At 48.5% G+C, this 57,671-nt stretch carries 61 protein-coding genes and 1 tRNA gene (1 of these 62 running past the window's edge); 15 read left to right on the top strand and 47 right to left on the bottom strand.

Annotation, left to right across the window (positions count from 1 at the left end; all coding sequences use genetic code 11):
• The 6 genes from UF64_RS00375 to UF64_RS00350 form a co-directional block, all read right to left on the bottom strand.
• Positions 1–827 carry the 5' portion of a TRAP transporter large permease gene (locus tag UF64_RS00375; protein ID WP_082049372.1) on the bottom strand. The gene continues 454 nt to the left of window position 1, outside the view, so only the first 827 of its 1,281 coding nucleotides appear in the window; the start codon lies at positions 825–827; the stop codon falls past the left edge of the window.
• Complete coding sequence (locus tag UF64_RS00370; RefSeq protein ID WP_044826691.1) at positions 827–1,279, bottom strand: TRAP transporter small permease; 453 nt, start codon at positions 1,277–1,279, stop codon at positions 827–829. The genes UF64_RS00375 and UF64_RS00370 overlap by 1 nt, the downstream gene beginning before the upstream one ends.
• A gap of 87 nt (positions 1,280–1,366) precedes the next feature.
• Positions 1,367–2,359, bottom strand: coding sequence for a C4-dicarboxylate TRAP transporter substrate-binding protein (locus UF64_RS00365; RefSeq protein ID WP_044826638.1), 993 nt, complete (start codon positions 2,357–2,359; stop codon positions 1,367–1,369).
• Between the two features lie 318 nt (positions 2,360–2,677).
• Entirely contained in the window at positions 2,678–3,589 is a 912-nt protein-coding gene (locus tag UF64_RS00360) for an AraC family transcriptional regulator (RefSeq protein ID WP_052657389.1), read from the bottom strand.
• Positions 3,590–3,710: 121 nt separating this feature from the next.
• Positions 3,711–4,901 (bottom strand): NADH:flavin oxidoreductase/NADH oxidase family protein, encoded by a 1,191-nt coding sequence (locus UF64_RS00355; RefSeq protein ID WP_044826637.1) that lies wholly within the window; start codon positions 4,899–4,901, stop codon positions 3,711–3,713.
• A gap of 37 nt (positions 4,902–4,938) precedes the next feature.
• Positions 4,939–5,211, bottom strand: a complete 273-nt coding sequence (locus tag UF64_RS00350) for a hypothetical protein (RefSeq protein WP_044826636.1) — start codon at positions 5,209–5,211, stop codon at positions 4,939–4,941.
• A gap of 162 nt (positions 5,212–5,373) precedes the next feature.
• On the opposite strand from UF64_RS00350, the gene UF64_RS00345 reads away from it, so the two are divergent.
• The 6 genes from UF64_RS00345 (at position 5,374) to UF64_RS00320 (ending at position 11,782) form a co-directional block, all read left to right on the top strand.
• Complete coding sequence (locus UF64_RS00345) at positions 5,374–6,273, top strand: LysR substrate-binding domain-containing protein (RefSeq protein WP_044826689.1); 900 nt, start codon at positions 5,374–5,376, stop codon at positions 6,271–6,273.
• A 340-nt stretch (positions 6,274–6,613) separates the two neighbouring features.
• On the top strand, positions 6,614–7,810 hold the full coding sequence (locus tag UF64_RS00340) for an ABC transporter substrate-binding protein (RefSeq protein WP_044826635.1): 1,197 nt from the start codon (positions 6,614–6,616) through the stop codon (positions 7,808–7,810).
• 140 nt (positions 7,811–7,950) lie between these two features.
• Entirely contained in the window at positions 7,951–8,733 is a 783-nt protein-coding gene (locus tag UF64_RS00335) for an ABC transporter ATP-binding protein (protein ID WP_044826634.1), read from the top strand.
• Entirely contained in the window at positions 8,730–9,437 is a 708-nt protein-coding gene (locus UF64_RS00330) for an ABC transporter ATP-binding protein (RefSeq protein WP_044826633.1), read from the top strand. Before UF64_RS00335 ends, UF64_RS00330 begins: the two co-directional genes overlap by 4 nt.
• A gap of 12 nt (positions 9,438–9,449) precedes the next feature.
• Positions 9,450–10,460 carry a branched-chain amino acid ABC transporter permease gene (locus UF64_RS00325; protein WP_044826632.1) on the top strand — a complete coding sequence of 337 codons (1,011 nt, stop codon included), beginning with the start codon at positions 9,450–9,452 and terminating at the stop codon, positions 10,458–10,460.
• Complete coding sequence (locus UF64_RS00320; RefSeq protein WP_044826631.1) at positions 10,457–11,782, top strand: branched-chain amino acid ABC transporter permease; 1,326 nt, start codon at positions 10,457–10,459, stop codon at positions 11,780–11,782. The genes UF64_RS00325 and UF64_RS00320 overlap by 4 nt, the downstream gene beginning before the upstream one ends.
• A gap of 224 nt (positions 11,783–12,006) precedes the next feature.
• Here UF64_RS00320 and UF64_RS00315 read toward each other — a convergent pair whose 3' ends face one another.
• The 23 genes from UF64_RS00315 to UF64_RS00210 all read right to left on the bottom strand — a co-directional run bounded on the left by UF64_RS00315 (position 12,007) and on the right by UF64_RS00210 (position 36,215).
• Positions 12,007–12,966, bottom strand: a complete 960-nt coding sequence (locus tag UF64_RS00315) for a GDP-L-fucose synthase (protein WP_044826630.1) — start codon at positions 12,964–12,966, stop codon at positions 12,007–12,009.
• Between the two features lie 9 nt (positions 12,967–12,975).
• Positions 12,976–14,100, bottom strand: a complete 1,125-nt coding sequence (gmd, locus tag UF64_RS00310; RefSeq protein WP_304413226.1) for a GDP-mannose 4,6-dehydratase — start codon at positions 14,098–14,100, stop codon at positions 12,976–12,978.
• 115 nt (positions 14,101–14,215) lie between these two features.
• The gene (locus tag UF64_RS00305; protein WP_152630566.1) at positions 14,216–15,370 is read right to left on the bottom strand and encodes a hypothetical protein; all 1,155 of its coding nucleotides are present in this window, start codon (positions 15,368–15,370) and stop codon (positions 14,216–14,218) included.
• Entirely contained in the window at positions 15,357–16,151 is a 795-nt protein-coding gene (locus UF64_RS00300; RefSeq protein WP_052657388.1) for a glycosyltransferase family 2 protein, read from the bottom strand. Before UF64_RS00300 ends, UF64_RS00305 begins: the two co-directional genes overlap by 14 nt.
• 1 nt (position 16,152) lies before the next feature.
• Positions 16,153–17,112, bottom strand: coding sequence for a GDP-mannose 4,6-dehydratase (locus UF64_RS00295; RefSeq protein WP_044826627.1), 960 nt, complete (start codon positions 17,110–17,112; stop codon positions 16,153–16,155).
• A complete protein-coding gene (locus UF64_RS00290; protein ID WP_044826626.1) occupies positions 17,109–18,209 on the bottom strand; it encodes a glycosyltransferase family 1 protein in 1,101 nt (366 codons plus the stop codon). Before UF64_RS00290 ends, UF64_RS00295 begins: the two co-directional genes overlap by 4 nt.
• A complete protein-coding gene (locus UF64_RS00285) occupies positions 18,206–19,186 on the bottom strand; it encodes a hypothetical protein (protein WP_152630565.1) in 981 nt (326 codons plus the stop codon). The genes UF64_RS00290 and UF64_RS00285 overlap by 4 nt, the downstream gene beginning before the upstream one ends.
• The gene (locus UF64_RS00280) at positions 19,183–20,223 is read right to left on the bottom strand and encodes a polysaccharide pyruvyl transferase family protein (protein WP_044826625.1); all 1,041 of its coding nucleotides are present in this window, start codon (positions 20,221–20,223) and stop codon (positions 19,183–19,185) included. The genes UF64_RS00285 and UF64_RS00280 overlap by 4 nt, the downstream gene beginning before the upstream one ends.
• A 93-nt stretch (positions 20,224–20,316) precedes the next feature.
• Positions 20,317–21,378 carry an NAD(P)-dependent oxidoreductase gene (locus UF64_RS00275; protein WP_044826624.1) on the bottom strand — a complete coding sequence of 354 codons (1,062 nt, stop codon included), beginning with the start codon at positions 21,376–21,378 and terminating at the stop codon, positions 20,317–20,319.
• Entirely contained in the window at positions 21,378–22,520 is a 1,143-nt protein-coding gene (locus tag UF64_RS00270) for a DegT/DnrJ/EryC1/StrS aminotransferase family protein (protein WP_044826623.1), read from the bottom strand. Before UF64_RS00270 ends, UF64_RS00275 begins: the two co-directional genes overlap by 1 nt.
• 15 nt (positions 22,521–22,535) lie before the next feature.
• Positions 22,536–23,159 carry a DapH/DapD/GlmU-related protein gene (locus UF64_RS21115; protein ID WP_082049369.1) on the bottom strand — a complete coding sequence of 208 codons (624 nt, stop codon included), beginning with the start codon at positions 23,157–23,159 and terminating at the stop codon, positions 22,536–22,538.
• Entirely contained in the window at positions 23,143–23,505 is a 363-nt protein-coding gene (locus tag UF64_RS00265) for a hypothetical protein (protein WP_044826622.1), read from the bottom strand. Before UF64_RS00265 ends, UF64_RS21115 begins: the two co-directional genes overlap by 17 nt.
• Positions 23,495–24,658 (bottom strand): N-acetyl sugar amidotransferase, encoded by a 1,164-nt coding sequence (locus UF64_RS00260; RefSeq protein WP_082049365.1) that lies wholly within the window; start codon positions 24,656–24,658, stop codon positions 23,495–23,497. Before UF64_RS00260 ends, UF64_RS00265 begins: the two co-directional genes overlap by 11 nt.
• Entirely contained in the window at positions 24,624–26,447 is a 1,824-nt protein-coding gene (asnB, locus tag UF64_RS00255) for an asparagine synthase (glutamine-hydrolyzing) (protein ID WP_161794582.1), read from the bottom strand. The genes UF64_RS00260 and asnB overlap by 35 nt, the downstream gene beginning before the upstream one ends.
• Positions 26,448–26,460: 13 nt before the next feature.
• Positions 26,461–27,471, bottom strand: coding sequence for an N-acetylneuraminate synthase family protein (locus tag UF64_RS00250; protein ID WP_044826619.1), 1,011 nt, complete (start codon positions 27,469–27,471; stop codon positions 26,461–26,463).
• On the bottom strand, positions 27,468–28,109 hold the full coding sequence (locus UF64_RS00245; RefSeq protein ID WP_161794581.1) for an N-acetyltransferase: 642 nt from the start codon (positions 28,107–28,109) through the stop codon (positions 27,468–27,470). Before UF64_RS00245 ends, UF64_RS00250 begins: the two co-directional genes overlap by 4 nt.
• A 62-nt stretch (positions 28,110–28,171) precedes the next feature.
• A complete protein-coding gene (locus UF64_RS00240) occupies positions 28,172–29,158 on the bottom strand; it encodes a Gfo/Idh/MocA family protein (RefSeq protein WP_044826617.1) in 987 nt (328 codons plus the stop codon).
• Positions 29,151–29,837: a cytidylyltransferase domain-containing protein gene (locus UF64_RS00235; protein ID WP_161794580.1), complete on the bottom strand. Its 687-nt coding sequence runs from the start codon at positions 29,835–29,837 to the stop codon at positions 29,151–29,153. The genes UF64_RS00240 and UF64_RS00235 overlap by 8 nt, the downstream gene beginning before the upstream one ends.
• 159 nt (positions 29,838–29,996) lie before the next feature.
• A complete protein-coding gene (locus UF64_RS19550; protein WP_052657387.1) occupies positions 29,997–31,103 on the bottom strand; it encodes an FAD-binding protein in 1,107 nt (368 codons plus the stop codon).
• Complete coding sequence (locus tag UF64_RS00225) at positions 31,093–32,640, bottom strand: hypothetical protein (RefSeq protein WP_152630564.1); 1,548 nt, start codon at positions 32,638–32,640, stop codon at positions 31,093–31,095. Before UF64_RS00225 ends, UF64_RS19550 begins: the two co-directional genes overlap by 11 nt.
• Complete coding sequence (locus UF64_RS00220; RefSeq protein ID WP_044826614.1) at positions 32,606–34,372, bottom strand: ABC transporter ATP-binding protein; 1,767 nt, start codon at positions 34,370–34,372, stop codon at positions 32,606–32,608. The genes UF64_RS00225 and UF64_RS00220 overlap by 35 nt, the downstream gene beginning before the upstream one ends.
• A 222-nt stretch (positions 34,373–34,594) precedes the next feature.
• Positions 34,595–35,347, bottom strand: a complete 753-nt coding sequence (locus tag UF64_RS00215; protein ID WP_044826613.1) for a glycosyltransferase family 2 protein — start codon at positions 35,345–35,347, stop codon at positions 34,595–34,597.
• 487 nt (positions 35,348–35,834) lie between these two features.
• Entirely contained in the window at positions 35,835–36,215 is a 381-nt protein-coding gene (locus UF64_RS00210; protein ID WP_044826612.1) for a MarR family EPS-associated transcriptional regulator, read from the bottom strand.
• Positions 36,216–36,575: 360 nt separating this feature from the next.
• On the opposite strand from UF64_RS00210, the gene UF64_RS21125 reads away from it, so the two are divergent.
• The 5 genes from UF64_RS21125 to UF64_RS00190 all read left to right on the top strand — a co-directional run bounded on the left by UF64_RS21125 (position 36,576) and on the right by UF64_RS00190 (position 40,533).
• On the top strand, positions 36,576–37,073 hold the full coding sequence (locus tag UF64_RS21125) for a transcription termination/antitermination protein NusG (protein ID WP_044826611.1): 498 nt from the start codon (positions 36,576–36,578) through the stop codon (positions 37,071–37,073).
• 403 nt (positions 37,074–37,476) lie between these two features.
• Positions 37,477–38,385, top strand: coding sequence for a DMT family transporter (locus tag UF64_RS00200; RefSeq protein WP_044826685.1), 909 nt, complete (start codon positions 37,477–37,479; stop codon positions 38,383–38,385).
• A gap of 186 nt (positions 38,386–38,571) precedes the next feature.
• A complete protein-coding gene (locus UF64_RS00195; RefSeq protein ID WP_200892618.1) occupies positions 38,572–39,210 on the top strand; it encodes an SDR family NAD(P)-dependent oxidoreductase in 639 nt (212 codons plus the stop codon).
• A gap of 22 nt (positions 39,211–39,232) precedes the next feature.
• Positions 39,233–39,340: an SDR family oxidoreductase gene (locus tag UF64_RS20825; protein WP_235284910.1), complete on the top strand. Its 108-nt coding sequence runs from the start codon at positions 39,233–39,235 to the stop codon at positions 39,338–39,340.
• A gap of 143 nt (positions 39,341–39,483) precedes the next feature.
• The gene (locus tag UF64_RS00190; RefSeq protein ID WP_082049393.1) at positions 39,484–40,533 is read left to right on the top strand and encodes a DMT family transporter; all 1,050 of its coding nucleotides are present in this window, start codon (positions 39,484–39,486) and stop codon (positions 40,531–40,533) included.
• A 37-nt stretch (positions 40,534–40,570) separates the two neighbouring features.
• Here the strand turns inward: UF64_RS00190 and UF64_RS00185 are convergent, their stop codons facing one another.
• Complete coding sequence (locus UF64_RS00185) at positions 40,571–41,458, bottom strand: SDR family oxidoreductase (RefSeq protein WP_044826610.1); 888 nt, start codon at positions 41,456–41,458, stop codon at positions 40,571–40,573.
• Positions 41,459–41,599: 141 nt separating this feature from the next.
• Here UF64_RS00185 and UF64_RS00180 point away from each other — a divergent pair, with 141 nt between their 5' ends.
• The gene (locus tag UF64_RS00180) at positions 41,600–42,532 is read left to right on the top strand and encodes an AraC family transcriptional regulator (protein ID WP_044826609.1); all 933 of its coding nucleotides are present in this window, start codon (positions 41,600–41,602) and stop codon (positions 42,530–42,532) included.
• A gap of 1 nt (position 42,533) precedes the next feature.
• Here the strand turns inward: UF64_RS00180 and UF64_RS00175 are convergent, their stop codons facing one another.
• Together UF64_RS00175 and UF64_RS00170 are read right to left on the bottom strand one after the other, a co-directional pair.
• Complete coding sequence (locus UF64_RS00175; RefSeq protein ID WP_044826608.1) at positions 42,534–42,989, bottom strand: GNAT family N-acetyltransferase; 456 nt, start codon at positions 42,987–42,989, stop codon at positions 42,534–42,536.
• Entirely contained in the window at positions 42,989–44,299 is a 1,311-nt protein-coding gene (locus UF64_RS00170) for a diguanylate cyclase domain-containing protein (protein WP_152630563.1), read from the bottom strand. The genes UF64_RS00175 and UF64_RS00170 overlap by 1 nt, the downstream gene beginning before the upstream one ends.
• A gap of 179 nt (positions 44,300–44,478) precedes the next feature.
• On the opposite strand from UF64_RS00170, the gene UF64_RS19825 reads away from it, so the two are divergent.
• Together UF64_RS19825 and UF64_RS00165 are read left to right on the top strand one after the other, a co-directional pair.
• Positions 44,479–44,667: a type II toxin-antitoxin system HicA family toxin gene (locus UF64_RS19825; RefSeq protein ID WP_082049360.1), complete on the top strand. Its 189-nt coding sequence runs from the start codon at positions 44,479–44,481 to the stop codon at positions 44,665–44,667.
• A gap of 48 nt (positions 44,668–44,715) precedes the next feature.
• The gene (locus UF64_RS00165; RefSeq protein WP_044826607.1) at positions 44,716–45,084 is read left to right on the top strand and encodes a type II toxin-antitoxin system HicB family antitoxin; all 369 of its coding nucleotides are present in this window, start codon (positions 44,716–44,718) and stop codon (positions 45,082–45,084) included.
• A 217-nt stretch (positions 45,085–45,301) separates the two neighbouring features.
• Here the strand turns inward: UF64_RS00165 and UF64_RS00160 are convergent, their stop codons facing one another.
• The 15 genes from UF64_RS00160 to cysE form a co-directional block, all read right to left on the bottom strand.
• Positions 45,302–45,574, bottom strand: coding sequence for a hypothetical protein (locus UF64_RS00160; protein WP_052657386.1), 273 nt, complete (start codon positions 45,572–45,574; stop codon positions 45,302–45,304).
• A complete protein-coding gene (locus tag UF64_RS00155) occupies positions 45,555–45,773 on the bottom strand; it encodes a hypothetical protein (protein WP_044826606.1) in 219 nt (72 codons plus the stop codon). The genes UF64_RS00160 and UF64_RS00155 overlap by 20 nt, the downstream gene beginning before the upstream one ends.
• 448 nt (positions 45,774–46,221) lie before the next feature.
• Positions 46,222–46,298 (bottom strand) — tRNA-Met (locus tag UF64_RS00150).
• A 170-nt stretch (positions 46,299–46,468) separates the two neighbouring features.
• Positions 46,469–47,614, bottom strand: a complete 1,146-nt coding sequence (gene mnmA / locus UF64_RS00145) for a tRNA 2-thiouridine(34) synthase MnmA (protein WP_044826605.1) — start codon at positions 47,612–47,614, stop codon at positions 46,469–46,471.
• A 117-nt stretch (positions 47,615–47,731) separates the two neighbouring features.
• Positions 47,732–48,436, bottom strand: coding sequence for a thiaminase II (gene tenA / locus UF64_RS00140; RefSeq protein ID WP_044826604.1), 705 nt, complete (start codon positions 48,434–48,436; stop codon positions 47,732–47,734).
• 182 nt (positions 48,437–48,618) lie between these two features.
• Positions 48,619–48,816, bottom strand: a complete 198-nt coding sequence (iscX, locus tag UF64_RS00135) for a Fe-S cluster assembly protein IscX (RefSeq protein ID WP_044826680.1) — start codon at positions 48,814–48,816, stop codon at positions 48,619–48,621.
• Positions 48,817–48,872: 56 nt separating this feature from the next.
• Positions 48,873–49,208, bottom strand: coding sequence for a ferredoxin family 2Fe-2S iron-sulfur cluster binding protein (locus tag UF64_RS00130; RefSeq protein ID WP_044826603.1), 336 nt, complete (start codon positions 49,206–49,208; stop codon positions 48,873–48,875).
• Between the two features lie 153 nt (positions 49,209–49,361).
• Positions 49,362–51,260, bottom strand: a complete 1,899-nt coding sequence (hscA, locus tag UF64_RS00125) for a Fe-S protein assembly chaperone HscA (RefSeq protein WP_044826602.1) — start codon at positions 51,258–51,260, stop codon at positions 49,362–49,364.
• 25 nt (positions 51,261–51,285) lie between these two features.
• Positions 51,286–51,906 carry a Fe-S protein assembly co-chaperone HscB gene (gene hscB, locus UF64_RS00120; RefSeq protein ID WP_044826601.1) on the bottom strand — a complete coding sequence of 207 codons (621 nt, stop codon included), beginning with the start codon at positions 51,904–51,906 and terminating at the stop codon, positions 51,286–51,288.
• Between the two features lie 147 nt (positions 51,907–52,053).
• Entirely contained in the window at positions 52,054–52,395 is a 342-nt protein-coding gene (locus UF64_RS00115; protein ID WP_044826600.1) for an iron-sulfur cluster assembly accessory protein, read from the bottom strand.
• A gap of 44 nt (positions 52,396–52,439) precedes the next feature.
• Positions 52,440–52,844 (bottom strand): Fe-S cluster assembly scaffold IscU, encoded by a 405-nt coding sequence (iscU, locus tag UF64_RS00110; protein WP_044826599.1) that lies wholly within the window; start codon positions 52,842–52,844, stop codon positions 52,440–52,442.
• Between the two features lie 62 nt (positions 52,845–52,906).
• Entirely contained in the window at positions 52,907–54,130 is a 1,224-nt protein-coding gene (locus UF64_RS00105; RefSeq protein WP_044826598.1) for an IscS subfamily cysteine desulfurase, read from the bottom strand.
• Positions 54,131–54,157: 27 nt separating this feature from the next.
• A complete protein-coding gene (locus UF64_RS00100) occupies positions 54,158–55,285 on the bottom strand; it encodes a cysteine desulfurase family protein (RefSeq protein ID WP_044826597.1) in 1,128 nt (375 codons plus the stop codon).
• A gap of 49 nt (positions 55,286–55,334) precedes the next feature.
• On the bottom strand, positions 55,335–55,817 hold the full coding sequence (locus UF64_RS00095; protein ID WP_044826596.1) for an Rrf2 family transcriptional regulator: 483 nt from the start codon (positions 55,815–55,817) through the stop codon (positions 55,335–55,337).
• Positions 55,818–55,896: 79 nt separating this feature from the next.
• Entirely contained in the window at positions 55,897–56,616 is a 720-nt protein-coding gene (gene cysE / locus UF64_RS00090) for a serine O-acetyltransferase (RefSeq protein WP_044826595.1), read from the bottom strand.
• Positions 56,617–56,860: 244 nt separating this feature from the next.
• Between cysE and UF64_RS00085 the strand changes: the two genes are divergently transcribed.
• Positions 56,861–57,499, top strand: a complete 639-nt coding sequence (locus UF64_RS00085) for an alpha/beta hydrolase (protein WP_044826594.1) — start codon at positions 56,861–56,863, stop codon at positions 57,497–57,499.
• Positions 57,500–57,671 lie beyond the last annotated feature (172 nt).

The following is a 57,671-nucleotide window of genomic DNA, read 5'->3' as shown; positions in this document are numbered from 1 at the left end:
AGATCCGAGATCGAACCGAAAATGGCTTCTTTCAGCCGCGCAAAATCAAGCTCGCGATAGATAAACAAACCAACACCGAGCGCATAGAACACCAGAAACGCCCCGGCCTCGGTCGCGGTAAAGATGCCAAAGCGGAAGCCGACGATCAGAATGACCGGAAAGGCCAGCGCCCAGATGCTTTCAAAGAAACTCGCCGTCAGGTCCTTAGCCTTGGGCAGTTCCGGCAGATCTGGCGTATAGCCGTTTTTACGCGCGACAATCCATGACGTGATCATCAAAACAATGGTCAGGAAAATACCCGGCAGAACGCCCGCCAAAAACAGACGCCCGATCGACACTTCATTGACAAAGCCAAACAGGATCAGACCGATACTGGGCGGGATGGTTGCGGTAATCACCGACCCGAATGCCAGTACTGCTGCCGTATTGGCCTTGGAATAGCCCTTCTTGATCATGCTGGGACCAAGCAGGCGCGCCTCCATCGAGGCGTCAGCTACGGCCGATCCGGAAATACCGCCCATCATGAAGCTCAGCACGACGGAAACCTGTGCCAGCCCGCCGGCCATCCAGCCGGTCAGAAGGCTTGCGAATTTGACAAGGCGATGGGTAATGCCAGTCACATTCATCAGGTTACCGGCAAGAATAAAGAACGGCACCGCCAAAAGCGGGAAGCTTTGGGTGGCCGTGACCATTTTCTGGATCACAACCGTCGGCGGCATGGCACCGGTCATGACAAAGACCGGGATGGAGGCAAGCCCGAGCGCAAAAGCCACCGGCAAGCCACACACAAGAAATAGCGTAAAAAGCCCTGCAATCAGCAACAGCATCAGTTGACCTCCCTGTTGCGGATACGGCGGATCAGTTGGGAAACCATGGTGCGGATCATCAAAAGAATGCCGACCACCATGGAGGCATGGATATAGGACGCATTAATCTGTGCAGCCCCGACAAGACGCGGATGCATCAGGATCATGTTGGTCCAGGCGTAATTGAGCAGAAACACAAGGAAGCCGATAATCACCAGAATATTGATGATCTCGATCCAGGCGCAGACCTTGGCCGGGAAGATTTCACCCAAAATCTGAAGGCCGAAATGCCGGTCTTCCTGCATGGCAATGTCGGCTGCCAGCATGCACAGCCATGCAAAAATCAGCTGGGCCATTTCGACCGACCAGATAATCGGCGATCCCATGGCGCGCGCGACAGAGGCCACTGCGACAAGAATAACCACGCCGACAAGCAACATGCCCCCAAAGGCAAACTCAATCCGCTTGAGCATCAATTCAATTTCCGTTGTGAAGTTTGAAGTGCGTTGCCAGGCAATCCGGGCAACGCACATTCATAGGCAGGGAGACCTAGTTATGGCTTAGCGGCCAAGAACCTTGTTAACCACAGCAGCCTCGGCTTCGAGGTCAAGCATCTGATAAACCGGTGCAACCGCTTCCTTGAACGGTGCCAGATCAACTTCGCTGACGGTAACGCCGCTTGCCGCAACGTCTTCAAGCGCCTTTTCACCAAGCTCGATGGTCAGTTGCGATGCATAGCGACCATCTTCGACAGCCAGATCACGCACGATTTTCTGATTTTCCGGTGAAATCTCGTCCCATGCGTCGGCGCCAACCACAAGGGCGGTTACCAGCTGGATGTGGCCAGTTTTGGTGACATTCTTGATGACTTCATAAAGCTTGGCATTCCAGATCGCCGTCGGCTGTGCTTCGGCGGCATCGATCGTGCCAAGCTGAAGGGCGCTGTATACTTCGCCCCAGGCAATCGGGGTCGGCTCGGCACCCATGGCGCGGATGGTTTCAATCCAGACCGGAGCACCGATGGTGCGCATCCGAACGCCCGAAAGATCAGCCGGGCTCGAAACCGGCTTTTGCGTCAGGGCATGACGCGCGCCCTGATACCAGTTCGATGCAATCATCACGAGGCCGGATTTCTCGCGAAGCTCCTCACCCCAGGAAATATATTCGTCTGACAGGGCGAATTTATCGGCCTGCTCATAGGTATCAAACAGGAACGGTGCCGACATGATGGCAAGTGACGGCACAAAACTTGAAAGGCGGGCGACGTCGGTCACGGTGCCTACAGCCGCACCTGCGCGGGCCTGATCGATCATTTCGGTGGTATCGCCAAGCTGCGAGTTGTGGAACACCTCGATCACCACATCGCCATTGGTGGCCTTTTCCACATCCGCCTTGAACTTTTCAAGGCCCTGCCCCATCGGATCATTGGGTGCCAAAACGGTCCCGATCCGAAGTGTTGTTGCCGCTGTTGCCGGCATGGTTGCCGCCAGTGCCCCCGCCAGAACGGCGCATAGCCCGAACGTTTTCCCGAGTGATTTGATAGTGAGCTTCATTTGGATGTCCTCCCGATGGATTGGCTCTTGCCAAAATTGATATTTTAGTTTCTTTGAAATTCTAGATATCACCGATCAATCTTGTCAACGGATTTCTCACGCCTGTAAAATTTTTTATTATCAATAATTTAATCTGGATCTACTTGCTTGTGCGGCGCAACTTGTCATCAACCTGTACACGATTTCGACAGGGATGCTGTTCGCGAAACCTGTCACCAGAGGCACATCACGGCAGCCAAAAAGACAGGAGCACGGACATGCCAAAACTGTCCGATGACCACAAGGCAATCGGCAGCATGGTTTGAAATTCAGACAGGATTAGCTGGAAATATTGCGATACTTCGCAGGCGTCAGGCCGGTGAAGTGGCTGAACCGGGTTGTCAGGTGCGCCTGACTGGAAAAACCGGTCGCAATTGCAATTTCGGCAACCGGCGTATTGCCATCGCGCAGCATATGCATGGCCCGTTCGATCCGGCGGCGCAGAACGAATTTATGCGGCGCCTCGCCCACGGTTTTGCGGAACATCCGGGCAAAGTGATAGGCGGACAGATCAGCGACCTCTGCCAGTTCTTCGATGGTAAGCGGCTGATCCAAATTGGCGTCGACAAAGTCAAACACCCGGCGCTTGATCGCAGGTGACAGTCCGCCGCGAACCTTGAAGCCAAGATCGCGGCGCGTTGAATAGCTGCGCAACATATGGCCCATCAAAAGCTGCCCGGCATTGGACATTGCCATGCGATCGGCCGGTACATTCCAATCAAGGGGCAGCATCGCCTGACGCACAGTTTGTTCGATCAGCGGATCAAGAAAGAAGGTCTTTTCCGGAACTTCGACGGCATTGGGCTCAATATCAAATGCCTCGACCACGGCGCGTTCCCACGATGTATGCGGGATATAAAGGTGAAACAACTCCACCTCGCCATGAACGACCCAGTCCGATGTCAGATAGGCCGGCATCAAACAACACCGACCGGGGCCACCGCCACTCATCGGGTCGGCACCGATCTTGCGCTGAATACCCGTACCACCATTCACATAGAGACTGATGGTATGATGGTCGGGATCAGTATAGCGCGTCAGGACATCGGCATTGCGCCGCCAGTGTGCGACCGAAATGCTTTCGCCGAAATCACCCGCGCGCAACAGGTTTGCATCCCCAATCAACTGATTGAAGACTTCAAACTTCTGATAGCGCCCGTTGGGCTGAAAGGCTGACCCGGTCTCTGCCATTTCCTGTTCCTGACATTAAGTGCTCATCATCGCACCGCGATCGCCTTTTGCAAAGCAACGCGAATGCAAAGCTGCCCTGTTTTGCGCAATAATGTGAAAATCCCGTCGCCCGGTCAGACACTTATCGCCCGAAATAATCCTGCCAAATCCGTGTTCGGTCCGCATCGCGCGCTTCATAAGCAGCGAGGGCATGGTCGAGGTCATCAAATTCCGGAAATTCCTTGCCTTCAGCCAATGCAGTCAGGCGCATTGTGTACCAAGCAGTAATCCCACCTGCCGGTGCGCTTTCGAACCGCGGAAACACCGGATCCTTGGGGTCCGACAATTGCCAGATATTTGGCAATGCGGGTTCAATCACAAGCGCCCGGGCCAAACCGACAATATCAATGGCACCACTTGCCACCGCATCTTCTGCCTGTGCGTAGGTTTTAAAGCCCCCGGTCAGCATCAATGGCTTGGACGTATGCTTGCGGGCCTTTCTAACGAATTCAAGAAAATATGGACCACCGCCAGTCCCGTCAGATGCCGCCTTGGCGCCGGGGAAATAGGTCCCGCCGCTGATATCGATCAGATCAATGGAGCTGCTATCAAGTGCGGCGACAACGGCAAGCGCGTCATCCTGGCTCAAACCACCTTCAAGCTGGTCGGTGGCATTCAGCTTGATCGCGACAACAAATTCCGGCCCAACAGCAGCGCGCACAGCATCCACCGTTTCAAGCAGCAAGCGCATACGATTGGCGATCGCGCCGCCATACTCATCACGGCGCTTGTTAAAAAGCGGCGAGAGAAACTGGCTTAACAGAAAGCCGTGCGCAGCATGAATCTGCACCCCGCCAAACCCGGCTCGTTTCGCAAGTTCGGCGGTCTTTGCAAAACGTTTGGGGATGTCATGGATTTCATCAACTGTCAGGGCTGCACATGTCAGGCCCGACAGATCAAGGGCGCTTGGTCCTTTTGGCGTGCTGGTCGGAGCGTAGGCGAGCGCCCCGGCATGACCAAGCTGCGGCCAAAAACTGCTGCCATTTACCGATCCTTCCCGGGCAAGGGCACGAAACCTTTCCAGATCGGCCGCCGTATCAAGCACAAGATTGCCGGGCTTTTCCGCATATCCCGGATGCCCCTGCACTTCGCCGATAATTGAAACCGCAACGCCACCCTCGGCCCATTGGCGATAAAGCCGATTTTGCGCCCTCGTCGGGTGGCCGGTGCCATCCCCAAGAGAGTCCGACATCGCCGATTTGGCAATCCGGTTCTTGAGGATGACACCGCTTGGCAGTTCAAGTGGCCTGAACAACGGATTTTCAATAGTCATTGATCATTCCGCCGCGGCTGTGTGTGAACAGAACCCATCAGTGATGCTTGCGCGACGGCGATGGCCAATTCAGGACCGGCCCTGACAACACATCGGCTGTGTCGGCAAACGTCCCGATTTGCTTCTGGCGGTTTTCATAAAGCTCTGCCGCTGTCAGATGCGATGCGGTTTGGGCAACCGGGGCATCGTTGGCAGATTTCGCCTCAATGGCCTTCTGGATTGACCGTTCATGTTGCCAGGCTTCCAGGGCGGCACGCAGATGACCAACAAGGCCCAGCGGGGCAGTCTCGAATGATGTGATCGCTTTCATGATGAGAAACTCCAATCTGTGTTTTTCCCAGATTGAGGATTCCTCATTGATTAATCAAACGAGAAGATTTAACTTTACCTATCAGAAAAACTCACAGATATGCTGTTTGGCTGTTTCAGCCGTGCAATCCGGCAACAACAGCGTTCAACCCCGGAGCAGGCCATGAATTCCCCAACAAGTGCCATTCATAATCTTGATCTTGATTTGGCCCGGACCTTTGTTGCGATCTGTGAAACCGGGAACTTTTCACGCGCGGCCGAGAAGGTTCATCGTAGTGCCTCGGCGATCAGCCTTCAGGTCAAAAAGCTTGAAACCATGGTCGGACGAGAACTTTTCAAACGTGAGACCCGCAAGGTCACCATGACCGAGGATGGCGAGGTTTTGCTGGGCTATGCGCGGCGTTTGCTCAAACTCAATGACGAGGCGATGTCGCATTTTCATGCCCCGGATTTCTCTGGCACGGTGCGCCTTGGTGTGCCCAACGATACCGGTGTGGTCGTCATTCCCGAAATCCTCAAACGGTTTGCGCAAAGCCACCCGCATGTTGATATCGATGTAAATCTTGGCGCGACCCGCACCCTGCGCGAGCGCGTCGAGACCGGCGATCTTGATATCGCCGTCTTCAGCTATAATGCCGAACTGGACCACCAGCCACCAATTCATACCGAACCGCTGGTCTGGCTTGGCGCGCGCCATGGCAGTGCAATTGACAAGCGCCCCGTGCCCGTTTCCATGGCCGAACAGGGTTGTTATTGGCGGACCATGGCGCTCAAGGCGCTTGATGATGCCGGGGTGGATTACCGCATCGCCTATACCAGCGAGTTTTGTCAGGCCCAGATTGCAGCCGTGCGGGCCGATCTGGCGATTGCAGCCGTGCCGATCAGCGTCATTTCAGATGATCTGGTGCATTTGGGTGCGGCACACGGCCTGCCTGAAATCGGTGAATATCGCATGACCCTTGCCAAACGCGATGGCCATGGCCCGGTGGAAGATGCGCTTGCCGAACATGTTATTGCCGGCTTCCGCAAAAGTTCGGAACGCGGCATGCGGGTCTTTGCCTGAGCACACGCCTCCTGCACCCAAAACCCTTGGAAACTGGCGAAAACCCAACGTTTCCCCCGGAGTTTTGAGGATTCGGCTCTGATTGCCGTTTTCGGACCAATTTCCGTAACAAACCGACCATTGCACGCTGCAAAACGGCGCACGAAACACAATCAAAGGGTGTGAATTGAACCACACCCGTGAAACGCCCGAAAACCGCGGAAACCGCGGAAACCGGTGGCGCGCGAGGTGTTTAAGGGTTTTCCACAGTAACCTCCGGTTAAGAAACTGGAAACATGTAGCGTTTTCTGTATACTGCCCGACGAATATAAAGGCCCAATAAAACAGGGAAGGCTACACTATGGGAAAACTCTCTACCCTCCTCTTTTCGGCAGCACTTTCGACGGCTGTCGTCGCAGGCGCATCTGCACAGGAACAGGTAAAGATCGGCATGCTGCAAGGCTTCACCGGCCCGACGGAATCTCTCGTCAAGCCGATGGCACTTGGTGGCGAATTGGCCATTCAGGAAGTCTCCGACAGCGGCCTGCTGCTTGGCGGGCGTGAAGTTGTTTCGGTACGTGGTGACAGCACCTGTATTGATGCAGCAGCAGCCACTGCGGCAGCTGATCGTCTGGTAACGTCTGATGGCGTCCACGGCATCAACGGCGCGACCTGCTCGGGTGCGACCACAGCCATCCTGAACAACGTTGTCCGCGCAAACGGCGTGGTCATGATCTCGCCGTCGGCAACCTCGCCGGCACTGTCGTCAATCGAAGATGACGGCTACTTCTTCCGTACCGCACCGTCCGATGCGCGTCAGGGCCAGATCATCGCTGAAATCCTTGATCGTCGCGGCATCAAAACGGCTGCTCTGACCTACACCAACAACGACTATGGTAAAGGTCTTGCAGACGCCATCCAGGCAGCATACGAAGCAAAAGGCGGCAAAATCACCGCTGTTGCCGCCCATGAAGATGGCAAAGCCGACTATTCTGCTGAAATCGGTACCCTTGCTTCGGCTGGTGGTGACGTGCTGATCGTTGCTGGTTACCTTGACCAGGGCGGCAAAGGCATCATTCAGGCATCGCTTGATACCGGTGCGTTCGAAACCTTCGTTCTTCCGGACGGCATGGTTGGTGAAGCACTGACCGACAACTTCGGCGATATGCTTGATGGTTCCATCGGGACCAACCCGGGCACCGACAGCCCGGGCGCATCCATGCTGGCTGAGCTGGCATCGGGCAAAGGCTTCAAGGGTGATGACCCGTATGTCCCGGAAGCTTATGACGCATCTGCAATTCTGCTGCTTGCCATGCAGTCTGCCGGTTCGACCGACAGTGCTGTCTACAAAGACCACATCATGAAAGTTGCCAATGCACCGGGCGAGAAAATCTATCCGGGTGAACTCGCAAAGGCACTTCAGATCCTCGCTGATGGTGGTGAAATCGACTATGTCGGTGGTACCGCGCTTGAATTCATCGAGCCGGGCGAGTCCGCTGGTAGCTTCCGTGAAACGGAAATCAAAGGCGGCAAGTGGGAAACGGAGATGTACCACTAAGCCGATCATCCTTTGATCGCTAACGACGCTGGAACTGTCAGGGACTTCGGTCTCTGGCAGTTCCTCTATTACCGGGCCCTTGTTGCTGTATGGCACATCGATGCCCGGGACTGATTGAATGACAGGGTCAAAAACTCCCCATGATACGGGTCGAAAACATCGCCAAGAATTTCGGCGGCATTCAGGCGGTCGATGGCGTGACGCTATCGATCGAAAAGGGTTCCATCACCGGCCTGATCGGGCCGAATGGTGCCGGAAAAACAACGCTGTTTAATATTATCGCGGGCGTTTTTCCGCCGTCTTCGGGAAAAATCTTCCTTGATGACGAAGATGTCACCCACCTGGAACCGCACCAATTATTCCACAAGGGTTTGCTGCGTACTTTCCAGATCGCACATGAATTCTCGACATTGAGTGTGCTTGATAATCTGATGGTGGTACCGGGCGAACAACCGGGCGAACAATTACGCCATAGCTGGTTTAACTATTCCCGCGTCAAGGAAATCGAAGCGCAAAACTACGAGCGCGCGCTTGAAGTGATTGATTTCCTTGAGATCGACCACATCAAACATGAATTGGCAGGCAACCTTTCCGGCGGGCAGAAAAAGCTTCTGGAACTGGGCCGTACCATGATGGTCGAGCCGAAAATCGTCTTCCTTGACGAAGTCGGTGCCGGGGTGAACCGCACGCTGCTTAACACCATTGCGACCTCGATCAAGCGCCTCAACGAGGAACGCGGCTATACCTTCTGTCTGATCGAACACGACATGGATTTCATCGCGCGCCTGTGTGACCCGGTGATCGTCATGGCCGAGGGTAAGCTTCTTACCCAGGGCACGATCGAAGAGGTCAAGAATAACGAGGAGGTCATCGAGGCCTATCTCGGAACAGGTCGCAAGCATGAACGGAAGGTACCGTCATGAGTTTCTTGAGCGCAACCGGTATGACCGGCGGATATGGCGGGTCCGATATCCTCCATGACTGTACGATTAATGTCGAAAAAGGTGAGATCGCGGTTGTCGTCGGCCCGAACGGTGCTGGCAAATCAACGGCGATGAAGGCTGTTTTCGGGATGCTGAACCTGCGCGAAGGATCGGTGGTCCTTGATGGCAAGGACATCACCAATCTGGCACCGCAGGAACGTGTCCCCCAGGGCATGGGTTTTGTTCCGCAGAACCGCAACGTCTTTGTCTCGATGACGGTGGAAGAAAACCTCGATATGGGAGCCTTCATCCGCAACGATGACAAGATCGAAGAAACCAAGGAACAGATTTTCAACCTGTTCCCGATCCTTGGTGAAAAGCGCAATCAGCCAGCAGGCGAGCTTTCCGGTGGTCAGCGCCAGCAGGTCGCTGTCGGTCGTGCGTTGATGACCCAGCCAAAGCTTCTCATGCTTGATGAGCCGACCGCTGGTGTGTCGCCAATCGTGATGGATGAACTGTTTGACAAGATCGTGGAAGTAGCCAGAACCGGCGTCGCGATCCTGATGGTTGAACAGAATGCCCGTCAGGCATTGGAAATCGCCGACCACGGTTTTGTCCTTGTACAGGGACGCAACCGGTTCACCGATACGGGCGAAGCCCTTCTCGCCAACGAAGAAGTCCGCCGGTCCTTCCTGGGCGGATAAATGGGGTATTGAATGGAAATCCTTAACGCACTTGCGCTGTTTGCCAATTTCGTGGTCGTTCCGGCGACCGCTTATGGCGCGCAGCTCGCCCTTGGGGCGCTTGGCGTCACACTCATTTTCGGAATCCTGCGCTTTGCGAACTTCGCCCATGGCGAGTTGATGTCGTTTGGCGCCATGATCACTATCCTGATCACCTGGTTCCTGCAGAATATGGGCGTCTCTATTGCGCCCTTCCCGACCGCCCTTCTGGCTTTACCAATTGGTGTGCTGGCCACGATCAGCTTGGCACTTGTCACCGACCGGATGGTTTTCCGGTTCTATCGTAAGCAACGCTCCAACCCGATTGTGTTTGCCATCGTATCGGTTGGCGTCATGTTCCTGATTGCGGGCATCATCCGTATCGTGATCGGCCCGGCGGACCAAAGCTTTGCCGATGGAGAGCGCTTCATCATTGGTGCAGTTCAGTCTCGCAAGGCACTTGGCCTTGACGAGGGGATCGCGATCAAGCAAAGCCAGCTGATCACGGTTGTTGTCACCGCCATCGTCGTCGCATGGCTGTTCTGGTTCTTGCAGAAAACCCGTTCGGGCAAGGCCATGCGTGCCTATTCCGATGATGAAGATCTGGCACTGCTTTCGGGAATCAACCCGGAACGTGTCGTCATGATCTGCTGGGTTATTGCCGCGGCATTGGCGGCCATCGCCGGCACGCTTTATGGCCTTGATAAGACCTATAAGCCGTTCATCTTCTTGCAGATCCTGCTGCCGATCTTTGCCGCCACCATTCTGGGTGGTATCGGACAACCGGTCGGCGCGATTTTGGGTGCGTTCATTGTGGCCTTCTCCGAAGTCACGGTGACCTATGCGTTCAAGAAGTTTCTCGCCTATCTCGGCCCCACGGACTGGGCGCCCGAAGGGCTCGTGCAGCTGTTGTCGACTGACTACAAGTTTGCGGTCTCCTTCATCATTCTGGTCGCGGTTCTTCTGATCCGGCCAACCGGTATTATTCGTGGGAAAGTGATATGACGAAGAGAGTTGCGCTCCTATACGGCCTTATGTGCCTGGTGTTGATCGCGATCGGCTTTCTTCAAAGCTGGAACGTCGCCTTTGGCATCTTCAATCTTTGTGTGATCTCTGCTGTGATGGCGCTCGGCGTCAACATGCAGTGGGGATATGCCGGCCTGTTCAATGTCGGTGTGATGGGCTTTACCGCCCTGGGCGGCCTGACCGCTGTTCTGGTCTCAATGCCCCCGGTGGGTGAGGCATGGGCGGCTGCAGGCGGGGATATTGCCCTGTCGCTGCTAAGCCTTGCAGGGACCATCGCTGCGGTGATTTACGCCCGTCGTGTTGTGCCAGCCGCACTGAAACTTCCGGTCACGCTTGTTCTTTTGCTGGTCGGTTACTTCGTGATCGGTGCCTTCTTTGGTCCGGCCAAAGAGACAATCGAAAGCATCGACCCGGCACTCAGCGGCTATCTTGGTGGTGCTGGCCTGCCGGTTCTGATCGCCTGGCCGCTTGCCGGTCTGGTAGCAGCTGGTGCTGGCTGGCTGATCGGACGTATCGCGCTTGGTCTGCGGGCGGATTATCTGGCGATTGCCACACTTGGTATTTCCGAGATCATCATTGCGATCATCAAGTACGAAGAATGGCTGTCGCGCGGCGTTAAAAACGTCACCGGCATCCCGCGCCCTGTGCCTTATGAGGTTGACCTGATCGAAAGCGAATGGTTCATCAGCCTTGCGAACTTCTTCGGCGCGACCGAGATGTCCGATGCGGCCAGCCTGTTCGTCAAGCTGTGCTATGCGGTGCTGTTTGTTGCCGTGCTTGCGATCATCATGTGGTTTGCCGAACGCGCACTCAAATCCCCGTGGGGCCGCATGATGCGTGCCATTCGTGACAACCGCGATGCGGCTGCTGCGATGGGCAAGGATGTTAAACACCGTCACCTGCAGACCTTTGTTCTGGGCTGTGCGGTGTGCGGTATTGCCGGTGCGATGCTGACCACCCTTGACGGTCAGCTGACCCCGACCAGCTACATCCCGCTGCGTTACACCTTCCTGATCTGGGTGATGGTGATCCTGGGCGGCTCGGGCAACAACTGGGGCTCGATCCTGGGCGGCTTTATCATCTGGTTCCTGTGGGTCGAAGCAGAGCCGTTTGGCAACTGGTTCATGTCGACAATCACCGCACCGCTTGGTGAAGAGTCAGAACTTGCTCAACACCTCGTCGCGGGGGCTGCCTATATGCGCTACCTGATGATGGGGGCGATCCTGCTGGTCGTGATGCGGTTTGCGCCAAAGGGCTTGATCCCTGAGGCCACCAACCGGTCAACGGCAATGGCCAAGTAATGATCAGGTCATTCTGACCAGACATATTAAAACAAATGGGGCGGATACCTTGCAGTATCCGCCCCAAGTTTTTTTACCCGCCACATCCTTAACATACCGGAGCCCTTCTAATACCCACAATACTCGGACGGTTTACAATCGTCCCTAGAAGGCGGCGTTCCTAAATATAAATAAATACGGAATAACTTCTCCAGATTAACATCCAACCTTATTATCTTATGCAACTACATCCTTAATTCTTCTTTGTTTTCGACAAAATCAGAATATGCCATCTCAAGCCCCGACATTAAACTTGTAGACGCCTCAAATCCCAACCGTTTCAGCCTTCCCACATCCATCAATTTTCTAGGTGTCCCGTCAAATCTAGAGGTATCAAAGCTGATCTTTCCAGTGAAACCTACTACATTCTTAATTGTTTCCGCCAATTCTCTAATTGTAACATCTGTGCCAGTGCCGATATTTAAATGCGATAGCATTGGCTGTGTATGCACTGCGAATTCGTCTTGATCGAGGTTATGCACAAAGAGGCTCGCTTCGGCCATATCGTCCACGTAGAGGAACTCCCGTTTGGGCGTGCCAGATCCCCAAACCACGACCTCGTCAATTTTATTTTCTTTAGCCTCGTGGAATCGACGAATAAGCGCGGGCACAACATGACTATTTTCTGGGTGATAGTTATCTCCTGGCCCGTAAAGGTTCGTTGGCATAACTGATCGATAGTCTCTTCGATACTGGCGGTTATAACTCTCGCACATTTTTATGCCTGCAATTTTCGCAATCGCATAAGGTTCATTTGTTGGCTCGAGCACACCTGTGAGTAGAGCATCTTCGCGCATTGGTTGCTGCACTTGTCTGGGATAAATACATGACGAACCCAGAAACAAGAGCTTTTGAACGTCGTTCAAATGCGCAGCATGAATAACGTTATTCTGGATTTGCAGGTTCTGATAAATAAATTCGGCCGGATAGGCACTATTCGCATGAATGCCCCCGACCTTTGCCGCGGCAAGAATAACCTCGTCAGGTCGCTCTGTCTTTATGAAATCCATAACCGCTGACTGATTGCATAAATCTAACTCAGCGCGTGTTCTCGTAATAACTTCAACATCAGAATACTTTGTTAGCTGCCGACAAATAGCGCCGCCAACCATTCCGTTGTGACCTGCAACAAAGACCTTTTTCATATCGATGACCTAATTTTCAATCGAAAGAGGAAGCTCGAGATTATGCTCTTTAAGAAGTGCCGACCTACGTGCAGCTTTGTGGTCTTCTTCCACCATTTCTTTACACATTTCTTGGGCTGTGATTTGCGGTTCCCACCCCAATTCAGCTTTTGCTTTCGATGGATCCCCCAACAGCGTCTCAACTTCTGCCGGTCTAAAATAGCGCGGATCAATTTTCAAAATCTCTTGCCCAACAGTTATCTTTGGAGCCATATCCCCAGATATTCCAGCCACAATGCCAATCTCGTCAACTCCTGCGCCTCTAAACTCAATGTCAATCCCAAGCGCATTGGCCGTCCATGTTATGAACTCTCTGACAGAATATTGTTTACCAGTAGCAATAACATAGTCTCGTGCTTCTTCCTGCTGGAGCATCATCCATTGCATGCGAACATAATCTTTAGCATGTCCCCAATCGCGGAGCGCATCAATATTGCCCATATGCAAACAGCTTTCTAAGCCCAATGCAATGTTGGCCAACCCACGCGTAATTTTTCGCGTTACAAACGTTTCTCCCCTGCGTGGGCTTTCATGGTTAAATAAGATACCGTTACATGCATACATGCCATATGCCTCACGATAATTTACACAGATCCAATATGAATACAGCTTAGCTACTGCGTAGGGAGAGCGGGGGTAAAAGGGGGTCGTCTCCTTTTGCGGTGTTTCTTGAACCAGACCATAAAGCTCAGACGTTGAAGCTTGATAAAACTTTGTTCTCTTTTCCAAACCTAGAAAACGTATAGCTTCTAACAACCGAAGAGTTCCAACAGCATCTACGTCTGCTGTATATTCAGGACTTTCAAAACTCACGGCAACGTGGGACTGAGCTCCCAAGTTATACACTTCATCAGGCTCGATATCTCGAAGTATTCGGGTCAAGTTAGATGTATCAGTTAAGTCACCGTAATGAAGTTTAAAACGGTTATTTTCAACGTGAGGATCTTGATAAATATGATCGATCCGTTGCGTGTTAAAAAGAGACGAACGGCGCTTAATACCATGGACCTCATAACCTTTTTCCAACAGAAACTCAGCAAGGTAAGATCCGTCTTGGCCTGTAATCCCTGTAATCAATGCTTTTTTCACAATAATTGTCCTTTTCTGCTAATTTTTGGTTGGTCACAACTGGATATTAATTGACAACAAACCAATAACTAATTCCGCGCATACATTTTTTCAGCCTCTTCGTGGAGAGAATATTTACGCATTAGCTATGTTTCCCAAAACATTTTTCATGTGAATATCTAATCTGCTCATAAAGTAGAAAATAACATATAAAAACAGGTACAATCCATCTACTTAATAAGAAAAACTCTGATACAACAACCGCTGACATTGCGAGCGCCGCGAAAAGGGAATGCTGATAACCTTTGATCAGGTAATTTTTAACATTGTAACATATTGCTATTACAAAACATAAAACACCAACAACCCCAAAATTATAAAGTAAAAATGTGATTACTCCATCAAAATAATATATTTCAGCAGCAAACAGCCCCCTCCCAACAAAATAAAAGCTTTGGTCTAAACCAGTAAACACATTCAATAAGCGATCTATTCTCTTTGCTTCAGATGGGCTCTGCAAACTAAACTGCAGGGAGCGCAGGTCGCTGAAATTATACTCAAAGGCACCCCCAACAAATAATATGGAAATCACACCTACAACGAGGAATAAAACACTTAAATTCTGCCACTTACCTTGAAGTGTCATGCGCAAAGTCACAAAAAGTGACCATAGCAAAAATACAAGTACCACAGAGCGCGACCCTGTCGTAAAAATCGCCCCAAAAATCACCATCAAACAAAAAGAAATCAAGATATTCTTGCAGCCACTTTGACGTTCAAGAGCCATCGCAAAATAAATAAACAACAAACTTAGTAGAGATCCCAAAACATGGGAATCTACATCTTCAACCGATGAATAAGGAAATCCGACCCGGCTAAGAGGTGCTAACGAAAATTGTACAATACACCAAATGCACAAAGCGCCGGTTACAAACAAGAATAGATAAAAAACTTTTTCTAACTGGTGATACTTTAAATTTTGAAAGATGTTTTTCATTACAATGAATGCAAACATTATGATCAATATTTTTGAAAAAAGGAAAAATCCTTCAATCTTTACCGAAAACCCAAATATCTGTATAAATATAACGTTAAAAGAAACCAACAAAAAAAACAAAAGAATAAATAATATAAAATTATTACTCAATTGAATATTAGTAAAAGAATAAACAACAACAATTAATGTAAGAAAAATATCTAGTGTCTGCACACCAGTTGCGATCCTGCTTGAGATTGGGTACAATAATAAAAAACAGAATAAAACACCCATATCAAAAATATGATTATCTTCTTTCAAAAAAAACACCCTTTATGTAGCTTACAATGACACCTCCAAACGGCAGCTTGTATAATAATTTTTTGCAATACATCTGAATTAACATAGATCGCGAGACTTTATTGAAATGAGTTAACTGAATAAATCTCAGTTCATCTCTACATATATCTATATTCTTTTTTTGGGCTGATTTTCCTTGTGAATTGTAATTGGATATATATATTCCTTTGTGAAATATGAATTTTTTTCCTTCTTTATAAAACCTTACAAACAAATCATAATCTGCCAATATTTTGTATTTAGTATTAAATCCAATAAAATCCATGATTGTTGACTTTTTTGTAAAAACACTTTGGTGCTGTATACACGGCCAAGTAGATATCTCATGTACGCTTCGTGGAAATTTTCTTACATGAACAAATTCTCCTCGATTGTTTGTTACCTCACAATTGAAGTGAACAACATCAAAATCATCGTCCAATAAGTTTTCAATTTCCGATAAAGTTGTATCCTTTAATAAATAGTCATTGCTATTCAAGAAGTATATCCATTTACCATTCGATAATTTTATTCCTTTGTTCATGGCATCATACAAACCGTCATCCGGTTCGCTTATTATAACATCGATATGAGCAGCATAATTTTTTATGATATCGACTGTGCCATCGTTCGAGTTTCCATCCACAACAATGAACTCATAATTCTTACTGCTTTGATTGATTACTGATAAAATTGTGCGTTCTAAACCCGAGACGTCATTATAAACAACTGTAACGATACTTATGAGAGGTGTGATGCTCATTTCACTTGCTAAATTTCTTCATCTGATAATCGCACATCATCTCGATCGATTGATCAAGCGTTACATCAGCCGTCCAGTTCAATATCCGTTGAGCTTTTGAAGGATCAGACTTGCTAAAGGTGATATCTTGGGGACGGATAAAACTGGGATCGCTACTAACGTACTGTTTGTAATCAAGCGAAAAGTAATCAAATACCTTCTTTACAAACTTTTCCAAACTAGTTGCTACACCCGTTCCGATTACGAAATCCTCAGGATCTGTCAACCGTAACATGAGCTGCATGACATCAACAAATTCGGGTGCCCATCCCCAATCCCTTGATATATTCAAATTTCCTAATTTTAGGTGATTCGTTTTCCCAAATTTAATTGCAGCAGCTCCAGCAATAATTTTTTGAGTAACAAACTTGTCAGAGCGAAGAAACGACTCATGATTAAATAAAATTCCGTTTACCGCATAAATTCCATAATTCTCGCGATAATACTTTACTGTATTCATTGCAAATATTTTGGATATCGCATACGGGCTTAACGGATTGTATTTTGTCGTTTCACTAGCACCACCAGAGGAGGTATTACCAAATATTTCACTCGATCCGGCATTATAGAACTTACACTTCAACTTTAAATTTTTAATAGTTTCAAGAATAGATAATACCGCTAAAGTATTTGCCTGAATAGTGAAAACTGGTGTTGAAAACGATTCACCAACAGAGGTTTGACCACTGAGAAAATAAATCTCATCAGGACAAACCTGTGTAACGATACTCTTTATGCTCTCATCATCGGCAATGTTACATTGGTATAGCGAAATGTGCTCAACGATGTTCAATATACTTAAATTTTTTACATTCTGAATATTCCGCGTAGTTCCGTGTACCTGTTTACCTTTTTTGACCAAATTCTTGGCCAGAAACGCGCCATCTTGTCCGGTCACGCCAAAAATTAAGACTTTTGTCATTGAAGGAGTTTCCGATAGACATCTAAAGTCACTTGGGTATTTTTTTTCCAAGTATATTTTTTAACCTGTTGATATCCCGAGTAGATATATTTTTCACGTACTTTGGCACTAGCTATCATATTATCAATTTTTTGGCTGATATCGGAGACATCCTTTGGATCAAAAAGCAATGCAGCCTGGCCAAGAACCTCGCCAATTGAACTAGTTTTGGAAGCCACAACAGGACAACCATTTGCCATGGCTTCTAGTGGAGGAATACCAAAACCTTCGTAAATTGAGGGGTAAACAAACGCTAACGCTCTCGAATACAGATCTTTCAGAACAGAATCTGATCCTGACATTTGAAAAACACTATCATCAGGAATATTGAGAGATTTGATCAGAGCTTTTTCATCATCTGACAATCTTCCCCCACCAAATGCAATTAACTGTAAATTCTTATTTTCTCTAAAGATATCCGCAAATGCGATGACTAGATTTTGGAAATTTTTGTACCCTCCTCTCGGGCCCACATAAAGAAGGAAATTCTCTTTTTCTACGACTTCCTGTTTTTGAACCTTAAAATGATCGACACCGAGATATGTGACAGTAATTTTATCGGGTGAAATTTGATATATATTAATTAGGTCATTTTTTGTATTTTCAGAAATTGCCAAAATATGATCGGCTTTAATTATTGAGGACGCTTTTAGTTCCGCTGTCTTGTCATTACCCTTAAAATAAGATGGATATAATTCGTGGATCATATCATATACCGTAATCACCTTTTTAACATTTGGTGAGAGGCCTTCAGGAATTCTATAGTAAGTTGCGTGGTAGATATCTGTAACGGTATCGCTAAATATTGTGTTAAAAAATGAATTGAACTTCGATAGAAGGTACCCAGCCCCTTTAAAATTCGGTACATAGAAAAGACCTGAACTTAAATCTTTGCTTGCACACGTCAAATAATCATTTCTATGCAATCCATTTAATATTTTAGGGTTCGCATATTGTGAGTGCTCCTGATAAATTTGGCTAATCAACTCAATATAATAGCGAGAAATCCCCCCAAATCTTTGAATTGTAAATATATCATTGTCATAAATTATCTTCACAGTTCTGATTTCTTCCCTGCTAGCCAATTTTTGGAGTATATGTCACCTAGTGATCGAAGTGAAACAGTCTTACTTTTTGACTTAGACAAATCAATGAAAGCACAATCTTGTATTGGTGACACCCGATCTATACCTCTGCTAAATGATAATGCTCCCCTAGAATTTCGTGCCTCACGTAATTTGGAAGGGTATGCTACCACTGCATCCATCTTATCAAGAACGGGTTGAGCGCAATCGGATCGAACGAAAAATGCATTTACACCGTTTGAGTTTGTCCCAATAAACGTATAACCTTTTTCAGCTGCGAGATCGCACATCGCTCTTACAGAGCCACCAAAATAAACATGTGAAAAATGTTTTTTTCCTCGGACAAATGCTGGGTCATATGGGGTTGAAATGCATTTTTGATCCCCCAGTAGCGCGTTGTACTCAATTATGACGATTATGGGATCCACACAGCTTATAGCTTTCCAAACCCAATAGTCATTACCGTCAATATCAATACTTAGAACACCAATTTCCCCATTAAAACCGCTATCCAAGATAATTTGGTCAATGTTTTCTGCCGTAATAAATTCTTGTTTAGCTTGTAGGTCGTATCTCCAAAAATAATTTGCTGCTTTAATCTCTGAGATATTGCGCAAACTTCCGTCGATAACTAGACCACTCCAGTTCCTTTTTGATAGCAAGTATCGTGTATTCGCTTCAGTGTAATTTTCCACTCCGAACTCAATAAAGCTTTCCGGAACCACTTCTAGTTTATCAATAATCCAGGATAAAATTCCATCTTCCCCCCATTGGGAAAAAACCGAAAATTCCACGTCAGAAAGATCATTTATTTTTTTCAGTGAATTATTTTGACGCACGAGGATATCAGAACATAAAAGCAAATTCTTCTGCTGACCAGAGATTACTGGACGCATAAGCACATCGAGGATTTTTTTGATGATAGTTTTAGATTTCCTGAACACTGTCACTTGATACTTTCATTTATATTCACAAGCATTCTACAAATATGATCTTTAGATACGCGTACATATTCTTCAAGCTTGCCATCATTTAGATCGCAATCATCATATATACGCTGGTCTTTAAGCTTTAGATTCAATTCATGAAGTTCGCAAATCCTACAAGGATCAAAACAATCAAGTATCGGCCCCTGCAAGCGCGACATTACAATATCGGATTTAACCAGCACGAACGGTGTTTTTGTCATTAGCGCCATTATTACGCCGTGGAATGTATCCGTGATCAGAATTTTTGACTTTTCAACTTCGTCAAGTACGCCAAAGATTCCAAGAAACTGTTTCGTTATATTTGTATAAAAATTTGGAAAATACCCGAGGTAAACTAGACTTGGAAATTCCAAACTTAAGCTTTTATCTAATATTTCTAGCTGGACTTTAATATTTGCGCACGAATTTGCGTAAATGCTTAATTGTTTTCTGCCAACTGAAGATTGGGTTTTCTTTGCGCTTTTCCGTTTTATAAAAAATGCCGGATCACAAACAACTGTCACATGCTTTTGGATTAAGTCTTCAACAAATTCTGCTGTATGCCTATCTCGAACCCCAACGAATTTGAACCTTTGCAATAGCGAATGTATTATATTACTTTGAGGGTACGGCGAACCTGCGTTTGATGGGCAAACAGCAACAAGCTGACCAGTTTTCACATCCGCCCCAAAGAAGTAGTCATCATTGGGAGCAATCGGGTGGTTATACATCCATATTGTATCGGCACCAAAAACCGTCAGGTCTCGCTTACTAAAATGTAATGCATATCTACAGCTTACAACCCAATTAGTTAAAAGAGTAATGCATTTGACAAAAGACAACTTTCTTACTTGAGAGACTATCTCTTTAAATAAGTGATTATGGTACAAATCCAACTTCACTAATGCGTCGGGAAAAGTTTCAGATAGTAGATCTGACATTCCTTTTGCTTGAAGCAACTGTCCGTGATTTATTCCCAAAACAAAAGTTCGTATTCTAATTTTTTTTCGTTGCAACATGTCAAATTTCTCTGAAAACCAACTTTTCCGCTAGTCATTTCTTACAATCAAGTTGACGCCACGAATAAAGAATCCATTTTTTACTTATCTTATCTACTCATTGGTTTGCGTAATTGTGTTGAATATCATGTTATGGTCCTTTGACCTCTGAATATACCATGTGATATAATTGCGGTATCCTTCCTCTAAAGGCCACTGCGGCTCAAATCCTATTAAATTCCGAGCTTTATCATTGAGAAGTGTCCCCCTGAGTGGCGTTGCCTGGTTACGCTCTTTGACCTTAACTTCTATATTTGGGAAGTAATCCTTTAATATTTCTGTTAACTTAAGAACCCTCTGAGCATTTCCAAAAGTTATATTAAAAATTTCGCCGCGAGCGTTAGGATGCAGACCTGCTAACATAAGTCCCTGTATTAGATCTTGGATGTAAGTGAAATCTAGTTTCTCATCTTGATCTCCCAAAAACACTAACTCGCGACCTGCAAATGCGTTTTCGAGGAAAATCTGAGAGACGCGGCGACTGATACAGCGCTCTCCATATAGGGCTGATGGACGGACAACTGAAAAATTCAGGTCTGTATGTTGAGCTGTTTCATCAAGTATGCGCTCCCCTACGTGCTTTAACAGCGCGTACATACCAAATGGCCGACAGGTATCAGTTTCATCAACTGAATCCTTAGTGAAATTCCCATACACTGTTGACGAAGACAAATACACTAGGCGCGTCTCAGGTTTCGTTGAGAGCTCTGTGATGACATTAACAAACGGGATTAAACCGTTATCAATTGCACTTACAGGCTGGGAATTGGAACGTGAGGCATGAGAGACCGCTGCCAACAAATACACGACGTCAAAACCTTGGTCTAAAGTCTTTGCAATCGCGTAGCGGCTAGAAGCATCCAAGATTGATAATTTAATCTTCGCGGCCCTTAATAAAGACAATCTTTCATTTAGGAAGTCTTGATACACTCCAACATCTTTGGTCTCATCGGACTCAGTTGCCAAATTCAAAAGACTATTCACCCTGAATCCGTCGGCAACTGTCACGTCTGCGCCTTGCCTTTTCAACTCCAACGCAAGATTGTGACCGATAAACCCGGCTCCCCCAATTAAAAGAATTTTCTTGCCCGTTACGTTTACTGGAAGAGTATTCATTAAATAAGGCCCTTCAGAATGCTAGAAATGGTATCCATGTCAGTTTCGTTGAGGTGTGGTGCTACCGGGAATGCTATACAGTGGTCCGCGAAATCCACAGCGTTTGGATATTGTCCTGCATCATAACCATAACGCTCGGAATAGTACTTTAGCCGCGGTAAAGGATGAGGATAGTAGATACTTGTCTGAACACCTGCTTTTTTTAACTCATTGCTCAAGTGATTGCGATCATCTACAGAGAAGTTGTCAAGCTTCGCGATTAAACAATAGTAAGATCGATCATCCGTGATTTCGCCGCCCTTCACGGTTAAACCATCGATCCTCTCGAAATTAGAATGCAGAGTTGCATAATTTCTTTTTCGTTGATCGTGAAATTGGTCAAACTTTTTTAGTTGCGCAACCCCCATAGCTGCTGGCATTTCAGCCATGCGGTAGTTGAAGCCTAGCATTGTGACATCGTACAATCCGGCGATTGTGCGATCATTAAAGTTACGATCGACACCAAATGCTCGCTCCAAAGCTAATTCATCTCTAAGTGACTGACTGTTCATCACAACCATACCACCCTCACCGGTAGTCAGTTGCTTTACAGGGTGGAACGAAAAAGCACCTGCTTGGCCAAATGTCCCAACCGGTTGACCGTCTACTTTTGCGCCTAATGATATTGCACAATCTTCAACGACATATAGATCATGAGCAACAGCTAAAGCCATGATTTGTTTTATGTCACACGGAACGCCATTGAAATGCATTGCGGCGATGCCGATAGTTTTATCTGTGACATGAGCCTTCATTTGCTCAATATCAATATTCCCATCTTCTGCGTAACAATCGATAAAAACAGGCTTTAAACCAGCCAACTCAATTGCATGAGCAGTAGCGACGTGTGTCATAGCCGGACACAAAACTTCATGTTGTTTTTTTACTTCCGGCTCGATTGTTTTGGTCAAGGAATGGTGAGCTAGGTGCAGTCCGGCTGTACAGTTGGCCACACTGAGTGCATGGTCATATCCAAACTGCTGGCAAAAAGACTCTTCAAACTCTCGCGTCTTAGGGCCATGCACATAAATTCCTGACTCCATGACCTCCTGAACATTCTCTATTTCAGCAGCGTCAACTAACGGCTTTCCAAATGTAATCACATTTCACCTTTTATTTTAATGTCTTGTCCCAAGGGTCGCAGCAGGACTTCCCCCAACAATACTAAAGTCGGAAACATCTTTATTGACCAGCGAGTTAGCCCCCACAACTACGCCAGCACCTAATTTGACCCCCGGTAAAACAAAAGCCCCCCCACCAAGCCAACAATCATCACTTATGTGAATTGGATGATGAGAATACCCCTGCGATTTGATGGTTTGTCCTCGTGCTATATTGTGATTTGATGTTTGTAAATAGCAAAATCCCGCCATCAAAACATCCCTACCTATATGTACATCTGCCCCACAATTAAAAATTGAATTACAGCCAATATCTGCGTTTTCGCCAAAAGTTACTCTTGCTCCATTGGTAGCTACAATTCTGACATCTTTGTCTAAATTCACACCATGCTCTAAGATCAAAACGGCGCCTTTGGTGGCGCGCAAGTCAACTTGGTCTTTCAAGAACACATTACTACCGATAATAATTTTAGAAGACCTGTCCTTAACCAAAATCGGCAAAGCTCGTGCTGTGAAATTTTGGCCAACTTCAACTCCGCGTAGCTGTAACAACAACCGCACCCAGTAGGAGTATACTCGTAAAACCCAAGATGCGTTTAACAAGCTAATTATGGCTGTCATCACAAATAATCCTGTCCAACCACATCAAAACAGTTTGATTCTCAGCTTTGCAATACGCGTTAAACCCATCCATTTTCTCTGCTTCGACAACAAATATGTATACGTGCCCTTTGGCGTTCTGCACGAGCGCTGTATGGAACCCAAAATGCTTGAGCCGACGGTTAATTGACGGCGTAGCATAATACCCCCATTGTTTGCGCACAAAATCGAATTCAGAACCATTCTCGGTCAGAAATGTGACCTGCTCGTCCGATGAAAGAGTTATATCCGCTGTATGCGAAATTTCGATATCTTTTTTCGAGCCAACGATGAATGTACGCGGCTGTTCTTTTCGATCAATTTTCATCAATCCAAACCTTATCACCAAATAAGAAATTTGGTATTTGCCAGGTTCCTTTTCGTTTTTCCCAAATATTTAAATTTCGAAACTTTTCGGCAATTTCGAAAAATCTATTTCGCGTAATACAAGTATACTCGCAAAACATCTCAATTTCTTTGTGCGGCGTTTCGTCGCCTAGCGCTTTTAAATGTTCAATAGCTTCAGTCCGCGTCATCCGACCAGCTCGAATCTCCAGAGACAAATTATCCCAAGTCCGCGTAAAACCAAACTTGTACCATTTCAACCAATGATGGACTGACATTAAAAAGGCATCATCGACATCTGCGAAATCAAAAATACCAACCACTGCATCACTGGCAGCCTGAAATCCATGTTCACTGACAAATTTGGCGGTCAATTTCGGGTCCCAGCTAAAATATTGTCCTAGAAAAACCGCCCTGACGTTTTTAGCTCTTAATTCTGCTTCCTCTGGCCAGTGATAAGGGGCTAATTCGCTCATGCTAATATCATTACCCACCCAATCCTGGGCGGTCGTGCCGTGTGTGACACCATATTGCATTAGCCACGAACGGGTAATTTCCATACCTTTAAGCTTCTCATCATCACCACCATATTCCACAGCAGAGTTTTCCCCCCACAAAATTAGTGGAATGTTTTTCTCGATTGCCAATTGCATTGGCAATGCATGTATTGCCATATGCATGGGAATAACAGGTGAGCCAAAGCGCTCAAAAGCCTTCAGAGTAAACTTTCTCTCCAGCTTAGGATTTACAGAAAAATCCAGGTGATCAACTCCTAGGGAAATTAAATTATCAAGATTTTTCTGACCTAAGCCATTTCGAGCAGGCGTTCGCCAAGTCACACATATTGGTTTCAACCCATATTCTAAGGCTTTGACAACTTGCCAAGTACTATCTTTCCCACCGCTGACTGGAATAACACAGTCATAATTTCTTTTTTGCTCTTTAACCTCATCAACCAAATCTTGAAACATCGCTTCACGATTAACCCAATCCACTTTAGGTTTTTCATTTGAAGACATGCAGGCAGTGCAAATACCATCATCGTTAACAGTTAAGTTAGGACGCGAGTCAGGCAAAACGCATTTTTTACAGTATCTCAATTTACGCCTCCATGAAATCGACAGTGATTTTTGCATTAATTAAATTAAATAAGAATTTGCTGTCACTATTCAAACTCAAATCACGGCCAAGGAATTCTTCAACTTTTCCTCGATCTACCACATCATAAAAGGGGCTATCATCCAATATTACCTGCCTTAGATGATCAGACTTTATATCAGCAACTTCAAAAAGTGATGAATTGAACCCAATTTTACGGCGCTCGTATAATATCTGATCAGGCACAAGACCAGCCATCGCTTCACGTAAAATTGACTTCGCATAACCATCTTTGATTAATTCAGCATCCGGGATCGTCATGCTCATTTCCAAAAGTTCGCGAGATAAGAATGGAGATCTATTTTCAATTGAATACGCCATAGCATTTTTGTCATCTTCCGCTAGGATTACAGGCACCGCTTCATGAAATAATTCATTCAACATTCGGTTGCGCATCAATGATCCACAATAGATGGTTTCGACGAAGGGCTCATGCCATGCGTCGCGCAAAAAGTCTGCATAGTAGGTATTTTTGTAATAAACGTGTTCCCGAGCTCCAGGTGTTCTAAGATACTTGTCTGGATCTTGTAATAAGGGATTTCGCGTTTGAGGTTTTGTGTATTTCTCCCAATTCTCAAGAGCATGCGCTCTGGTCAAGGGTTCCTCAAAATTCGTTCCAAGGTATAGTAAATGATGATCATAATATCCCGTAAATAACTCATCAGCGCCTGTACCACTTATCGCAACTTTATAACCTCGATCACTAATAGCTTTGTGTAAAAAGTTTTGTGTGTAATACGAAATAGTCGAAACTGGACCATGACGGTTCTTAATCATAGCCTCAAGTGCAGGTAAAAAGTTTGTAGTTTGTAAAACTATTTTTTCGTTTTGAACGTCGAGTTCACGGGAAGATAAATCTACTAATTTTTGTTCATCGTAGCGCCCGTCTTTATTCATAATTGTAAAGCCGCAAACGTCCATCCCCAAGTGTTGGGATGCAATCGCTATTATGGAATTACTGTCAATCCCACCACTCATGCAAAAAGCCAGAGGCACATCTGCCCTCATACGCTTTGCAACACTACTTATGAGAGTTTCCCGGACCGATGCGACTAAGTCTGCGCGTTTTTGAGTTCTATCTGGCCTATAATCGGGGACTTTCCAGTAAGGCGATATGTTAATGCCGCGCGTCGACACCTCCATAACTTTATTTCCAGGCAGGCGCCGAACGTGTTCCACATAAGAATCATCTGTTTTATGGATTGATTTATATCCATTGACTAAATAACGCTTCAAGTGCTGCCAATTAGGTCGCGCTTTAATATTTGCTAATGTTAACGCACAGTCAATTTGAGATCCAAAAAAAACAGAATTATCGGGCCCTACAATATAATAAATTGGCTTTTCACCAAAGGGATCTGTCGCCAGTGTTAACTGCTCAGCCTTTGCATCCCAGACAGCGATGGCCCACATCCCGTCAAATTTGTTCAGCGCATCTTTACCCCAAGCAGCCCAAGCAATAGCCATCACTTCCGTATCGCCATTTGTCCGGAAGCTATATCCTAAATCTTCGAGCTCTGCCCTCAATTCCAGATAATTGTATATTTCACCATTATAAGAGAATACATAATGCTGGAAATGAAAGGGCTGCGCAGAACGAGGATCAAGGTCTAAAATTGACAATCGCGTGTGAACTAGACCAACCTTTACTGATGCATCCCTATTCTCATAGAGCCCGTTATCATCAGGGCCTCTTAACCGCATTTGCTTCAAGCACTTATAAAGACGATCTGTTGGAACTATATTATTACTTACATATCCAGCCACGCCGCACATTCGTTTAACCCTTGTTGAAATGACGTTCTGATAGCGGTTCACCCTTACTGATACTAACCGCTACACGCCTACACAAAACCGCATCTGGATTTTTTAGCGCGCTGGTATCAAGTGACCTTAGCCATGTCAAATCTGATGCCTGTATTACAGTCCCAACGGCAATATCCCTAGCTGCCACCGCGACTCTGCGAACGCCATGCATATCGCGATCCGGGCGAATATCTGACGGTTTTCCCAAATAGTCCATGACAGCACGACACTCTTGAACAAGCTTCGCCATTTCTTGTGGGTCAGCCGAAAGCTGATGATCACGAAAATCAGATTGATTTTTATCCAAGGTGAAATGTTTTTCTAGTACTCGAGCGCCCAATGTAACGGCGATTTTACAAGCTTCGATACCTAAAGTGTGGTCCGAATAACCAACGGTAATTCCGTTAAAATGATCATTTAACCATTTTATACGCCAAAGTTGTGCGTCAACTGGGCATGTTGGATATAGGCTAATGCAATGTAATAGGATCAACTCTGCAGGTGTAATCGCGGCGTTCAAAAAGAATTGATGTAGCTGAATTATTTCATCATGTGTCATTCCGCCTGTAGAGATTAAGGTTGGCTTTCCTCGCTGTGCGATTTCTTGCACCAAGTCACTGAATGTATTATCTCCAGAAGAGATTTTAAAAATCTTTTGTAATTTATCTAACCTATCCACAGCTTCTACATCAAAAGGTGTACTGAAGAATACTACACCTTTCTTGTCTGCCAATTCGGAAAGCTCGGCGAATTGCTCCCAATTTAAGCTAAATTTTCGCAGCTTTTCAATTCGGTCCACTTGATCAGAAGTTACAAGTTTCTGCGGCGTGATTGATTGAAATTTTACAGCATCTACCCCTGCCTCAGCAGCCGCTATTAGAAGTTCCTTAGCTCGAACAAAATCTCCTTCATGGTTGTTTCCAATTTCAGCAATAATAAAGGGTTGCATTTCTCTTGAAAAAGTGAATTTTGCTACTGTTTTCATAAAACTCTCTCACGATAAAAGTGGTAAACTTTTTTAGTATCCACGTTTCTAAAACCAGCTGAAGCGTATAGCTTTCGGGCAACATGATTGTCATGCTGCGTTCCTACTATAATCACTTGATTTTTTTTGATTGATTTTTGCAAATGCAACAATAGTTGTCGGCCGATCTTCTGACCGCGATAGCTAGGGTCAACAACAATCAGGTCAATTATTGTACGGCTAACGTATTTTCGTAATACGATAAACCCCGCAATATCTTTGCCTATCTGTGCCAAAAGAATTTGTCTATTTTCGTCTGGCGAAAGGATCCAATTAGTCTTAACCCTCACCGACCAATCAGAAGGAAGACGAGAGTCTGTTCTAAATCTATCTGTAACAAATAAGTCCGCAAAGCCAACCAGGGATGATCTTAACTCCTTACTTGAAGAGTAACGAAATTCAAGATCATTAACGGGTTTAACAGGTGTCAGCTTGTCCGGCTTCCAGCTAAAAGTGATCTGCTGGTTTATCTCGACAAACCCCATACTTTCGATAGCATCTATAGATTGAAAGTCGTTTTCATGTAATTTACAGGAGACAAACAATCTGTTGTTGCCAAACAAAACTTGATTCAAGTCTTCTTTGCCAGCTTCGCTCACGACAAAGCACGGAAAATCAAGACATTCACTTAACCACACGTCGGCTGTAGCACAAAAATTGGTCATTCGCGGCAAGCCAGTGTATCTACAGCAATAGAAGCGCGCATAATACTTTCGACATGCTCAAAATCAATATCTAAACTTGTATTATGTATAATTGCTGAAATAAATTCTGGCAATAAATCCCCTTTGTTACTGGATGGGAAAGGATCATTTTCTATCTCGCGCAGTACATTGGGTTCACTCCCAAAAAAGTATGTCGATACGCCGCAATCGTGGATAAAGCTGCCTTTTGTGCCATAAACTTTTATTTGGTGAAAATGGGCAGTTTGAGAACCAAAGTTAGCACTAATCTTACCTAATATTTCGTCACCGAACTTTCCAATGGAAAGTATATGATCATAAGGTCGGAATTTGGTCCCTAGCGTGACAGTTTTGTTCGCTAATGCCGCGTGTGGTAAAAAATTATATCCAGTTAACCACTTAAAAAAATCAAGAATATGTATGCCACCACCGTGCATTACAGAGTATTTTGGCGTCTGCGCTCGCCATCCATCAATTAATTTAGAGACTCTACCATAATCGTAACTGCCTTCGACCGCATAAATATCACCGAGTTTGCCAAGCTCGATATTCTTTTTGAGTTTCATAAACCTTAATTCTCGACGCAGTATGAAATTGGAAGAAACGTAGAGATTTTCTCCCCTAATTTTTGCATGTGCATATGCCTCACATATTTCATCTAACTCCATCTCAGTAAGGCACAAAGGTTTCTCGACAAACACATGCTTTCCTGCGTCCAATGCCATTACTATCTGCTTCGCGTGGTATTCATCGAAGCTCGCAATTGACACTACGTCTATTTCTGGGTCTAGAAGGATATCTTCCGCGTTAGTGGTTACATCGCTAATACCACTACGATCTGCAACATCAGCTAACTTTCTCGGGTTAATGTCACAAATACGGGTGACTGTTGCATAAGGGCTACCATTGAAACCATGTATATGCCTTTCTCCGACACCAAGGCCGACGACGCCAACTCTAAGCATTTTTGATACCACTCTTGTGAATTGCGATAATAGGAGTTCCAAATGACTTTGGACCTTCTGGATTGTTTATTATCCAATTCGAAATTGTTTGCAGATCTTCATAGGTATCAACAGCCCAAGTCTCCAACTTTGGTGTCTGAAGCTCAGAACATCTAAAGTTCAAAATATTGAAGTGATCAGAGTGAGAATAAAAACCTTGTGTAACATGCTCATGTGAAAACCCGTTCAAAGCAACATAATCAGGTGACAAGAATGTTCTTGTCCTTACAACCTCGACAGATTGCCCTTTGGGATAGCTGCGAGGAAAAACATTTGTTACAAGATCTACATACTGATTGCTAAACTGATTAAGTGCATGTTCAATTAATTCTGGTTGTAGAAATGGACTATCTCCACACACTCTGACGAACTGATCTATCCCAAACTTAGAAACTGCCCCCACAAAACGTTCATAGACGTTGTCCAGCGGGCCGCGATAGTATTGATAATTGTGTGTGTCAGCAAACTCAACAATGGGATCATCACTGGGTTCCGTTGAGGTAATAATCGCTACATTCTCTCTGCCGACGACACTTGCGCAACGATGAAAGAGATGATCAAGAATTCTTCGCCCACCAATTTCCATCAATACCTTGCCAGGTAGACGGTTAGAAGACATTCTGGCTTGAATCAATATCATGAGCATAACCGGAAAATTTAATCATCATTAGGGGTGAATCTATCGTATAGGTCAAAACTGTGTTCATCTTGCCTACAATTTCACATAATGATATTGAAGTTAAGTTTCGAATTATTGGTGGCAGGTTCTCTCGCGTAATTATTTTCGTAGTGTATAGTGTCACATTTTCCCAGACGAGTAGCTGTCTGATTTTTCGCATCCAAGTTGGTCCACTATTTTCAATTGCAATTTTCGCAATCTAGGATCCACGACTGTTTCCACATTTCCTGTATAAATTTCGTTCTCTAGTTTAATAGTCCCGCCAGCGTCTTCGCGTAATTGCAAAAAATATTCCAATATTGTGAGCGTGGAATAATTTTTGTTGGAAAACGTGTTAACTGTTGTTTTTGACGCTACTTCAGAGTTGTATGTTTTTATTTTCAACATCTTCAGCAATTCAAAGGGAAGGTTGAAGCTTGGAAATGATCTCCTGAATATAAAGAGTGGCTTGAAAAACCAAACTTTAAACAAAATAAAATAAAGGTACTTTAAAAAAAATCTTCGACCTGTATGAATTTCACGCATATTTTGATTTATATTTAGACCCGGCACAATATAAATACTACCTAAATTAGGATACACCCACTCCTGATATTGATGTCTACTAATATGAAACTTTCTGGTCATTTTCTCTATTTGAGAATGGGTTCCTTTTTTTAAATTAAATTTTGCACGTACAATGATCTTACCCTGTAGTGTGGGTATAGATCGGTTCACAATTTTCATTTCAGATTTCCAGATAGTCCTGACTTCCCCGTTTACATCGATAACATCTACACTTAGTAGGTTGTCTGAGATCGAATATCCGTATGCGCCTGCATTCATGACAAGCGCTCCGCCGATTGTCCCAGGAATGCCCTCTAATCCCTCAAAACCTTCAATACTGCGCATTGAAACATCACGTACAAAATCACTAACGGCCCTACCGCAACCAACAATGGCATGATTTTCATGGAAATCATATTCGGTTAGCATTGTCGTATAAACGAAGCACTGATAAATTTGGGACTCTAAAAATAAAATATTTGTCGTGCTTCCTATTATTTTAAAATCAATATTTTGATTTTTGAATTCTTGGATCAAATAGATCAATTTCTCAGATGTATTTGGAAATATCGCAATACGCACCTTAAGTCCTGTACGTGAATAGCTATATTTTCCTATTTCATAATCAATCTTATAGGGGATATCGTGCTTTTCACATAAAGCACCGGTTTTACTTTTCATATGCAATAACCTCTTCAAAGTTATTGTTTAATTTTGAAATGTTTAGTTTCGCACTTTGATTTAATTTATATTCTGCATCAGGATTATTATCTAAGAATTCCTTTAACCAATTTTCTATTTCTGATGTCTCCAAATCCTTAGGAATTAAATCTGAAAATATAATATTCCCATATAAATCCACATTAAAAAAATTATGGATATAAATATACCTATATATTGAATGTATCTCTGATTTTGTAAATGCAGTAAAGGCAAGCCAGCGGTCCAGTTTTTCCTGCAACTCGTCAGCGTCTTCTAGTATTTCAACAAACTTGTCTTGTTCTGAAAATTGAGAATTTTTCCCAACAAGGCTTAAATGCCCCAAATGCGCACATTCTGCTGCAACAGAACCATGTTGGGTGACACACAAAAAACTTGGGAATTTTTTACTTAGCTCTTTTACCGAAAGTTTTTCGCTTACAAATATCAGCTTATTATTTAGACTCGATCTCTTGACATACTCATCATCATCTTGCGCATCCCATTTGCGAAGCAGACTCCGGTAATACGAACGATCTTTTTCGGCATAATCTTTATTTTTCATCATTGCTGGATGCGGTTTCACAACAACATTCATATCTTTCGCTAAGAAAAACTCCAACAAGGACTCTTGGAACGTGTCGAGAGACGGATAAGGTCCTACACCGTACAAGTACTGAGCGTCACTCAATGTGGCCAGAAAAATCACAACTGTCGTTTTAGGTGCCTTCGGAGAACAGCTTAACGTAACGTTCAAGTCAACATCGACAGATTTCAGATAAGCATATTGAACAGTTCTATCCACCAACGAACTTAGTTTCTCCTTAGCCACTTGTATTTCTGCTTCCTCAATTGCTTGTCCTGCCTGTAAATTGAATTTTTCCTGTTTTCTCAGTGCCACTCCATCGAAACCTGAAAACAATCTAAAACCCTTATGATGCTTCGAATAACGAATTTCGATCATACCTCGTACTATGCAGTAACGTCTGAGAGTTTCTTCAATTCCCGTAGTTTCATGACAGAAGAAATATTTTGCTCCACCATCTTTTTTTATTTCTACCGCCAAGCGTCTAATATTTACTATAATGGAAAAATACGACGCCACTACAAACAAAAATAATTCAATATTTCTTCCTAAAGTTACTCTAGTTTTATTATTCCTCTGGTATGCACTTAATATGCAGTCACCGATTACAATTTCTTCTTTAGTCAAGGATAACAGAGAAAATATTAGACGTTTCCTATTCAGAGCAAATAGCGGGGCTATTTTTAAAGAAAATATAAACATTCTGAACAAATCTAAAACATTCAGAACGAAGTCAAAAAAACTGTTGAATTTAATTAATCTTTGAAATGAACCCCTTGTCCCAGCCACCGGACTTTGCCTAAATTCAAGAGATATTCCTTTATCTTTCGCTGCACCTAATACTGCATACTTCAAAAAATATGAAACGCCACTGTTAGGGGTCAGATCAACTACCGCATTAAGCATTTTTGCTCCATTTGTTAATTTTTCCATCGAACATTTCATAAACTTCATTACACATCTCGAGATTTGAATATCGATGTGTGATCATAACAATTGTTAAGTTCTCAGAAAATTTCGATATGGAGTCCAAAACTAATTTCTCGGTATTGGGATCTAATCCACTTGTCGCCTCATCTAAAACTAATAGCTTTGGGTTCTTGTATAAAGCTCGGGCAATTCCAATTCTCTGCTTCTGCCCACCTGAGAGTTTTGCCCCACCTTCACCAACGTTTTTATCGCGACTGTTATTTAGCAGCCCCTCATCAACAAGTGCCGCTCGAGCACAATGTTCGGCAAATTCCAAATCAATGTCATCCAAGCCAAGGCCAAATGCGATGTTTTCATAGATCGAAGCATCAACCAAAGTTACATCTTGTGGTACGTAACCAATCAGCTGACGCCATGCTCCCATGTTCGAGTCAGTTATTTCTACTCCATCAACGAGAATCTGACCGTCACTTGGGTGCAACAAACCCAAAACTAGATTTATTAACGTCGATTTTCCTGATCCAGTTTTCCCGACGACACCAATTCTAGAATTTGCTCCAACAATCAAATTGACATCATCTAATACATTTACATTCCGGTTAGCGTAACGAAAACTAAGGTTCTTTAATTGCAAATATTTGTTAAAATTGACCTTAATGCTATCAGATTTATCCTTGGCACGGGGAAAGTCCGGGGAAATTTCGCTCAAAGATTTAAATAAATTATCAAGTGCTACGCGACCATAACGCAAGCTTACAATACCGTTAAATATTGCTTGGATAGCAGGTTGTAGCTTGTATGCACTTAAAGCATAAGCACCGAGTATGGGAAAAATTGTGCCCGCTGCCTGTTCACCAGCCCCTAACCTGGAAATTAAAGTCACTATTGAAATTAAGATAATTCCCCCAAAAGCGACTAGCTCAACAATGTGTTTCGGTATTTGGTTAAATACGAACTGCAAAGCGACTGAGTTGGAAAACCTGTACGATTCTTCCTCAAATTTTTGAGTATAATAGTGTTCTAATCCACTAAATTTCAGGTATTTTATACTTGTGAACGCTTCCATAGTCACAGCGAAACGTCCCTTGTTTGCGCTAACAGTTTGCTCACCAAGTTCTTTTATTTTTTGTCTAATGCCTACATATAAGACTAAATACAGCAGACCAAACACACCAATTATTAGTCCCGTAACCAGAGGATTTATAAAAAATAAAAACGTTAGAACAAAAACTAACAAAAACACATAAGAAATCATATTTATGATAGGCCGGATTAGCTGCGCAACAATCCGGTCAACTTCTGACAAAATTGTTTTTGTCAAATCTGAAGTACTTGAATTTATGAAAAACTGATAATCATTTCTCAAGTACCCTGACAATAATTTCTTACTAAGAGAATGACGCCTCAATTCTATAAACTTAGTCGTTAAATATATTCCCACTGATTTAAGTGCAGTTGATAAGGCTATCATAGTGAATGAAGTTATGGCCAACACAGCTAATACTTCTGATGTTTTCTCAATCCCCACATTAAGCAAAAACTGCTTATAAATGAAAAGATATTTATTATCTTCCAATACTTGTGGATCATCCATGACTGAGATAATCGGAATGATAGAGGCTATTCCAACAATTTCAAATACACCAATCACAAACACTATAAACAAAACTGCATACAATGCTTTTCGCTCAGGACCATCTAAAATTTCATAAAGTTTTTTTAAAACTTGGAACATTGCTCTCTCAAATTTTTATTTTCAATGAAATATCAAAAATCCATACCCAGAATAGGCCTGAACATTTTACTGAAAAATTGGAAACCGTCTACATCTCCGACAAATACGAGAATAAATTAGGCGCGTATACAGACAACAACGATATTTAAACACCTTGATTTATCATTTTTGATCATTTTATTTATTAAAAATCAAAATCCCGTACTTAATATAATATTTACATTAATATTGCACCTTATTACTTATCTGAGGTAATTTATGAAGCACTTTCCTGCAACAGTAATAAATTCCAATAACACCGAATAGCTCCACGTATACTCGCAATGATTCTTTCCAGCCGCGTATGAATGCTAAAATACCATCGGTACTTTTACCACCAAGGCGCATATTTACTAAAATTTCACGGGCAAGCATCCCTGTCCGGTTGTCAATATGTATCAACTCCAGCTGCTGCTTCAGATCCGCTGCAATTTGTAACGTTGTATCAAAAAGACGTTTATTTTCAATGATGTGCTCACGCCTGATAAACACACCAGGGTGCGGTATCTGCAACTTTTTATGTTTTATGGTAGTAAAATTTTCTGGCATCCACGTTCTTGCACCTTTTTGATTCTCAGAGAAATATCTGATGCCACCATAGATAAAATCCGGTAGGCTTGAAGAAATTAAATCAACTTTCTGAAGCACATACTCGTCTGCGAAAAAATCATCTGAATTCAAAAACACAATATATTCGCCGTTAGCCTTTAATATTCCTTTGTTCATAGCATCGTAAAGACCATTATCTTTCTCTGACACAAACGCTATCTTGTTGTCTTTGTGTGCATCGACAATTTTTCCAGTATTATCCGAAGATAGACCATCTACAATTAAATGCTCATAATCCTTAAAGGATTGTTTTTTAACAGATTGAATCGTTTCTGCTATTGTCTTTTCAGAATTATAACAAACGGTTATTACGCTAAATTTTGTCATTATATTTCGTTGCTCAACATAAAAGATGCTTCTATTAGAATCACGATCAACAAATCCTCTCCCTAAATTCGTCTTATAGGCATCGAAAAGTGGAGATGGCGATAGAAATCCGTCGAAATTGGTTCATTCTGACGCTAGTTAAACGACCAATCCGTAAAAACCGAAGTTGAGCCAGACGGCTCATCCCATGATGCAAACTCCCGGCGGTAGGCGGACAGGCCACAATTAATGGGGGAACCGCGTGCGATCGATACCCGATATGTTCTTAGTCCAGCTTAAGGTGTTTTTTCGCCCCAAACCTGTGGCCCCATTAATGCTTTAATTAGCTGCGGCAAGGGCGTGGCTTGCTCCACGTCGATCAAAACCGATGACAGTGGATTTAGCTCTGAGTTTGTGCGCGACTGCACGGCCAATGAAGTGGGAAATGCTCTCACCGAGATTAACGCCAATATCTCTATGAGTATCGCCCATTTTAAAGCATGTTAGTTCATTCACTACTTGCATCCGAGGGGCAATGCCGTGCTTCACCCACAAGTCCCGCCTCTTCTTCGAGCGCTTCAATCTCAGCCTGTAACACTTCAAACTCTTGGCGTTTGCGTTCAATAAAACTGTGTGTGAGCAGAGATTTTTCGCGAATACCCTTAGGGGTCAAAAGGTATGCATACTGACCTTTGCGTGGGCTCTTCTTAAAATTACCAAGCTTCACAAAGCCTTTTTCAACTAATGCCGTGAGCACGTAGTAAGCTGAGCCATTGGAAATACCCACTTCATCAGCAACCTGTCGCGTAGACATTTCAGGGTTCTGCGATATCAGCCGCATCACCCTCAAACGGATCTCCTCCTGGTGCTCTTCGCGACGGCTAGCCATGCTTTCCCTCAACCATAGCTACCGCACTGAGCCTCGCGCTGCCTGCACGCTCAAATGATGAGATATCACAATGTAGGTCAAGAATTCTCATGAATGTTCAAAGATGACTAATAGATCAAACCCGTTGAGAGATCAACCTGAAAACATTAAGAAGTGACTAATTTTGATGTGTGCACAAATTTTACAGGGAGGATAAAAATATGTTATATTTCTGTAAGTTAGTTGGTTTTTGATTGCTGCCTTATGCTTGACTCGGATGCAGGTAAGATCGCCCTCCATAAGATAAGATCAGTTTACCGCGCCCCATACTTTTGTTACAACTGCTCAATAATGAACGATATACAATGAAGAATTACGATAATGAACCATTGGTATTTGATACAGTTCAAACCCAATAGCCATCGGCTTGCTGAACGCAACCTGAACCGTCAGGGATTCGAGACTTTCCTTCCCATGCAGAGAATCACACGAAAGAGAGCCACCCGCTTTGTTAGCGACCTAAAACCTCTCTTCCCTGGATACATGTTCGTTAGCGTCGATACGGAGCAGGCACCATGGCGTAAAATCAATAGCACAATTGGGGTGTCCAGGCTTGTAAGCTTTGAAGACAAACCAAAGCCACTTCCGCAACAACTGGTATCAGAATTGATGCTCAGATGCGATGCGTTCGGTACAATCTTACCTCCTAAATGCTTGAACGCGGGGGACAGCGTAGAACTGCGGACTGGACCGTTTGCGAACTTTGTTGCAACCGTTGACGCTATCGAACCACAGCAACGCATTTGGGTGCTCATAGACTTCATGGGCCAACAAACACGTATGCAGGTTTCTACAGATCAGCTGCAATTGGCTAAGTAGCACGTGTCCTCTAAACTCTTAGCGATGGACACAGAAAACTCGCGATCCAGTTTGTTCGGCCTGATCCCCGAGGCCACCAACCGGTCAACGGCCATGGCCAAGTAACGATCAGGTCATTCTGACCAGACATCTGAACAAGAAACGGGGCGGATACTACATGGTATCCGCCCCGTTCTTTATTGGCGTGACTGACCGCATACACGTAACCGCAAGAATGTGAAAAACAGCGCAAGAAAGTGAAAGCCGCGCGGCATTGATTGTGGCTTATTGGCGTTACAGGATATGCCCCACATATTCGGGATTCCCTGATTGGTCCCCGCGCGCCACCAACCCGCGTGACCAGATTTGCGTCACCCTTCGTGCCACCAAATGCCTTGCACGTGCTGTTTTGAAAGCCCCGATGATGACAGCCTTTTTATTCGTGATCGTCACCGCCTGCTGGGGATTTACCTGGTATGCGATCAAACTTCAGATCGGACCGATCCCGGTCGAAATTTCGATCTTCTATCGCTTTGCGCTGGCAGCAGTTGTTCTCTGCGGCTTCCTGTTGCTGACGCGTAAATGGCGCCCGGTGCCCTGGCGCGCACATCCATGGATCGTACTGCTGGGTTGCGGGCTGTTTGGCATCAACTTTATCCTGATGTATTCGGCGACCGGCTATATCGCGAGCGGCATTGTCGCGGTCATCTTTACCACCTCGACCATTTTCAATGCGCTGGGGAACTGGGCCTTTTATGGCAACCGACCGGGTTTGCGCTTTGTCTTTGGTGCGGCATTCGGCCTGGGCGGGATTGCCTGCCTGTTTGCCAACCAGATCTATGCCCTGTCACACAATCCGCACGCCATCACCGGCATGATTTTCGCCCTGTGCGGCACGGCGGTGTTTAGCTGCGGCAACATGGTATCGGTAAAACTGCATGCCATGGGCATCCCCAACCGTGATGCGGTTGCACGCGGTATGATCTATGGCACGGTGCTGCTGTTCATCTTTGCCATGTTCAAGGGCCAGACACCGGTCATGCCAACCGATCCGATATATATCGGCGGATTGCTCTATCTCGCCATTCCGGGCTCGGTCGTGGCCTTCATTGCCTATCTGGCACTCGTCAACCGCGTTGGTGCGGGCCGCGCGGCCTATGTCACCGTCCTGTTCCCGGTGGTCGCACTTACCGTCTCAACCTTCCTTGAAGGTTATGTCTGGACACCGATTGGCGCAACTGGCCTTGCGATGGTGCTACTTGGCAACATCACGATCTTTGCCAAGTTACCGAAATTCATTGGTGTGAAAACTGAAACGGTCACAGCCAAATAGCATACTTACCCTCATACAATTTTAACAGGCGCAGAAATCCGGGTCTCTGCGCCTGTTTTGTTTCCAGAACCGCCGCCCGTTTCATGAGCAGCCCGCATAAGTATTTTCAGATTTGCCCGACTACCCGCCTTCTGACGGAACACTATATCGGTGATGACCCACCGAGTATCCGAGAAGGAGAATACCATGCGGAAGTTACTTGAAGGCAAAACAGCCATCGTTACCGGGGCCAGCAAGGGTATCGGCCTTGCCATTGCCGAACTTTATGCCGAAGAAGGAGCCAATGTCGTTCTGACCGCACGCGGCAAGGACTTGCTCGATGAAGTGGTCGAGAAAATCCGCAAGAATGGTGGCAATGCGATTGGCGTCATTGCCGACTCATCCGATCCCAAAGCCCCGGCAGACGTCTTTGCCAAGGCGATTGAGACCTATGGTCAGGTCGATATCATGGTCAATAATGCCGGGTCGGGCGACATGGTCGCGATTGAAGAAGCCACTGACGAGCACTTTGCCAAGATCGTCGAGCTGAACCTGACCGGTGTGTTCCGCTATTGCCGCGAAGCGGTCAATCACTTCCTGCCGCGCAATGAAGGACGGATCATCAATGTATCCTCGGTCAACGGCACGCTGCCGATTTGCGGCGTTGCCTATACTTCAACCAAGGGCGGGGTCAACACCATGACCAAAAACATCGCCATTCGCCTGTCGGGCACGAAAATCCGCTGCAACGCGATTGCACCGGGTGTGACCGATACCGAAGCTGCCGCCGCATGGGCCGCCGGCGAACAGGAAGGCGGCGATGTGATCGCTGGAATTCTCGGATAAATACGTCAACACCACCGTGCCGATGACTGAACCGATCGATCAGGCCTATGCTGCCCTTTACCTCGCAAGCGAGATGGGCAAGGCCGTCACCGGGCAGGTCATCCAGGTCGATAATGGTGCGTTTCTCTGAAACACATTGTGACTAACACCGACAAAAGCGGGGCCAATGTCGCCCCGCTTTTTTGTCCCCACGTTCAAGTCCGAAACTGGCGAGCAGCTTTTGCGCGATCAGCCTAACCTTCGTCCGTCACCAACTGATGGATGGAGCCGGCGATGCTGCCCCACGAAAACACCACACGTCTTTTATCGCTTGAGAACGAGATTGCCGCGCGCCCGGCAGGTCGTGGGATTGATGCCCTTCCCCATTCCCGGGCGCGCTCTACCCACACCTCACGGCCGAATGCGCCTGCCCCGCTGATGGATCGCACCAGTTGGTTGATGCTGATTGCGCTGTCGGTTCTGTGGGGTGGGTCGTTCTTCTTTACTGAAATCGCACTTGCCGATTTGCCACCGCTAACCTTGGTGCTTTGCCGGGTGTTGATTGCCACCATCGTACTGTGGTGGGTGGTGTTGCTGCGCGACGTATCGATCCCGCGGGACCCGAAATTCTGGGGTGCGATTGCTGTGATGGGGGCGCTTAACAATCTTGTACCGTTCTGCTTGATTGTCTGGAGCCAGACCCATATCACAAGCGGCCTTGCCGCAATCCTCAATGCCACCACCCCGCTTTTCACGCTTCTGATCGCCCATATCGCCACGGATAGCGAAAAGCTTTCCTTGCGCAAAGCCATCGGCGTTCTGATCGGTTTTGGCGGTGTGATCGTGATTTTCGGTGTGCCGACATCCCGCACAGAGTTTGGTCTTCTTGCCCCGGCAGCGGTTCTGTTGGCGGCGTTCAGTTATGGCTGTGCAGGGGTGTTTGGCCGTCGTTTTGCGACCACCCCGCCGATCCTGACAGCGGCCGGGATGACAAGTGCTTCAAGCCTGATGTTGCTGCCGCTTTCAATCATGATTGATCAGCCTTGGCACCTGCCCGTTCCGACAACCAGCACGATCCTTGCGGTTCTGGGCTTTGCAACGCTCAGCACAGCACTCGCCTATATCCTCTATTTCGCCATCCTCAAGCGGGCGGGCGCATCCAACCTGCTGCTGGTTACCTTCCTGATCCCGGTCAGTGCAATCTTGCTGGGTGTGGGGTTTCTTGGCGAGATCCTGATGACGCAGCATATTATCGGCATGGTCGTTATCGGGCTTGGGTTGATGGTCATTGACGGGCGGATCTTGTCCAGCCTTGGCCATCATCAGCAGCGAACATCTCGCTGACAAGGAAGACCGGAGCTTTCCGGCCTTCCTGATTGCGTCATTCATCAAAGTATCCGGCGTTTTGCATATCCTCAATTAGGCCGATTTCACGCGGCACCCAACCGAGCGTTTGCTGGGTCCGCCCGCTTGATGCGCAGCAATCGATGGCCGCGAAATGGCTAAACCATCCGAAATAATCCTTGGCCTGCTCAAGCGTCAGGGACTTGAACGGAACATCAAGTCCGACACTGATCGCATGGGCGATATCGGCGAAGGCAACACCTTCTTCGGCCACGGCATGATAAGCGGTTTGGCTACCTTTATCCTCGATGGCGAGGCGATAGGCCCGTGCCGCATCAAAGCGGTGCACGGCGGGCCAAAGGTTCTCGCCATCCTCGATACAGGCGGCAAATCCCTTTTCCCGCGCCAGGTTGATCAAAAGCGGTATAAAGCCATGATCGCCCGCCCCGTGCACTGACGGCGGCAACCGCATAACCGAGACATTCACGCCATCTGCTGCTATTTCGGCTGCCGCCTCTTCTGAAGCCTTGCGCGGGATATCTCCGCTGACCGTATCGCTTTCAACCAAAGGCCGATCAGCACGCAGAAGCGCGATACCCGATGTCACAATCATCGGGCGATCCGATCCGGCCAGAACCGCCCCCATGGCCCTGATCACGCGGCGATCCTTTTCGCAATTTTCGACATAGCGGGAAAAATCATGATCAAAGGCAGTATGGATCACCGCATTACAGGAAGCCGCCCCGCTTTGAAGTTTGCCCACGTCTTCAAGATCACCGTGAAAGGCGGTCGCCCCAAGCGCGGCAAGCTTTTCGGCCCCCGCATCAGAACGCGTCAGGCCTAATACCGAATGTCCGTGATCAAGAAGTTCCTGCACCACAGCTGATCCGACAAACCCCGTCGCACCTGTTACAAACACACGCATCGTCACTCCGTCCTTACATCACATCTGGAAAAAACCGGAACACATCATGTTCCCGTCCCAAGCACGATATCGCTTGCGATCTGGACGATCTATGCGTATCAGTCCAATATATATTTTCATTCGTCCACAGACAGGCACCCCATGGATCCGCTTTCCGATATCCTCGCCCTGCTCCGCCCGGAAAACTACCTTTCGGCCGGGTTCGACATCGGCGCGCCCTGGGCGATCCAGTTTCCCGATCAGGGGCAAAACATCAAAACGGCTGCAGTGGTAAAAGGGGACTGCTGGATTTCGGTTGAGGGCGAGAGGGAGCCGGTGCACCTACAAACCGGGGATTGCGTCTTGCTGCCACATGGCAAGGCGTTCTTGATGGCAAGCGACCTTGATGTCGCACCACTGCAAGCAGGCACCACCTTTAAACCCGCCGGGTTTGGCACCATCAAAACACTTAATGGCGGCGGGGATTGCGTGGTGGCAAGCAGCCGGTTTGGGCTGCAAGGGCCGCAGGCCGACTTGTTGCTTGCGATGTTGCCGCCACTTGTGGTTATCCGCAATCGGGATGAAAGCAACGAGTTGCGCCATTGCATCGAACGCACCATGGCCGAAATGCGCAAAAACGATCCCGGCAGCAAACTGGTTTTGCAGCATCTGGCCCATATGATGCTGATCCAGGTGTTGCGCATGTACATGAATGATGATGCCAAGGGGGTTGGCTGGTTTTTTGCCCTTGCCGACCCGCAAATCAGCAAAGCGATATCAGCAATCCATGCCGATCCGGCACAAAACTGGACGGTGGAGACCCTTGCACGATGTTCGGGCATGTCGCGGTCCGCGTTTGCCGCCCGCTTCAAGGACAAGGTCGGACAAAGCCCAATGGCTTATCTGACCCACTGGCGCATGATGCTGGCTGGCGAAAAGCTGCTGCATTCGCGCGAGCCACTTTCACAAATTTCGCTGTCACTGGGCTATGAGTCTGAAAGCGCCTTCAGCACAGCATTCAAACGGGTGATGGGTTGTGCCCCACGCGGCTATGGCAAGGAAGCCCAAAACATTCCGTCACGCGGCCTTTCATAACTCAATCCCCAAGCATCTGCTCATAAACCACCCAGTCTGAGGCATCTGTGATCTGGTCATAAAGCCTGCGGGCGGTTGCGTTGTCTTCTGCGGTGATCCAGGTCAGTTTGAACCATCCCCTGTCGCGAGCGATCTCACTCAGCTTTGTCATCAGGGCCTGCGCAACACCCGCGCTGCGGGCCTTAGGCGCGACGAAAAGATCGTCGAGATGGCCGAACCAAACACCGGTCAGGGTTTCGGGTACCGCGCGGTATTGCGCAAGGCCGACGACCTGCCCGTCCTTGACGGCCAGCAGACATTCCATGGGACCGTCGGGGTCAATGATCCAGCCCCAAGTGGTGGCAAGTGCGGCTTCAGAAACATCGCAGCCATAAAACAGCATATAGTCGCGAAACAGAGTTTCCCAGGCATCACGATCATTGCGGGTGGCGGGGCGTATTTCGATGTGATCAACCATCAATCTGCCATCTCCCAACCGATGTGATAATGGTTCGTGCCCTCTGCCTTGGCGGCATACATTGCCTGATCAGCGATATGGATCAGGGTATCAAGCGTTCTGGCATGCTCGGGATAGATCGCAATGCCAAGGCTGGCCCCGACGCGATAGCTGCCCTCGCCCAATTCCATCGGCGCGGCGATTGCGCCAAGGATCTTGTCGGCAATGCCATGGACCTCTGCATCGGTTTCAAGGTCCTCGAGAATGACGGTAAACTCATCCCCGCCGATGCGGGCGACGGTGTCAGAGGCCCGGACGGAATTCATCAAGCGCTGCCCGGTATTGATCAGAATGTGATCACCCGCGACATGGCCAAGCTCATCATTGATCTGCTTGAACCCGTCGAGATCGATAAACACCACCGCAACCCGCTTCTTGTTGCGCTTGGCGCGGTCCATCGCCTTGCGCAGCCGGTCTTCAAAAATGATCCGGTTGGGCAAGCGGGTCAGCGGGTCATGGAAGGCAAGGTCACGGATTTGATCGGTTTCGGCGCGTTCCTCGGTAATGTCGCGCACAACCCCCATCATCTTGATGGTTTGGCCCGCCTCGTTCTTGGTGACATTGCCGGTTTCACGCAGCCAGCGGATGGTGCCGTCCGGCCAAACCACGCGGTATTCCTCGTCATGATTTTCGCCGGTCTCGATGCAGCGGATTTCACCTGCGCGGACGTGCTCCTTGTCATCGGGATGCACGGCATCACAAAACAGCGAATAGGTCGGCGTTACCTCGCCCAGCTTATAGCCAAACATGCCATAAATCGCGTCAGACCAATAAAGCTCGTCGGTATCAATCCGCCAGTCCCAGGTCCCGATGCGCGCGAAATACTGGCTTTGCTTGAAGCGTTGCTCTTCCTCGGTCACCCCCGGCCGAATACGCGAAAGATCGCGGATAATCAGCACGGTTTCACTCCGGTCGGTCAGCGCCAAAAGCGTCACCGTAACCGGGAAAATCGAACCGTCCGCGCGAACCGCATCGGCCCGGTATTCGATTTGCGGCATTGCGTCGCCAGCACCGGGAAAACCCCTTAGCAGATCGGCGAGATTCCGACCTGAAACCTCCCGGCCAAACATCGCTTTGGCGGCTGCATTCAGGTGCTTAACAGAACCATCTGCACCAAGCGTCACGATACCGTCGGAAATCGTCGCCATCACGGCATCAGACAGGTCCTGACGCGCAGTTTCCCGCCTGTGCAAACGGACCGCATAGGCCGCTGCAACAACGGCAATGACGGCAAGAAACAGGGAGATAAACAAATAAACGGGGTCAGGCATCGGTGGGCGCGGGCTTCCCAAACAGAAGGGTTTCTCAGACTATAGCTATACGTTGGTAGGATGAAAAGTGTGCAAAACGATGAAGTTGAAGGAATGCATTCCTATGCACATTATGCGCATAGGAATTGACAATTTCATCGTAATGCGCATAATGCGTATATCAATAATGAAAGGGGGCCATGGATAGCAGATTAATACTCAAACGGCTGAAAGATGATGGCTGGGAAATCGTTCGTACAAAAGGCAGTCACCATCAGCTAGTGCACCCAACCAAAACGGGTCGCGTGACAGTGCCGCATCCCAAGCGGGATATCCCAAAGGGCACCGTCAAAAGCATTGAAAGGCAATCGGGTATAAAGCTGCTGTAAATGGCTTTCCGGTTCCTTACGGGAAATGGGAAACAGGATTACAACAGAATGAAACAGACCTATTGGGGTTTGGTCCACACCGACGATGACGGCAGCTTCGGGATTTCCTTTCCGGACTTCCCGGGTTGCGTCAGCGCGGCAGATACGATGACAGATTTGGTGGAGTTGGGCACAGAGGCCCTTAACTTCCATATCGAAGGCATGCATGCCGATGGCGAAGACATCCCCGCCCCCTCGCCAGTTGTCGAACTTGAAGACGGTGCCGTCGGAATTGTCGCCATTACCGCGACCATTCCGGGTAAAAAGCGCCGGATCAACCTGACACTAGACGCCAACTTGATTGATTTAATCGAGGCGAAATACGGCAAGCGGGCAGTTTCGAGCTTCCTTGAGGAAGCTGGGCGGAAGGCGCTTTAAGCGCTGCGTCCGAACTTCGGCAAATCTGGGGCAAGTTGCACAGACTGGACCAGCGAGCACGACGGCGCTGCCGGTGCATGCCAACTCCATCTTGGACTCTATGGCGGATCGTGGGCTACAACCATGCAGCCAGTTGGTCAGAAGTCGATACAGACCCGGTTATGGGACGACTGGAATTATCTGCATTAAGGATAGCTCTACTTGCTATAAAGCAAATTTAATCCTGCATTCTGCCCGGTTGATCTCCCTTCTCTCTTAACCGCCAAGCCTTTTCAGACCTCAACCATACGACATCTGTTTTACTTATCGCATTAAACTCCTTTAGGACTCCCTTATCAATTGATTGACCACCACCTTCATTATCGTAAATGAAGTCCGAGCCAAATTTACTCTCTATATCAGAGACAGCGACGTCATGATAAAGGTAGTCCCCCTGTTTCACCTGTTTATGTAGCCATTCAGCTACATCTTTAGTCGTTGCGGTTGCCATCCCCACCTTCCACTTCAATCAAGACCAAAGTTACGCCATTAAATAACTCTTTGTTTCTCTTTTTGCCTGCCCACCAACTACACCAATAATGAATATCGTCCTCTGGCTTAATTACTGCCGGAGTGTGCTGACTTTCCACCACCATTTTTGGTCCGTCTGGCAGTTGCCTAACTTGGTCACCAGCTTTGAATTTCGTCATTGCCTAGTCCCTCACTTACAGAATTGATACTGAATTAACGATACTTGCACTAACAGGAGCAATCCACCCCCCCCCATCAGAGTAGGCTGTTATTCAGGATATACTCGGGAACCGTGCAGACAGAAAACCATTCCGGCAAGTACCACTTGCACCCTGAAAAACCGGGCATTTCAGTGCTTCAGAATTTCTGGAAATTTTCTGGAGATTGACAGGGAGTGTCTGGAAGTAATTGATTTAAACGGAAACCTTTAGGCCATTTCCGGACTATATTTCCCAATTCTCGGCAAAGAAAATCCGCTACGCCATTGACTTAACAAGCTTTTCAATTGGTAGCGGAGAAACGAAACCACCAACGCAGTGCAACGGTAAAATTTCAATGCTGATTCTTGAAAATAAAAACCTCGCCAGACTTTCGTCGGCGAGGTCGCAGTCCAAAGGACTGTCTCGTTGGTAGCGGAGGAGGGACTTGAACCCCCGACACGCGGATTATGATTCCGCTGCTCTAACCAGCTGAGCTACTCCGCCACAAGCAATTTTGTGGTGTTCCGTACGGTGCGGAACGAGGCGGTTTTTAAGTCAGGGAGCCGTCCCCGTCAAGCGCCTTTTTGACGATTTTGTCAAAAAAGATTTCCGCAAATCCGCCAAACAAAACCGACGGGCGAGGATCATCTGCCCTCGCCCGTGGCTATCGGTGATCAGGCAGCGCTTGCGGTGTTGCTGATCAGCTCTTCGCGGGTGATCCAGCCACCACCAAGGACGCGTTCGCCCTGATAGAATACTCCAGCCTGCCCCGGCGCGATGCCGAACTGGGCATCGTGCAGTTCAATGCGGGCTTCACCGGATGCTTCCGGGTAAACGGTCGCGGTTGTCGGCTGCATGGCCGAGCGCAGTTTGACTTCGACCTCAACCCCGTTTTCATCAATCCCGTCGCCATCAAGCCAGTTAAGCTCGCGGACATAGACCAGTTTCTTGGCAAGTGCGGCCTTGGGGCCAACAATCACCTGACGCTTTTCCGGCGAGAGCTTGACGACATAAAGCGGTTCGGCCGTGCCACCGATATTAAGCCCACGGCGCTGCCCGACCGTGTAATGGATAAGCCCGCGATGATCGCCCAGCACATTGCCATCAAGATCAACGATCTCGCCAGGTTCGCCCGCCTCGGGACGGAGGCGTTCGACCAGACGGGCATATTTGCCATCCGGGACAAAGCAGATGTCCTGACTGTCGGGCTTATCAGCAACTTCGAGGCCGTATTTGGCGGCCAGTGCGCGGGTTTCCGCCTTGCTCATCAGATGGCCCAGCGGGAAGCGCAGGAAATCGAGCTGTTCCTGGGTCGTGGTGAACAGAAAGTAGCTTTGATCGCGGTTGGGATCGGCCGCGCGGTGCAGTTCGGCACGGCCATTGGCACCCAGTTTCCGCTGCACGTAATGGCCGGTCGCCATGCAATCAGCGCCCAGGTCATAAGACGTTTCAAGCAGATCGCGGAACTTGACGGTCTGGTTGCATTTCACGCAGGGGATCGGGGTTTCGCCGCGCATGTAGCTGTCGGCAAAATCGTCGATCACTTCTTCGCGGAAGCGTGATTCGTAATCGAGCACGTAATAGGGAATGTCGATATCCTCGGCCACCTTGCGCGCATCATAAATATCGCGCCCGGCACAACAGGATTTCGCACGGTTCGGGGCATTGGCCCCCATATCATAAAGCTGAAGCGTGATGCCCACCACGTCATAACCTTCTGATTTCAGAAGGGCCGCAACGGCAGAGCTATCAACCCCGCCCGACATGGCAACAACCACGCGGGTATCTTCCGGGGCTTTATCAAAGCCAAGAGAGTTCATTTTTCCCACCCATCTGCGGGTCAAGGCCGCAGCGACAAGAAGTTAATCCAAAAAGCTAACGGGCGGCATTTCCGCCACCCGCACGTCATCTTTCGAGCTTATATAGGCGATATCGGCCTATTTTGCCAGATCAAGTCCCATCTGCCAAAAATCGGCTTCAAGGCGGCTTGCCATCGTAAAGGTCTCGACCAGCCCTTCAAGGCGGCGATGACCGCCACGGGTTGCGGATGTATGTTCAAGCAACTCGATCTCGGCCTTTGCCACGTCCTGGAATTCATCGGACGCATACATTTCAATCCATGCCCGGTACGGATTGCCGTCAAGCTTTGTATCAGAACTTGCCATCAGGCGGTTTGCGATTTCGGCATAGCCCACCATACAGGGCATCAGGGCCACCTGCAGGTCGACCACATCACCCTGATGTCCACGATCAAGCACATAGCGGGTATAGGCAATGCATGCGCGTGCCTCGGGCTGGGCGACGATATCGGCCTCGGAAAGGCCCCAACCTTTGCAGAAGTCGAGATGCAGGCTCATTTCCATATCAAGGATGGCGTGCACGGTGCCAGAAAACTGGCGCATGGCATGCAGGTCTTCGGCCTTATAGACCGCAAGCGCATAGGCGCGCGAAAACTGGATCAGGAACAGGTAATCCTGAATGAGGTAATGCTTGAAAGCGGCTTCGGACAGCGTGCCATTGCCAAGCTGTTTGACGAAGTCATGGCAGACATAGCTTTGCCAGGCTTCGGGCGCGCAGGTGCGCAATTTGCCAAACAGGCTGTCGGCCGGGATGATGTCGGTGAAGGTGGCGGCTTTGCTCATGGTGTCCTGCCCTGCACTTTTGGTTACGGATATAAAAAGGCCAGCCTGCGGAGAAATTCCGGGCTGGCCCACTAATATCAAGTCGCATGACCGGTGGCGGGATGGGCTCCCGCCTTCGCGGGAGTGACGTTAAGTTTCGTCGTCATGCCCGCGTAGGCGGGCATCCATGCCAACCGCATCAATCAGTCTTCGCGTTCGTCGATCCAGGCCATCTGGATGGCTTCGAGAATTTTCTCGTTCGATTTCGCGGGATCGTCTTCGAACCCTTCAAGCTCGGTGACCCATTTATGCAGGTCGGTGAAGCGAAGGTTGAGGTTATCCTTGTCAGGATGGGCTTCCTCAAGCTCGATCGCGATGTCCTGAATATCTGTCCAACGCATATCCGTCTCCTTTGATGCCAAGGCGGTCAAACCGCCTGGCAGGCAGAAGGTGAAACTTACTTGTCGACCATCATGTTGCGCGTCGCAGCCGGCAGCTTGACACGCAAGCCGTCGAGCTCGTCGCTCATGATGATCTGGCAGCCAAGACGCGAGGTCTCGGTCAGGCCAAAGGCAAGATCAAGCATGTCTTCTTCGTCTTCGGACGGCTCGTCAAGTTTGTCGAACCAGTCATCTTCCAGAATGACGTGGCAGGTTGAGCAAGCCAGCGAACCTTCGCATGCGCCTTCAAGGTCAATGCCATTCTTGTGGGCAGCTTCCAGAACGGACAGGCCGTCGGCAACTTCGAATTCCTTTTCGGTGCCATCCGGCTCAACAAAAACGATCTTAGGCATCTGTGCCTTTCTCCTCGGTAATACTTTTCGTTCGATCTCTGTTTATACGAAGCAGTGCTTCGCACTTGTCCGGCCCTGACCTTGGCGGTTGTCGGGGACAATCGCCGCAGTTCGCCGGTTTGTCAATTCTACCGGTGTCGATTAATTCACTTCCTAGTTCACTTCATCGACATTTTGCCCGGCAAGTGCCTGGCGGATCCGGCTATCCATGCGGGCCTCGGCAAACGGGCGCGATGCATTTTCAAGCGCCTCGGCGGCGTCATTGATTGCATCGCGGTCCTCGCCGGCCATGGCCGTTTCAAGGTTGCCAATCGCCTGATTGATATTGGTTTCGTCTTCTGCGGTCAGTAGCGCCTTGTCCGCTGCCATCGCGGCATTGACCGCCAGAATGTTGCGGCGGGCTTCAACGCGGGCCTCGGTCAGGACGCGCATTTCCATGTCTTCGCGGGCATGCATCATGCTATCGCGCAACATGGTCGCCATATCGGTCTCATTGATGCCATAGGTCGGCTTGACCGCGACTTCCTGTTCCGTGCCGGTGGTTTCTTCACGGGCCGAGACGGTCAGAAGACCATCGGCATCGACATTGAACTGCACACGAATGCGCGCGGCCCCTGCGGCCATTGACGGAATACCGGTCAGAACAAAGCGCGCAAGCGAGCGGCACTGATCAACCATTTCACGTTCGCCCTGCACCACATGGATCATCATGGCCGACTGGCCATCCTGATAGGTGGTGAATTCCTGTGCCTTGGCGACCGGGATCGGCGTATTGCGGTCAATGACCTTTTCAACAATCCCGCCCATGGTTTCAAGCCCAAGCGACAGCGGCGTGACATCAAGCAGAAGGTTGTCAGACCCGCCGGTAAGGGCTTCGGCCTGAAGGGCCGCACCAAGGGCAACGACCTCGTCCGGGTCGATGTCAGACAGCGGTTCCTGTTCAAACAGGTCGGCGACTGCCTTGCGCACGGCCGGCACACGGGTCGAACCGCCGACCAGAACCACACCCTTGACGTCTTCGGGCAGGATATCGGCGTCATCAAGGACCTGTTCGGTGATCGCGGTCGTGCGTGCGACCAGCTTGGTGATCATCGCATCGAACTGTTCACGGGTGACGGTGTGTTTGGTTTCCGTGCCAGTGAGCGCCACGGTGACTTCGATACTGTCCTGATCGGTCAGGCTTTCCTTGACCGTGCGGGCCGCCTTCAGCAGGCGTTTGGCATCAGATGCATCCAAATCATCGGTCGCCCCGCCATCCTTGCGTTCCGCCAGAAGATGTTCGGCAATGGCGTGATCGAAATCATCACCACCAAGGGCCGCGTCACCGCCGGTTGCCTTCACCTGGAAGACGCCCTTCTGCATCTTGAGCAGCGAGATATCAAACGTTCCGCCACCAAGGTCATAAACGGCATAAAGCCCCTCTGCCCCGTTATCGAGGCCATAGGCAAGGGCAGCGGCCGTCGGTTCATTGACCAGACGCAGGACTTCGATCCCCGCAAGCTTGGCGGCATCCTTGGTCGCGGTACGTGCGCCATCATCGAAATAGGCCGGTACGGTGATCACGGCCTTTTCGACCGGCTGATCAAGGCTTTCTTCGGCGCGCGTGCGCAAGGAGCGCAGGATATCGGCAGAAACTTCGACCGGGGTCAGAACCCGTTTGCCGACATTAAGGCGCACCATCATCGGTTCGCCGTTTTCAGTCTCGGAATTTTCGGGCACTTCGACGTGATAAGGAAGCGTGCCTGCCACCGATTTAACGTCTTCAAGCCCACGGCCCATCAGGCGTTTGACCGATGACACCACGCGGCTGGCATCCGAATTGATCTGATCGCGCGCGGCCTCACCCACCACCGGGGCATCATCGCCGTAATAAACAACCGACGGCACAATCGCATTGCCACCGGATTTATCGCGCAGCACTTCGGGTTTTTCCGAGTTCGAGATCGCGACGACCGAGTTGGTCGTGCCAAGGTCGATGCCGACAGCGATCTGGCGTTCTTCCTCATGCGGGAGCGGGGTTTCGCCCGGTTCGTGGATTTTTAGCAAAGCCATCTTTACGTCCAGTCTTTTTCTATGATCAGGCAGCGGCAAGGCGCGATTTCTTCGCGCGCGCTTCCTCGGTCATTTTCATCAGGTATCTCAGGCGGGTGGCCAGCTTTTTGGCCGCGTCATAGGAATGGCCATCAAAGGCCACCTCAAGGTCCTTTTCACAGGCGCGTGCCTGTTTGCGGGTGTCCTTGATCATGGCATCGATGGTGCTTTTATCTGCGGCATCATCAAGGGCCTCGCGCATTTCCATCGCTTCCATCAGAAGTTCCGGATCATTGACCGTGTGGCCTTCGCCGCCTTCGGGTTCGTGACCGGCCTGACGGAGCATGTAATGCGCGCGTGCGACCGGGTTTTTAAGCGTCTCGAAAGCCTCGTTCAGGCTTGCGGCCTGTTGCGATGACAGGGCCTGCTCACGACCGGACTTTGAGGCAAACCGGTCGGGATGAAGCAATTGCTGCTGCTTGAGATAGGTCGCTTCCATCGCATCGACATCAACCGCAAAGGATTTTTCCAGGCCAAAGCGGGTAAAATGATCCAGCTGGCCCGGGGCCTGAATGGCGTTGCAGGTTTCGCAAAACAGTGCGCTTGCTTCGACCGGCCCCTTGCAGGACCAGCAAACCTTGTGCGCAGATTGTTCGGTGTTGCTCACGCGATGCACTTCCGAGGATTAAAAAACAAATCAGTTCAACAAGGCGAAAGCTGACCGGCATTCGGTCACATCACCCTTTTCAGGCGATGGCCCCGGCGATGTCGCCAGGGCCATAACCATTCAGAAAGCAGGGAAAGCCCGGCCTGATCAGACGTGGAAGGATTCCCCGCAACCACAACGACCTTTTTCGTTGGGGTTCCGGAAAACAAAGCCTTCTTCCATCTTGTTGACCTCGTAATCCATCTCTGTGCCAAGCACGAACATGATGGCTTTCGGGTCGATCAGGATGCGCACGCCGTCTTCAAGCTCGACAACTTCTTCGAAGCCATCGGCACCATCCGCATATTCCAGCGTGTAGGACAGGCCCGAGCACCCTTTGCTGCGCACACCAAGCCGGATGCCGTGTGACGGTTTCCCGCGGCTATCAAGCAGTGCCTTGATGTGATCAAGGGCAACCGGTGTGACAGAAATCGGTGACGGTAGAGCCATTGTATTCTCCCAAAATTCCGAAAACGGTGGGGAGTGGGCGCTGCTTATTCAGCAGCGTCCACGTCCGCTGCGCCGTTTTTGGTTTTATAGTCGCTGATTGCAGCCTTGATCGCGTCTTCGGCCAGGATCGAGCAGTGAACCTTAACCGGCGGAAGTGCGAGTTCTTCGGCAATCTGCGAGTTCTTGATCGAACCGGCTTCGTCAAGCGACTTGCCCTTGACCCATTCGGTGATCAGCGAGCTCGACGCAATTGCCGAACCGCAACCAAAGGTCTTGAACTTCGCATCTTCAATGATGCCTTCCGGGGTCACCTTGATCTGCAGCTTCATAACGTCGCCGCAAGCAGGTGCGCCAACAAGGCCGGTACCGACAGAAGATTCGTTCTTGTCCATGGAACCGACGTTGCGCGGGTTTTCGTAATGGTCGATCAGTTTTTCACTATAAGCCATGGTTCTTCTCCAATAATCTTTTGGTCTCTCTCACGAGACGATGACGTTAATTCAGGCGCTTCTTAGTGCTCAGCCCATTCAATCGACTTGATGTCGATGCCTTCCTGGGCCATTTCCCAAAGCGGGCTCATCTCGCGAAGGCGCTCAACGGCAGTGCAGATCGCGTCTACCGCTTCGTCGAGTTCTTCCTTGGTGGTGTAGCGGCCAATGCCAATACGCAGCGAGGTGTGTGCGAGTTCCTCGTCAACACCAAGAGCACGCAGAACATAAGACGGTTCCAGCGACGCCGAGGTGCAGGCAGAGCCCGAAGATACGGCGATATTCTTGATGTCCATCAGAAGGCTTTCACCTTCGACATAGGCAAACGAGATGTTCAGGTTGCCGCAAACACGTTCATGTTCGTCACCATTGACATAGATATCTTCAAGACGGTCACGGAAACGCTGAAGCGTGTAGTCACGCAGTTTCTCGATGCGGGCGTTTTCTTCGGCCATTTCATTCGACAGAATGTCACACGCCTTGCCAAGACCCACGATCAGCGGGGTCGGCAGCGTACCCGAACGCATGCCGCGCTCCTGACCACCACCGGTGATCTGTGCAATCACACGCACACGCGGACGACGGCGAACATAAAGAGCACCAACGCCTTTCGGACCATAGATCTTGTGACCAGAAATCGACATCAGGTCGATTTTCATGTCATCAACATCAAGGTCGATCTTGCCAACCGCCTGCGCACAGTCGGTGTGGAAGAAGACTTTGCGTTCACGGCAGATTTCACCGATTTCCTTGAGCGGCTGAATAACACCGATTTCGTTGTTCACACCCATGACAGACACAAGGGCGGTTTCGTCGGTGATGGCAGCCTTGAGTTCTTCAAGGTCGATCAGGCCGTTTTCCTTAACGCCAAGATAGGTCACTTTGTAACCTTCCTGCTCAAGGTGGCGGGCACTGTCGAGCACGCATTTATGTTCGGTCACGACCGTGATCAGATGCGGCTTCTTCTTGCCGTAGAACTTCATCACGCCCTTGAGTGCAAGGTTGTTTGACTCAGTCGCACCCGAGGTAAAGATGATTTCTTTGGCCGATGCGCCGATGATCTTGGCAACCTGGCCACGTGCCACTTCGACCGCGTCTTCCGCTTCCCAGCCAAAGCTGTGGTTGCGCGAATGCGGGTTACCGAATTTCTCGGTGAAATACGGCAGCATTGCCTCGACAACCCGCGGGTCGGTCGGCGTCGTCGCCTGGTAGTCCAGATAGATCGGCTTTGCTTTAAGCTCGTTCATTTTAAAGGCTTCCTCACTCACTCTTTCTCAGGCAGCGTGACGCGCTTTCTTACGCGCTGCGTTACCCCTCATCCGGCTCCAAACTCGGACAAATGTATCAACATCTTCGTTGGTGCTTTCCAGACCAAGGCTCACCCGAATGGCCGAGCCCGGTTCGTCAACACCCATTTCCTTAAGCACGTGGCTTTCACGTACCTTGCCTGATGAACAGGCTGATCCCGAACTGATGGCCACACCTGCCAGATCCAGTGCCATGACCTGGGTTTCCCCGGGCATTCCTGGCAGGATCAGGCAACTTGTATTCACCAGTCGCTCCGTTCCCTTACCGGCAATCAGAAGCTCAGGCGCCTCTGATGCCAATTCCGTTTCAAGGCGATCGCGCAATTTCGCGACATCCGCCATTTTTGCCATGTTGGCTTCAGAACGTTTGGCCGCGGCCTCAAAGCCTGCGATCCCGATAACGTTTTCCGTGCCACCACGGCGGTATTTTTCCTGCCCGCCGCCCCTAATCTGGGGGACCAGCATCACACCCGGCGCAATCGCCAGTGCACCAACACCTTTCGGACCGCCGATCTTATGGGCCGAGATCGACACCATATCAACCAACAAGCGGCCCATATCCACCGGCAAACGGCCCAACGCCTGAACGGCATCACAATGGACTTTGGCACCATATTCACGGGCCAGCAGACCGACCTTGGCGACCGGCTGAATGACGCCGGTTTCGTTGTTGGCCAGCATGACCGACACCAGAACCTTCTGCCCCGCGTCAGATGCGTCTTTGAGCATCGCTTCAAGGGCGGCCAGATCAGTCACGCCATTGGCATCCACCGGGATGCGTTTGGCGTCGGGTCTTGCTTCGATCACCGAAGGATGTTCGACCGCACTGGTAAATACGGTGACATCTTCCAAACCGTTCAGCGCCAGATTGTTGGCCTCTGTCCCGCCGCTGGTGAAAACGATCCGTTCTGAATCGCCGCCCACCAGATCGGCAATGGTGCGACGTGCATGATCAACGATCTTGCGGGCCGCACGGCCACTGGCATGAACCGAAGACGGATTACCTGCAACATCCATCGCAGCGAGCATGGCCTGCTTTGCTTCATCGCAAAGCGGCGCGCTGGCGTTGTAGTCGAGATAAACCTGGTCGGCCATCAGTTTAAAATCATCCTTATTCGCATCTGCCCTCGATATAGAGGAGCATTTACTGTGCCGCAACCTGTGACGGCTCTTCAATTTGGGTTGTTTTACCCGGGAAAGTCCGAAGCGTGCCGGCAACATTGCGATCCACGACATCGGCCAAGCTTACAGAGGCCAGATACAAGTAAATCTGGTTGCCAAGCTCTTCCCAAAGTTCGTGGGTCTGACAGCGGCCGCGATTGGCCTTGCAGCCCTTGGGGGATCCGGACTTGCAACGGGTTGCACGGATCGGTTCATCAACAGCCAGAATGACATCGGCAACACGGGTTTCCGTGGCATTGCGCGCCAGCAGATAACCACCACCCGGGCCGCGCACTGAACGGACCAGACCGCCCTTGCGCAATTTGCCAAACAGCTGTTCAAGATATGAAAGTGAAATTTCCTGGCGGTCCGCAATATCTGCAAGTGCGACCGGTCGGTCCTTGCTGCTTTCAGCGAGATCGACCATCGCCATAACGGCATAGCGGCCTTTGGTACTCAGCTTCACGGTGCGTCCTCCTGCCTTGCTTTCGGGTTACCCCACAAGCGGGCTTTTTCGTTCACATTGCGCGATGAATGCGCAAATTCTATTCCGATGATGCGACGATGCGCGGTTTCTCGGGCGTGCTGTCTTCGCCGGCCTTTTCGGCCTCAAGCGCAACAACCTTGTCGCGCAGCGTCTGAACTTCACGGCCGAGTTCATCAAGGGCACGTGCCACCGGATCTGGCAGATCGCCAAGCGGCGTACCATACGCGCAGAACCGGTCATCCTGTTCGCGGCGAACCATCTTGGCCGGGATACCGACCACAGTGGCCCCTTCAGGCACTTCACCCAGAACAACAGCATTGCCGCCGACACGGGCATTCTTGCGCACGGTGAACGGGCCAAGAATTTGCGCGCCAGACCCGACAATCACACCGTCCTCAAGGGTCGGGTGACGTTTCAGGCCACGCTGGCCGTCACTATTCACACTGGGCGACGTCCCGCCAAGGGTAACCCCTTGATAAAGGGTCACATCATCGCCGATCTCGGCCGTCTCGCCGATCACGACACCCATGCCATGGTCAATAAAGAAGCGTTTGCCGATCTTGGCACCCGGGTGAATTTCAATCCCGGTCAGCCAGCGCAAAATCTGCGACAGGAAACGCGCTGTCAGGCGGAAACCGCGCTGCCACAGCCAATGTGTCCCGCGATAGCCCATGATCGCATGAAACGCCGGATAGCTGATCACGACTTCCCAACGGGATCGCGCCGCAGGGTCACGGGCAATCATCGCGTCAATTTCCTGACGAATTAGCTTGAACATGGGGCAGTCCACTGTGTAATTAGTACCTTCGATTCCCGGCAACCGCACCTACCCCCGGCCTCGCGCATTTCGCGAAACGGGTGAGACAGGCACCAACGGGTTAGCCGGAATATAGGATAACCGAGTAACTTGGTCAAGTATTTGCCCAGCGCAATTTATGCACAAAGTCGAAAAAACTTACAAAAACACTCGGATATTTTTGTTGCACACATCTTTCCATTCGTGGACAGGAGCAGTCTGATCCATGCCTGAGGTCATTTTTAACGGCCCCGAAGGTCGCCTTGAAGGTCGCTACCATCATAACGGCGCTGACGATTCGCCCATCGCACTCATCCTCCATCCGAACCCGCAGCAGGGTGGCACAATGAATAACAAATTGTGCTTCAACATGTTCAACATGTTCAAGGATCGCGGCTATTCCGTCATGCGGTTCAACTTCCGTGGCGTCGGCCGTTCGCAGGGCGTGTTTGATCAGGGCATCGGCGAACTGTCGGATGCGGCATCCGCCCTTGACTGGATGCAGACCTATAATGCCAATGCGCGCGCCACCTGGGTTGCCGGTTATTCGTTCGGTTCCTGGATCGCCATGCAGCTTCTGATGCGTCGTCCGGAAATTGACGGCTTCATTTCTGTTGCCGCCCCGGCAAGCGAGCAGGACTTCACGTTCCTCGCCCCCTGCCCGTCATCCGGCATTCTGATCCACGGCACCCAGGACACCAACATTCCGGTCGCATCCGTCAACAAGCTTGCAGACAAGCTCAATGCCCAGAAAGGCATCGAAGTTGACATGTGCGCGATTGACGGTGCCGATCACTATTTTGCCAAACAGCAAGATGAAGTGATCAAGCAATCGGCAGCCTATCTCGACAAGCGCGGCGCCTAAGAGCTGCCAGCTTGCAAAAGCCAAACGAAAGGCCGCCTGATCAGGCGGCCTTATACATTGAGAGGCACGAACATTTGCTATGATGTTCGTGCCTCTTTTCACTTGGGAGCCTGCGTATACGCAGGCTCCCGGATCCGTGAGGTGTTGATGCGGCCTTGGACTTTTACGTCCG

This window comes from Thalassospira sp. HJ (assembly GCF_000948415.1).
GTDB lineage: Bacteria > Pseudomonadota > Alphaproteobacteria > Rhodospirillales > Thalassospiraceae > Thalassospira.
Note: the sequence above shows the minus strand (reverse complement) of the source record. Positions and strands in the feature narration are given on the sequence as shown.

Bases quoted from the DNA above. Each gene is read 5' to 3' on its own strand.
- UF64_RS00370 (WP_044826691.1), bottom strand. From the start codon at position 1,279: ATGCTCAAGCGGATTGAGTTTGCCTTTGGGGGCATGTTGCTTGTCGGC.
- UF64_RS00365 (WP_044826638.1), bottom strand. From the start codon at position 2,359: ATGAAGCTCACTATCAAATCACTCGGGAAAACGTTCGGGCTATGCGCC.
- UF64_RS00360 (WP_052657389.1), bottom strand. From the start codon at position 3,589: ATGGCAGAGACCGGGTCAGCCTTTCAGCCCAACGGGCGCTATCAGAAG.
- UF64_RS00355 (WP_044826637.1), bottom strand. From the start codon at position 4,901: ATGACTATTGAAAATCCGTTGTTCAGGCCACTTGAACTGCCAAGCGGT.
- UF64_RS00350 (WP_044826636.1), bottom strand. From the start codon at position 5,211: ATGAAAGCGATCACATCATTCGAGACTGCCCCGCTGGGCCTTGTTGGT.
- UF64_RS00345 (WP_044826689.1), top strand. From the start codon at position 5,374: ATGAATTCCCCAACAAGTGCCATTCATAATCTTGATCTTGATTTGGCC.
- UF64_RS00340 (WP_044826635.1), top strand. From the start codon at position 6,614: ATGGGAAAACTCTCTACCCTCCTCTTTTCGGCAGCACTTTCGACGGCT.
- UF64_RS00335 (WP_044826634.1), top strand. From the start codon at position 7,951: ATGATACGGGTCGAAAACATCGCCAAGAATTTCGGCGGCATTCAGGCG.
- UF64_RS00330 (WP_044826633.1), top strand. From the start codon at position 8,730: ATGAGTTTCTTGAGCGCAACCGGTATGACCGGCGGATATGGCGGGTCC.
- UF64_RS00325 (WP_044826632.1), top strand. From the start codon at position 9,450: ATGGAAATCCTTAACGCACTTGCGCTGTTTGCCAATTTCGTGGTCGTT.
- UF64_RS00320 (WP_044826631.1), top strand. From the start codon at position 10,457: ATGACGAAGAGAGTTGCGCTCCTATACGGCCTTATGTGCCTGGTGTTG.
- UF64_RS00315 (WP_044826630.1), bottom strand. From the start codon at position 12,966: ATGAAAAAGGTCTTTGTTGCAGGTCACAACGGAATGGTTGGCGGCGCT.
- UF64_RS00300 (WP_052657388.1), bottom strand. From the start codon at position 16,151: ATGAGCATCACACCTCTCATAAGTATCGTTACAGTTGTTTATAATGAC.
- UF64_RS00295 (WP_044826627.1), bottom strand. From the start codon at position 17,112: ATGACAAAAGTCTTAATTTTTGGCGTGACCGGACAAGATGGCGCGTTT.
- UF64_RS00280 (WP_044826625.1), bottom strand. From the start codon at position 20,223: ATGTTGCAACGAAAAAAAATTAGAATACGAACTTTTGTTTTGGGAATA.
- UF64_RS00275 (WP_044826624.1), bottom strand. From the start codon at position 21,378: ATGAATACTCTTCCAGTAAACGTAACGGGCAAGAAAATTCTTTTAATT.
- UF64_RS21115 (WP_082049369.1), bottom strand. From the start codon at position 23,159: ATGACAGCCATAATTAGCTTGTTAAACGCATCTTGGGTTTTACGAGTA.
- UF64_RS00265 (WP_044826622.1), bottom strand. From the start codon at position 23,505: ATGAAAATTGATCGAAAAGAACAGCCGCGTACATTCATCGTTGGCTCG.
- UF64_RS00260 (WP_082049365.1), bottom strand. From the start codon at position 24,658: ATGCAAAAATCACTGTCGATTTCATGGAGGCGTAAATTGAGATACTGT.
- UF64_RS00250 (WP_044826619.1), bottom strand. From the start codon at position 27,471: ATGAAAACAGTAGCAAAATTCACTTTTTCAAGAGAAATGCAACCCTTT.
- UF64_RS00240 (WP_044826617.1), bottom strand. From the start codon at position 29,158: ATGCTTAGAGTTGGCGTCGTCGGCCTTGGTGTCGGAGAAAGGCATATA.
- UF64_RS00235 (WP_161794580.1), bottom strand. From the start codon at position 29,837: ATGATATTGATTCAAGCCAGAATGTCTTCTAACCGTCTACCTGGCAAG.
- UF64_RS19550 (WP_052657387.1), bottom strand. From the start codon at position 31,103: ATGAAAAGTAAAACCGGTGCTTTATGTGAAAAGCACGATATCCCCTAT.
- UF64_RS00225 (WP_152630564.1), bottom strand. From the start codon at position 32,640: ATGGAAAAATTAACAAATGGAGCAAAAATGCTTAATGCGGTAGTTGAT.
- UF64_RS00220 (WP_044826614.1), bottom strand. From the start codon at position 34,372: ATGTTCCAAGTTTTAAAAAAACTTTATGAAATTTTAGATGGTCCTGAG.
- UF64_RS00215 (WP_044826613.1), bottom strand. From the start codon at position 35,347: ATGACAAAATTTAGCGTAATAACCGTTTGTTATAATTCTGAAAAGACA.
- UF64_RS00210 (WP_044826612.1), bottom strand. From the start codon at position 36,215: ATGGCTAGCCGTCGCGAAGAGCACCAGGAGGAGATCCGTTTGAGGGTG.
- UF64_RS21125 (WP_044826611.1), top strand. From the start codon at position 36,576: ATGAACCATTGGTATTTGATACAGTTCAAACCCAATAGCCATCGGCTT.
- UF64_RS00200 (WP_044826685.1), top strand. From the start codon at position 37,477: ATGACAGCCTTTTTATTCGTGATCGTCACCGCCTGCTGGGGATTTACC.
- UF64_RS00195 (WP_200892618.1), top strand. From the start codon at position 38,572: ATGCGGAAGTTACTTGAAGGCAAAACAGCCATCGTTACCGGGGCCAGC.
- UF64_RS20825 (WP_235284910.1), top strand. From the start codon at position 39,233: ATGACTGAACCGATCGATCAGGCCTATGCTGCCCTTTACCTCGCAAGC.
- UF64_RS00190 (WP_082049393.1), top strand. From the start codon at position 39,484: ATGCTGCCCCACGAAAACACCACACGTCTTTTATCGCTTGAGAACGAG.
- UF64_RS00185 (WP_044826610.1), bottom strand. From the start codon at position 41,458: ATGCGTGTGTTTGTAACAGGTGCGACGGGGTTTGTCGGATCAGCTGTG.
- UF64_RS00180 (WP_044826609.1), top strand. From the start codon at position 41,600: ATGGATCCGCTTTCCGATATCCTCGCCCTGCTCCGCCCGGAAAACTAC.
- UF64_RS00175 (WP_044826608.1), bottom strand. From the start codon at position 42,989: ATGGTTGATCACATCGAAATACGCCCCGCCACCCGCAATGATCGTGAT.
- UF64_RS00170 (WP_152630563.1), bottom strand. From the start codon at position 44,299: ATGCCTGACCCCGTTTATTTGTTTATCTCCCTGTTTCTTGCCGTCATT.
- UF64_RS19825 (WP_082049360.1), top strand. From the start codon at position 44,479: ATGGATAGCAGATTAATACTCAAACGGCTGAAAGATGATGGCTGGGAA.
- UF64_RS00165 (WP_044826607.1), top strand. From the start codon at position 44,716: ATGAAACAGACCTATTGGGGTTTGGTCCACACCGACGATGACGGCAGC.
- UF64_RS00160 (WP_052657386.1), bottom strand. From the start codon at position 45,574: ATGGCAACCGCAACGACTAAAGATGTAGCTGAATGGCTACATAAACAG.
- UF64_RS00155 (WP_044826606.1), bottom strand. From the start codon at position 45,773: ATGACGAAATTCAAAGCTGGTGACCAAGTTAGGCAACTGCCAGACGGA.
- mnmA (WP_044826605.1), bottom strand. From the start codon at position 47,614: ATGAACTCTCTTGGCTTTGATAAAGCCCCGGAAGATACCCGCGTGGTT.
- tenA (WP_044826604.1), bottom strand. From the start codon at position 48,436: ATGAGCAAAGCCGCCACCTTCACCGACATCATCCCGGCCGACAGCCTG.
- iscX (WP_044826680.1), bottom strand. From the start codon at position 48,816: ATGCGTTGGACAGATATTCAGGACATCGCGATCGAGCTTGAGGAAGCC.
- UF64_RS00130 (WP_044826603.1), bottom strand. From the start codon at position 49,208: ATGCCTAAGATCGTTTTTGTTGAGCCGGATGGCACCGAAAAGGAATTC.
- hscA (WP_044826602.1), bottom strand. From the start codon at position 51,260: ATGGCTTTGCTAAAAATCCACGAACCGGGCGAAACCCCGCTCCCGCAT.
- UF64_RS00115 (WP_044826600.1), bottom strand. From the start codon at position 52,395: ATGGCTCTACCGTCACCGATTTCTGTCACACCGGTTGCCCTTGATCAC.
- iscU (WP_044826599.1), bottom strand. From the start codon at position 52,844: ATGGCTTATAGTGAAAAACTGATCGACCATTACGAAAACCCGCGCAAC.
- UF64_RS00105 (WP_044826598.1), bottom strand. From the start codon at position 54,130: ATGAACGAGCTTAAAGCAAAGCCGATCTATCTGGACTACCAGGCGACG.
- UF64_RS00100 (WP_044826597.1), bottom strand. From the start codon at position 55,285: ATGGCCGACCAGGTTTATCTCGACTACAACGCCAGCGCGCCGCTTTGC.
- cysE (WP_044826595.1), bottom strand. From the start codon at position 56,616: ATGTTCAAGCTAATTCGTCAGGAAATTGACGCGATGATTGCCCGTGAC.
- UF64_RS00085 (WP_044826594.1), top strand. From the start codon at position 56,861: ATGCCTGAGGTCATTTTTAACGGCCCCGAAGGTCGCCTTGAAGGTCGC.